Source organism: Microlunatus sp. YIM B11417 (assembly GCF_059617205.1).
In genome coordinates, this window is sequence record NZ_JCAMPJ010000006.1 from 1 (window position 1) to 54737 (window position 54737).

A 54737-nucleotide genomic window follows, 5' to 3' on the forward strand; every position below is an offset into this window, starting at 1 on the left:
TGATCTTGAACCATCCGGACCGCACGGTCTCGGACCTGCTTCGGATACTGCTTCGGCATGACACCGATCCTCTCGTAAAGGACCGGCCCCAAACCCGTGACGCTTCACCCCAAACCCGTGACGCTTCAGTGACGCTTCATGTGCGGGTGGGGATGGGGCGTGGGTGTGTGGTGGGTGTCGGCGGGTGTGCGGGTGGGGATGGGGCGTGGGTGTGTGGTGGGTGTCGGCGGGTTTGCGGGTGTCCGGCGTCGGATTGGTGTGAAGGGTCGGGGGATGCCGGTACGGGGTGGAGCGACGGATGCTCAGCGTCCAGCCGGCGGGCACTGTGGGTCACCGACCGGCGAGATGCAGAGCAGCGGGTCGGTGGGCACTGGGGTCCGTGGCCGGCGGAGAGCGAGGATGGGATCACCGCCTCGGTGGGCATAAAACCGCCCCACCCTCGGGGGAAGGTGAGGCGGCGAGGCCAGCGCCAAGCGCGGCCTCACTGCGGCGCCGCAGGAAGGCCAGTCTGGCGGGATCGGAGCGGAGTGGCAACTCCGGTCCGCCGCTCTCACTCGATCCGGGTCGCGATCGGCGTGCCGAGTTCGACGGTCCGGCCGACGGTGCAGAGCCGGTCGTGGGACTGCGCGACGATCTTCGGCAGCACCTCGCGGGCGGCGTCGCCGGCCTCGCCGTCGGGGAAGGTCACGTTGAACGTCACGGTCAGGTCGGTCAGCCGGTTGCCGGACTCGTCGCGGACCTTCTCCGCGTCGACATCCACCCGGAACGACTCCGGCTCGGCCCGCCGCGCGGTCACCGTACCGACGTCGACCGCGGTACAGGCGGCGATCGCCGCCAGCAGCAGCTCGACCGGGGTGAAGTCGTCCTCCGCCGATCCCAGGGTGACCGTGCCGCCGCGGACGTTGGTGGCCGTGAAGGAGCCGTCGGCGGCCCGGGACAGGGACACGGAGCGGTGCGTCGAGTCGTTCGCCATGGGCCAACCCTGCCAGAGCCGGCCGCCGATCATGATCAGTAGGCTCGCCGGGTGAGCGAGGACGCGGCGGATGATCAACACGCGATCGAGACGGGCCTGCGGCCGGCCGTCGTCGTCACGGGGCAGCCGGTGGCGGCGCGGGCGCTGGAGACCGAACTGGGCAGGTTGGGCGTGCCCGGCGTGGCCGTCGCCGTCGTCCGGGACGGTCGGCCGGCCTGGGCGAAGGGGTACGGCAGCGCCGGCCCGGACGGTCCGGCCGTCACGGAGCGGACCCCGTTCCAGGCCGGCTCGATCAGCAAGGCGGTCACGGCGGCCGGTGTCCTGATCGCTTCCGCGGAGCTGGGCCTCCCGCTCGACACCGACATCGCGCGCCTCGCCCGCGGTTGGCGGCCGCCCGCCGACCCGGGCGGCCGGCCGGTCACGCTGCGCGGCCTGCTGTCCCACACGGCCGGGACGACGGTGCGCGGCTTCCGCGGCCACGCGGCCGGCACTGCGGTGCCGACCCTCGCCGAGGTCATCGACGGCGTACCGCCCGCCGACACCCCGCCGGTCCGGATCGAGCCGGAGCACGTCGGCGGTTGGCACTACTCCGGCGGCGGGTACGCGATCGTCCAGCGGCTGGTCGAGGACGCCGCCGGCCGGCCGTTCGACGAGGTGCTGCGGATGGTGATCTTCGAGCCGCTCGGCATGACGGACAGCAGCTTCGGCCAGCAGCCGCCGCCGGGCGCCGCGCAACCGCACGCTGCCGGCGGGGTGCCGCTCGCCGGCGGCCCGTACCGCTACCCGGCCGCGGCCGCCGCGGGCCTGTGGACCACCGCCGCCGATCTCGGCCGCTTCGTCGCCGCCCTGCAGCAGGCCGAAGCCGGCCGGCCCGGCGTGCTCGCTGCCACGCCGGTACGGGAGCTGTTCGCCGAGACCGTGCCCGGCCACACCCCGGGCTTCGACCGCGGCGGCGCCGACCGACCGTACGTCCGCAAGAGCGGCGACACCGAGGGCTTCGTCGGCCAGCTGGTGGGCTACCTCGGGCCGGGCGACGGCGCCGTCGTGCTGACCAACGGCGCCCGCGGCCGGGAGTTGATCGAGAGCCTGCTCGGCAGCATCGCGACGCACTACGGCTGGCCGGACTTCGGGCCGCGGAGGCGCACCGCCATCGCTCTGGACCGGGCCCAGCAGGAACGGCTGACCGGCAGCTACGCGTACGGCAGCGGCACGATCTTCACCGTGGCGGCCGGGCCGGAGTCCCTCATGATCACGCAGCCCGGGGAGGATCCGGAGTCGTTGCCGGCCGCGTCCGCGCACCGGCTGTTCCTGCCGTCGCAGAACGCCGACTTCGTCTTCGACCTCGACGATGCCGGCGGACCGGCCGACACCGGGCGGATCGAGGTGAGCGGCCAGGAGCTTCCGTTCCGCCGGCTCAGCGGAGCAGCGCCGCACCGACCAGCGAGGTGACCGACGCGTCGTCGGCCGGGACCTGATCGGGATCGAACCAGCGGACGTCGTCGGACTCGTCGCTGACCACCGGGTCCGGCCGGCCGGCCACCGTGGCGAGGAACTGCACATCGAGATGATCACTGCCGCCCGGACCGCAGAACGCGACCCGGTGCCGGGACAGCCGGAGCGGGACGGGATCGATCGTGATCATGGACAGGCCGCTCTCCTCGGTCGCCTCCCGCAGGGCGGCCCCGGGCAGGCTGGTGTCGCCGGCCTCGAGATGGCCACCGGCCTGCAGCCAGCGCCCGACCTTCCGGTGCAGCACCAGCAGCACCTGCCCGGTCTCCGGCGCCTTGATCAACGCGCTCGCGGTGAGGTGGGCCCCCGGACAGTCACGCGACCAGCCGTCCGGCCGGGCCCGCAGATGATCAAGGTACGCGAGCCGGAGCGACTCCTGGTCGGGGTCGGCCGGCCGCCAGCCGGACAGCACGTCGCGGCAGCTGTCGAGCAGGCTCACTCCTTGCCGGTCCCGCCGTCATGATCATCGTCGTCCCGCTGATCCTGCTGGTCGTCGCGCCGCTCCTCGGCGTCCAGCAACTCGGCCAGCGCCGCGTCGAAGTCGGTGTCGTCGGACTTGGTCTCGCCGGAGACGAAGCCGAGCGGGTCGTCCAGGTCGGCCGAGGTCGGCAGCACGTCCGGGTGCGACCAGACCGCGTCCCGTCCGTCGACGCCGCGGGCCTCGGTCAGCGCCGCCCACAGGTTCGCCGCATCCCGCATCCGCCGTGGCCGGAGCTCCAGGCCGACCAGCGTCGCGAAGGTCGCCTCGGCCGGGCCGCCGGACGCCCGGTTCCGCCGTACGGTCTCGGCCAGCGCGTCCGCGGCCGGCATCCACTTCGACGTGGCCCGGGTCACCACGTGGTCCACCCAGCCCTCGATCAGCGCCAGCATCGTCTCCAGCCGGTCCAGCGTGGCCTTCTGCTCCGGCGTCTTCTGCGGCTCGAACAGCCCGCCCTCCAGCGAACGGCCGAGCTCCTCGAGGTTGTTCGGGTCGATCTGGCCGACCGCCTCCTCGAGCGCCGAGGTGTCGATGGTGATGCCGCGCGCGTACTCCTCGACGAGGGCCAGCACCTGCTCACGCAGCCACGGGACGGCCGCGAACAGCCGCTGCCTGGCCGCCTCTCGCAGGGCCAGGTAGAGCAGCACGTCGCTCGGACCCTGGTCGAGTCCCTCGCCGAAGGCCTCGACGTTCGTCGGCAGCAACGCCGCCTGGCCGGGCTTGCTCAGGGGCAGGCCGATGTCCGTCGCGCCGACGACCTCGGTCGCCAGCCGGCCCAGCGCCTGGCCCAGCTGGAGGCCGAACATCGAGGCGCCGGAGGTCCGCAGCATCGGTCGCAGCATCTGCTCCAGGCCGGCCATCTGCGGCAGCTGCTGCAGTTCCTCGGAGTCGAGGCTGAAGCTCAGCGCGCCCTCCATGGCGTCGGCGATGTGGCTCGCGACCGGCTCCACCAGCCGGCGCCAGACCGGCAGCGTCTGCTCGATCCAGTCGGCCCGACTCCAGGCACGCATGGTGCCGGCGGTGCGCGGGAAGATCATCGCCTCGTCCAGCCACACCTCGGCGATCGAGGCGGCCTGGTCGATGTCGCGGCGCTGCCGGTCGTCCGGGGTCGGATCGGGACCGAGCGCCGCGACCGCCTTGCGCGCCGTGTCCTTGGTCACCTCCCAGTTGACCCCGGAGCCGCTCTCCGGCGTCTGGGAGAAGATCGAGCCGGACCCGCCGAGCATCGCGAAAGCGTTCTGCAGTTGGCCGATCAGGGCGTTCATGTCCTGCGGCGTACCGGGCTCGCCCGGCTTGCCGCCGAGTCCCGCGGAGCCGCCGGACAGTTGTGAGAACAGCGCCTCGAGCGGATTGGCCGGACCGTCGCCCGGCTTGCCCGCGCCCGGCTGCTCCGAACGCGCGGCCTCGTCGGGTCCGGTCCCTTCGTCGGGTTCGCGGTCCGGGTCCGGCTGGTCGTCGGGGCGACGATCCTGGGCCATGGCCATCTCCTCGTTCGGTTCGTTGACGTCTTCCCACCACCGTACGCGGCGACGCCCGAGCACCCCGTACCTGATCGCTGACAGCGCACAGTCCGGTGGTGCGCGCGAAGCCTGATTCCTGAGAATCGCCCGAGCGCACCGTCCGCCCCGTTCGGTCCACAGGGCGGCTGGGTAGGGTGCTGCGCATGGTTGCCGTCCGGCACGTCCAGATCACCCCGTCACCGCTCAGCGTCGATCGGGTGTTGGCGGCCGTCGCGGACGAGCGGGTCGGCGGGATCGGGCTCTTCGTCGGTACGGTGCGCCGACGCGACGAGGGCCGCGAGGTGACCACGCTCGACTACACCGCGCACCCGTCCGCGGAGGCGGTGCTGACCGACCTGATCAGGCGTACGGCAGCGGACCGCAACGTGCTCACGGCGGCGGTGGAGCACCGGACCGGCCGGCTCGAGATCGGCAACCTGGCCGTGGTCGTCGCGGTCGGCGCGGAGCACCGGGCCGAGGCGCTCGAGGTGTGCCACGAGCTGATCGACCGGATCAAGGCCGAGGTGCCGATCTGGAAGGAACAGGAGTACGCGGCGGGCGACACCTCCTGGATCGGCCTGCCGAGCGAGGACCGGCCCACCGGCGACCGGAGCAGCGGGTCCCCGTCGGCCGGAGTCGTCGGGTGACCAAACAGACCTGGACGGCCTTCTGCTCGGCGGCCGTGTTCATCGCGTTGACGGCTCTGCTGGTGTTCGTCCCGGCACCGTTCGTGTCCTGGTCGCCGGGCGGGGTCCAGGACACCCTCGGCGAGGTCAACGGCGCGCCGATCATCACGATCAAGGACACGCCGACCTACCCGACCAGCGGGCGGCTCGACCTGACCACGGTCTCGGTGTCCCGGGTCGACGCCCGGGTCAGCCTGCCGGAGGCCGTGCTGTCGTACTGGCTGCCGGGCCGGGACGCGCTGCCGCGGGCCAGCGTCTACCGGGAGGGCACCTCGGCCGAGGAGGCCGAGCAGGAACAGACCATCAGCATGGAGACGGCGCAGCACGACGCGATCGTGGCCGCGCTGCGGGCCGCGAACCAGCCGGTGCGGGCGATGCCGGTGGTGTCCTCGGTGATCGTCGACGGGCCCGCCCATGATCGACTGCTGCCCGGCGACTTGATCATCTCGGTGGACGGTCAGCCGGTCAGTCAGGTCGACCAGGCCGGCGCCCTGATCAAGCAGCACCGGGTCGGTTACCGCGTGCCGTTCGAGGTGCTGCGTGATCATCGCAAGGTCAAGGTCGTCGTGCAGACGATCGAGTCGAAGACGGACCCCGGGGTGCCGATCGTCGGGATCACCATCGGGCTGGGCTATGCGTACGATCCGCAGATCCAGTTCGATCTTGGTGACCGGATCGGCGGCCCGAGCGCCGGGCTGGTCTTCGCCCTGGCCATCTACGACAAGATCACGCCGGGGGAGTTGCTGGCCGGCCGGCACATCGCCGGCACCGGGACGATCGACCCGGACGGCAACGTCGGGGCGATCGGCGGGCTGCAGGAGAAGATCACGGCGGCCGAGGACGCCGGGGCCACGGTGTTCCTGGTGCCGGCGCCCAACTGCGCCGAACTGGCCGGGCTGCGGACCGATCTGGAGTTGATCAAGGTGACGACGTTGCAGGACGGCATCGACTCGCTGGGCCGGCTGGACCGGCCGGAGAGCCTGCCCCGATGCGGATGATGCGGATGAGGAAGCGATGAGTACGGATCCCGAGGGACCCGGCCAGGCCGACGAGGCTCTGGTCGCGGCGTTGATCGAACTGGAGCGGCACGTGGGGGAGGCCGGCTGGGACCAGCCGCCGAGGCTGTTCGCCCTGGTCCGCACCGACGACGTGATCGCCGCGGAGCCGGGACTGGTCGAGCGGATGGGCCTGCGCGGCAGCGCCGACGGCGCCCCGGAGGATGCGCTGACCGCGATCGAGCAAGATCATTTCCAGAGCACCGGCGACCTGGTCGCCGACCTGGCGCCGGTGATCTGGCCGGATCCGGTGTTCGGTTGCGCGATCGCCGCGGAGCGGACCTTCCTGCCGGCGGCGGCCGAGGCGGACCTGCCGGAGGACCCGGACCAGGCCGCCGAATTCGTCAATCAGCACCCGGACCGGCAGGATGTCCGGGTCGTGGTCGGAGTCGACCGGGCCGGTCATCGGCATGGTGTGGCCCGGCTGACCTCGCGCCCGGAGGACCTGCTGGCGGCACCGGACCTGGTGCCCGGACTTGGCGCGGCACTAGCGCATACGCTGAAAAGCGACGAGCCTGATGGTGAGGAGAGACCGTGAGTACGATTCGGCTGGGCCGGCCCCGGAGCGCCCTGCTGCCCACGCTGGTGATCGCGGCCGTGCTGGTGATCCTGTTCGCGATCTTCACCAACGTGTGGACCGATCGGCTCTGGTACGTCTCGTTCGACTTCGGCGACGTCTTCAACACGATGTTGATCACCCGGATCGGGCTGTTCGCCTCGTTCGGGCTGCTGATGGCGGCGGTGGTCGCGGCCAACGCCGCGATCGCGTACCGGCTGCGGCCGCGGGTCCGCGGTGCCGGCCCGTCGAGCCCGCTGCTGGAGCGCTACCGGGAGGTGCTGGAGGCACGGCTGGTCTGGGTGATCGTCGGGCTCGGCGTGGTGGTCGGCCTGTTCGCCGGCGCCACCGCGAGCGGCCAGGTGTTCACCTACCTGGCCTGGCGCAACTCGACGCCGTTCGGCACCACCGACCCGGTGTTCAACCTCGACATCGGCTTCTACGTCTTCGACTACCCGTGGTGGCGGTTCGCGCTGTCCTTCGTGTTCGTCGCGCTGCTGTTCAGCGCGGCCGCGGCGGCGATCATCCACTACCTGATGGGCGGGCTGCGGCTGACCGGGCCGACCCGCGGCGGCACGCCCGGCGCGCAGGCCCACCTGTCGATCTTGGTCGGCCTGGCGGTGCTAACCCGCGGCGTCGGCTACTGGTTCGACCAGTACGGGCTCATGATCGCCGACGCGACGATCCTCACCGGCGTGAACTACACGGCCGACAACGCGACCCGCAACGCCGACGTGATCCTGGCGATCATCGCCGGCCTGTGTGCGCTGCTGTTCTTCGCCAACGCCGCGCTGCGCCGCTGGTCGGTGCCGATCATCGGGCTCACCCTGATGGTGCTCTCGGCGATCATCCTCGGCGTGGTCTACCCGGCCGGCGTCCAGCTGCTCCAGGTCCGGGCCAATGAGCCGGTCCGGGAGCGGCCGTACATCGAACGCAACATCGAGGCCACCCGGGCCGCGTACGGCGTGGCGGACGTCGAGATGGCCGACTACTCGGCGAAGACGACGGCGACGGCCGGGCAGCTGCGCGCCGATGCCGAGGCGTTGCCGGGCATCCGCTTGATCGATCCTTCCCGGATCGGCCCAGCGTTCGAGCAGTTGCAGCAGGTTCGCGGCTACTACTCGTTCAGCGACATCCTCGACGTCGACCGGTACACGATCGACGGCGCCGAGACCGATGCCGTGGTCGCGGTCCGGGAGATGAACCACCAGGGCATCGAGGCGCAGAACTGGAACAACCTGAAGCGGGTCTACACCCACGGCTACGGTCTGGTCGCCGCCTACGGCAATCGCCGGCAGCCCGGCGGGGAGCCGGAGTGGATCGTCCGGGACATCCCGCCGACCGGCAAACTGACCGAGTACGAGCCGCGGATCTACTTCGGCGAGAAGCAGACGGACTACTCGATCGTCGGAGCCCCGGAGGGCATGGCGCCGGTCGAGTTCGACACCCCGTCGGGCGGCGAGGGCGGCAACCCGGCGACGACCACGTACGAGGGCAAGGGCGGGGTGCCGATCGGCGACCTGTGGAGCCGGATCCTCTATGCCGCCAAGTTCGCCGACGTGAACATCCTGCTGTCCACCGAGTTGAATCCCGAGTCCAAGATCATCTACGACCGCAACCCGCGGGAACGGGTGATGAAGGCGGCACCGTGGCTCCGGGTCGACAGCGACCTGTACCCGGCCGTGGTCGACGGCCGGATCGTGTGGATCGCGGACGGCTACACGACCTCCAACTCCTACCCGTACAGCCAGCGGGTCTCGCTGGAGGATGCGACGTCGGACTCGCGGACGCAGATGGGGCTGCCGTCGCAGCCGAACTCGTCGATCAACTACATGCGCAACTCGGTGAAGGCGACCGTTGACGCGTACGACGGTACGGTGACGCTCTACACCTGGGACGACAGCGATCCGGTGCTGCAGACCTGGAAGAAGGCCTTCCCGGGCATGGTCAAGGACAAGACCGAGATCTCGGCCGACCTGCTCAAGCACCTTCGGTACCCGCAGGACATGTACAAGGTCCAGCGCGAGATTCTGGCCCGCTACCACGTCACGGATCCGCAGAACTGGTACCAGAACTCGGATCTGTGGCGGGTGCCGGACGATCCGCAGCAGGCCGGTTCGAAGGAGACCCCGAACTTCCTGTCGATCAAGTGGCCCGGTGACGAGTCGGCGGTGTTCTCGCTGACCTCGACCTACGTGCCGGAGGGCCGGCAGAACCTCGCCGCCTACATGGCGGTGAACGCCGACGCCAGCAGCCCGGACTACGGTCAGCTGCGGATCCTGCGGATGTCCGCGCAGACCCAGATCGACGGGCCCGGACAGACGGCGAACGTGTTCAACTCCAACGAAGTGGTCGCGGAACGACTTCGCCCGTTCCAGCAGGGCACCGCTGCCGCCCAGTTCGGCAACCTGCTGACCCTGCCGGTCGGTGGCGGGCTGATGTACGTGCAACCGGTCTACACGCAGCGGCAGGGCAGCACGGGCGCGTACCCGGTGCTGCGGTTCGTGCTGGTTCGGTTCGGTTCGTCGGTCGCGATCGGCGACACCCTTCAGGATGCGCTGGACCAGGTCTTCAAGGGCGACGCGGGCGCCAACACCGAGGAGGAGGGCGGGGACACGCCGCCGAAGCCCGGTGGCGGCAACCCGGACAACCCGGCGGCCAGTGCCGCGATCGCGGCGGCGAACAAGGCGTTCGAGGAAGCCGATGCGGCCCTGAAGAAGGGTGACCTGGCGGGCTACCAGGCCAAGATCAAGGAAGCCCAGGAAGCGATCAAGCGGGCCGAGGACGCGCTGAACAAGTAGCACCGCGCCCTGAGCCTGTCGAAGGGCCTGAGCCCGATGCTCTTCGACAGGCTCAGAGCGCGTGCGGTGTGACGGCCCTCAGCGCGTGCGGTCCGGTGTCGGTCAGTCGAAGTCGAACAGGTCGCCGAGGAAGCCGCCCTTGCGGCGGCGCCGGTGACCCTGCTGGTAGCCGCCGTGCCGGTAGTCCGGGGAGTCGGGCGAGCCAGGGGAGCCGTAGCGGTAGCGCTGCTGCTGGTAGCCCTGCTGCGGATACCCGACGCTCTCGTACGGATCCGGCGGCGGCGCGACCGGCGGCCGGACCGGCTGGGCCTGGGTCGGCGCGGTGGCCGGCGGGTCCTGCCGCGGCGCCGGGGCGCTCCCGGCGTTGTCGCGCTCGATGATCTTGTCGAGTTCGCCGCGATCGAGCCACACCCCGCGACAGGTCGGGCAGTAGTCGATCTCGATGCCTTGGCGCTCGGACATCTGCAGGACGGTCTGGTCCACGGGACATTGCATGCGGACCAGGGTAGTGGTGTATCGCGACTAAGTCGCGGCGTCTGGCGACGCCTGGGCACGCACCTCGCGTCGTTCGACTTCGGTCGCGTTACGACCCGGTAGCCCTCCCTCGTCGGCCTAGCGATGCACGCACCCAGACGCCGCCAGACACCACGCCTTAGCCGCGACACACCACTGCCGCGGCCCCCACAGGGGTCAGGGATGTTCGAGCACCACCAGGTCGTAGCCGAGCGCCCGGATCGGCTCGGCCAGGGTCTCCGCGTCGCCCGCCACGGCCAGGCTGAGTCGGTCCAGGTCGACCACCGAGCGGTAGCCGGCGGTGGCCGACTCCGGCGTCACCTGCCGCAGCGCGGCCAGGCTCCGGTTCAGGTGATCATCGTCGAGCCCGGCCAGCAGTTGGCTGCCGGCCTGGTCGGCGACCCCGTCGGCGGTCGCGTAACGGAGTGGCGAGACGCCGGTGTAGTACGCGACGGCGTCGCGCACCTCGTCGGCCGTGATCGGCTTCTCGGCGAGATCGAGCAGTTCCCGGCCCTCGGCGAGGGCAGCGGCGGCGACCTCGGTCCGGAACGCCCCCTGGACGGCGTACGAGCCGGCCCGGCGCAGCGGGCCGAAGGCGAGGTGGACGCCGTAGGTGTAGCCGCGCTCCTCGCGCAGCACCGCGTTCAGCCGGGACAGGAAGGCCCCGCCGACGGCGTAGCCCGCGACCGTGACGTCGGCCCAGCGCGGGTCGGTCCGGTCGATCCCGAAGCCGCCCAGCCGCAGGTCGGCCTGGACCGCGCCCGGATGATCGATGATCACCGCGCGCGGCTGAGCGGGCTGCGGCGCCCGGTGCTCCGGCGCCGGCTGCCCGGGATCGGCGGCGGCCCAGGCACCGAACGCCTCGGTGATCATCGGCAGCGGATCCTCGGCGAAGTCGCCGGCCAGCACCAGCGTGGCCCGGTCCGGCCGGAAATGATCATGGTGGAAGGTGCGGACGGCCTCGGCGGTGACCGCGGCCACCGTGTCCGGCAGACCGCTGTTCATCCGGCTGGCCCGGCTCTCGGGGGCGAACACGCCGGACCGGAACGCGACGCTGGCCGACTGGGCCGGATTGGCGTACACCTGGTCGATCTCGGCCAGCCGGAGCGTGACGTGCCGCTCCACATCGCCGGCGGCGAAGGCCGGCTCGATCGCCGCCTCCGCGAACAGGTCGAGGGCCGGCCGGAGCCGGGAGGCGGGGACGTCGAGCACCGCCTGCAGCCCGGCCAGCGACACGTCGACGCCGAACCCCGCACCGAGCGTCTCCAGCTGCTCGGCGAACTCCTCGCCGCCGTGCCGGTGGGTGCCCTCGTCCAGGGTCCGGGCGCAGATGGTGGCCACGCCCTCGAGATCGCGCGGCTCGGTGTCCAGCGGGGCGTCGATCGCCAGGTGGCCGGAGATCACATGCTGGCCCGGCATCCGGTAGAGCGCCACCGCGAGCCCGTTGTCCAGCCGGTGCCGCTCCGGGGTCGGGAACAACCACTCCCGCGGCGGTTCGATCGGCGGCTGGGGCAGGTGGGACGTCACGCGGACTCCTTGCGGTAGATCAGGGTGGCCCGATGATCGGGATCGAGCCGTTCGGTCAGGGCGGCCGCGATCTGGCCGTGGTCGATCGCGGTGAACGTGGCCAGCCTGGAGTTGATCATGGTCGGGTCGCCGTGCAGGGTGGCGTACTCGCCGAGGGCATCCGCCCGGGAGTCGATCCGGGCCAGCTCGTTCAGCCAGTGCCGCTCGAACTGGGCCTTGGCCCGGCGGACCTCGATCTCGGTCGGGCCGTCGTTGCGGAGCCGGTGCACCTCGTCCAGCAGCGCCTCGGTGAGCCGCTCCGGCGTCACGCCGGACCGGGCGCGGGCGTAGCAGAGCCCGATCGAGGTGCCGCCGATCAGCGGCATGGTCATCGCCGCTGCGCTCTCGGCCAGCTCGGCGCCGCGGACCAGGGCCCGGTGCAGCCGGGACGTCTGGCCGTGGCCGAGCACGGAGAGCGCCAGGTCGGCTGCGTCGAACTCCGGGGTGTCCCGGGTCGGCAGCCGCCAGGTCAGGTAGATCGCCTCGGCCGGCACCGCGGCCGCGGTCTCGGCCTGGGGCAGGCCGGTGATCACCGGCAGCGGGGTCGGGTCCGGGTCGGCCGGGACCGGTCCGGCGGCCAGGTCGCCGAAGTAGCGCTGGGCGCGTTCGAACGCGTCCTCCGGATCAAGATCACCGGCGATGGTCAGGACGGCGTTGTTGGGCAGGTAATGGGTGGCGAAGAACGCCCGCACGTCCTCGACCGTGGCCGCGTTCAGGTCGTCCATCGAGCCGATCGTCGTGTGCCCGTACGGGTGGTCGGCCGGGAAGGTGAGCTCGATCAGCCGCTGCATCGCGTCGCCGTACGGGACGTTGTCGTAGCGCTGCCGCTTCTCCTCCTTGACCACCTCGCGCTGGGTGTCCAGGTTCTCCTGGGTCAGCGCGTCCAGCAGCGTGCCCAGCCGGTCCGCCTCCAGCCACAGGGCGAGGTCGGCGCCGCCGGTCGGCAGCGTCTCGAAGTAGTTGGTCCGGTCCATCGACGTGGTCGCGTTGACCATCGCACCCGCGGCCTGCATCAGCCCGATGTGCTGGCCGGCGGCGACGTTCGCCGAACCCTGGAACATGATGTGCTCGAACAGGTGCGCGAACCCGGTCCGCCCCGGCTGCTCGTGCCGCGAGCCGACGTCGTACCAGAGATTCACCGCGACCGACGGCGCCCCGTGATCAGGACTCGCGATCACCCGCAGGCCGTTGCCGAGCACGGTCTGCGAGATCGGGTACGAGGTCGGCGACGGGTCCGGCTGGACGGGTGGTGGTGTCTCGGATGCGGGCGAGCTCATTACGGTATCTCAGCACATCGGCCAAGGCCGTTGCGCCGGCACCGTCGGTACGGTGGTGGAATGCTCATCGCGGAGACGTTCCTGCTGCTCTGCCTCGACGCGGACACCGGCAAGCGGATCGCCGGCCGGAGCCGCCTGGAGCCGGCCCTGAACGGAGCCGTGGCCGCCGAACTGGTGCTGCGCGGGCGGATCGTGATCACTACGGACAGCGACGGACTGCTGCGCCGGCGCCGGCCCGCCGTGATCGATCCCACGCCGACCGGCGACGCCGTCCTGGACCTGATGCTGGCCGGGCTGCTGGCGAAGCCTGATCGGAAGCTCGCCGAGGTGATCAACCCGTTCCGGTTCCGCCCGCTGATCAAGGACCCGGCGGGGCTGCTCTCCGGCCGGCTGGTCGCGGCCGGGATCCTGGACCAGCGGGCCGGCCGGGTGCTCGGGCTGTTCCCGACGACGGCCTGGCCGATCCGGGACCCCCGGCCGGACCGGGTGACCCGGGAGCGGCTGCACCACGCGCTGATCGCGGACGGCAGCCCCGAACCGGAGACCGCCGTCCTGGTGGCCCTGGCGCTGGCGACCGGCTTGTTGATCAAGATCCTGCCGACCGACGACCGGCCCCGGCTGCGCCGGCGGGCGAAGGACGTGATCGCGGCCGAGCCGCTGGCGACGCAGCTGCGGCAGGCCGTCTCCCAGGTGTATGCCGACCAGGCAGCGGCGGCCAGCGGCTGATCAGGTCAGGTCGAACCTGACGAAGCCGCGCAGCGTCCCGTCGCCGAAGTCGCGCAGTTCGCGGTAGCCGAGGCTTTCGTAGAAGGCACGCTGGCCGGGCTCGTCGTCGGTCAGCAGCACCTGCTGCCGGACGTGGGCGTAGCGGTCCAGGACGGCGGTCACCAGGGCCCGGCCGATTCCGGACCGGCGCTCGTCCGGATGGACCAGAACGTCTTGCAGATAACAGATCGTGGCGTCGTCGGAGATCGCCCGGGCCAGCCCGATCAGCCGTTGACCACGGCGGGCGGTGACCACGTGGGAGGAGTTGGCGATCGCCGCCCGGAGGGTCGCCGGGTCCGCGGTGTAGGCGGTCCAGCCGACCGAACCGTACAAGATCATCAGGTCCTGCCCGCCGACCTCCGGCTCCGCCGCGATGATCAACTCGCCGGTCATCCGATCACTCCGGCCGCCCGGGCCGCGGCGGCGTAGTCGGCGGCCAGCGACGCCGTCGTCGCGTGCGCGTTCAGCCCGCTGGGGTTCGGCACCAGCCACAGCTCGGCTCCCGAGATCGGTTCCGGCTGCCGGCCGGCCCGGGCCTTGGCCCGGCCGAACGCGATCCGGTACGCGGACAGCCCGGCGACGGCGACCACCTTGGGCCGGTGCTCGGCGATCACGTCGAGCAGCCGCTGCCGCCCGGCCCGCAGTTCCTCCGGAGTCAGCTCGTCGGCCCGGGCGGTGGCTCGCGGCACCAGGTTCGTGATCCCGATCCCGCGGGAGATCAGGTAGCGGCGGTCGTCCTCGGTCAGCCCGGCCGATCGGTCAAGATCACGATCGACGATCCCGGCCAGCCGCAGAGCGGGATAGAACCGGTTGCCCGGGTGGGCGAAGTGGGTCTGGGTGGCCGCCGTCCAGAGCCCCGGGTTGATGCCGACGAAGAGCAGGAGCACCCGCGGCCCGATCAGGTCGGGGACGGTACGGTTTCGGTACGACTCCAACTCCGCCCGGGTGAATCCCACCCGGACACCCTAGGCCACCACGAGGAGAACCATGCCGGACGTCGATCCGCACCTCATGCCCGCAGACCAGGTGATCACCGAGGATCAGGAGTGGGGCCGGCTGGTCTGGATGGTGTCCGGCCGCCAGGGCAACTCGACCACGATGACGGTCGGTCGGTGCTACCTCGACCCGGGCCGGCAGAACCCGCGGCACTATCACCCGAACTGCGACGAGGTGCTGCACGTCCTGCAGGGCCGAATCCTGCACAGCGTCGACGACGCGACGTTCGAGATGGGTCCCGGGGACACGGTGAGCATCCCGTCCGGCAAGGTGCACAACGCGCGCAATCTCGGGACCGAGCAGGCGATCTTCGTGATCTCCTTCTCCGACCCGGATCGGCAGACCGTGGGGGAGTGATCGCGGTCAGGGTCCGAGCAGCGCGGGAACGAGCTGCCGGACCCGGAGATCGAGTTCGGCCGCGGTCCGGTCGAACGCTTCTTGATCATCGGCATCGGCCGGGTTCGCGATGCTCCAGTGCCGCAGTTCGGGCCGGTGGGTGAAGCCGGGCAGTTCCTCGCGCACCTTGTCGCAGAGGCTGATCACGTGGTGCAGCCGGCGGCCGGTGAAGCGGTCCAGCGGCTGCGGCCGGTGATCGGTCAGGTCGAGTCCGTACCGGCGCAGTGCCTTGGCCGTGCGCGGATCCAGCGGCCGCGGCCGGCTGCCCGCGCTGTGCACCTGGACCCGGTCTCCGGCCTGCTGCCGCAGCAGCGCCGCGGCCATCGGTGATCGCGCACTGTTCCCGGTGCAGGTGAAGAGCACCCGGACCGGCGCCCGCCGCCGTACCGGCCGTTCGGTCGGGGTGACCCGCAGCGCGGGGTGCAGGTCCGATCCCACGGTTGCCAGAGCCTCGGCGCAGGCCTGCAGCTCCAGCCGGTAGTAACTGTCCCGGCCGTCGAAACTGCTCCGCCGCGCCTCGACCAACCCGGCCCGCCGGAGCAGACCGAGGTGGTAGGAGATCAGGTTCTGCGGCTCGCCGACGAGCTCGGTCAGTTCCCGGACCCGGAGGTCGCTCCGGCCCAGCGCGGTCAGCAGACTCCACCGCAGCGGGTGGGCGACCAGGCCGAGGAACGGCGGTGGTGCGGCGGCCGAGACCATGTTGACACAGTACATCAGCGGTGTTTGAATCAAATTACATTGATCTATCAAGGGAGATGACGATCATGGCTCAGGTGTCGGTCCGCTACATCGTGGACGACGTGGAGGCGGCGATCGCCTTCTACACGGACTCGTTGGGGTTCACGGTCGACCTGCACCCGGCGCCGGGATTCGCCGCGCTGAGCCGCGGTGACCTCCGGCTGCTGCTGTCCCAGCCGGTCGGAGCGGGCGGTGCCGCGCAGGCGATGCCGGACGGGCGCAGGCCCGAGCCGGGCGGCTGGAACCGGATCGTGCTCAGCACCGAGGACCTCGAGGCCGAGGCGGAGCGGCTGCGGGCCGCCGGCGCGACCTTCCGGAACGACATCGTCACCGGCTTCGGCGGCAAGCAGATCCTGCTGGACGATCCCTCGGGCAACCCGATCGAGCTGTCCGAGCCGCGGAAGCCGAGCGACTGACGCGAAATTCATCGGGCCGGCTTGCGTCGTGTCGGCCCGGATCGGTTCCGCGGCGACTACATTCGCCTGGTGGCTGGGGAAGACGCAGCACCTGCGGTCTCGGTGATCATGCCGACCTACGACGCGCTCGGATACCTCCGGGAGGCGTTGGCGCGGTTGCGCGCCCAGACGCTCGGACTGGACCGGTTCGAGGTGATCATCGTCGACGACGGGTCGACCGACCGGACGCTGGCGTACCTGGAGGAGGAACGGGCGACCTGGCCGGGACTCCAGGTCGTCCCGCGGCCGCACACCGGCCGCCCGGGCGAGGTCCGCAACGTCGGCCTCGACCGCGCCGCCGGCCGCTACGTGTTGTTCCACGACGCCGACGACTGGCTCGGTGACGAGGCGCTCGAACGCTGGGTCGCGGCCGCCGATCGCCACGAGTCCGATGTCACGGTCGGCCGGATCCGGAAGGTGACCCCGGACGGGAACCGGACCGGCAAGCTCACCGGCGCGGTCGACGCCGACCTGATCAACGACGGGGTCTGGCGCAGCCTCGGTCCGCAGAAACTGTTCCGCCGCTCACTGCTGGACCGGCACGGGCTGCGGTTCCCGGACGACATGGTGCAGGGCGAGGACCAGGTGTTCGTCGCCACAGCGCTGTTCACGGCGTCCCGGGTGACCACGCTGGACGACTACGACTACTACTTCCGGCGGCAGCGGGCCGACGGCGGCAACCTGTCCCGGCGGCCGCAGCCGCTCGGCAACAAGCTGCTCACGGCGACCCGGATGACGCGGCTGATCATGGAGCACGTCGACCCCGCCGAACGATCGCCGTACCTGGACCGGGTCCTGCTGCGGACCCTCGCGGCGGGACTCGGCGGGCCCTTCACCGGCGCACCGGCGGAGGAGCAGGCCGCGGCGATCGCGGTCCTGCAGGCCGAGGTGCTCCCGTTGCTCGACGAGCGGCACCTGGCCGAGGCGACCGACGTCGCGCGGCTCCGGCTCTGGACCGCCGCCCGTGGCGGTGCCGGCGACCTGGTCGAACTCAATCGTTGGCTGCCCGGGCGGACCACGAAGGTCGCCGGCGGCGTGCTCGTCCACGCGCTGCCGGACCGGTTGGCGGAGCTGCTGCCCGAGGAGGTCCGGCGGGTCCGGGAGCCGGTGCGCTCCTCGTACCGGCTGGTCGACGTGCGCCGTGATCGCGAGGAGGTCCGGCTCGTCCTCGAGTTCGAGCTGCTGCTGCACGCCGAGCCGCCGGACCATGGGTTCCTCGAGTTCAGCCGCCGCGGCCACCCGCTGACGGTACGGGTCGACGGCGAGCCCTCCGGCCGGCCCGGCCGCTTCGATGTTCTGATACGACCGTATCGAATGGCCTCGCTGGTCCGCGGGAAGGCCGTCTGGGATGTCTCCGGCACGGCACTGCAGGGCGGGGCGGCGATCGCGACCCTCCGGATCGGCTGGGACGACCGGTTGGCCGCGACCGGCGAGGCGGCCGCCGACGCGACCCGGCGGGACCCGGCCGCGACCACCGCGGTGTTCGGCCCGACCCGGGCGGGCAACCTGCGACTCACCACGACCAGCCCCAGCCGGCCGGCGCCGAGCCCGGCCCGGCGGGCGCTCCGCCGGCTTCGCCGTCTGCTGCCGCTCAAGCCCCGGTAGCCGGCCCCGGACCAGAGATGACACCCCGGAACCGGGCGGGCGGTGAACCCTGACAGCAGCGCCCGCTCAGGCGCCGAAGCGGGCGATCGGCTCCCCGTGATCGAGCTCCGGCCACTGCCGGGTGAGCCGGGCCAGCTTGTCCGGGTTGGCCTGGATGTGCAGCGCCGTGACCCCCTCCTCGGTCAGCTGCAGCGCGATCACGCCGATCACCCGGTCCCCGACCACGGCGACCACGGCGGGATCGCCGTTGCTGGCCACCGGGTACAGGTCGGGGGTGCCGTGGAAGAGGTCCTCCGTCAGTGCCTGCCGGGACGGGCTGGGCCGGAACAGGCCGGTCAGGAATCGGGCGATCTTGAGCGCACCGGCGATCGGCGTGCTCCGGGCCGGCACCTTCCCGCCGCCGTCCGCCACGCTCACCGCATCGTCGGTGAGCAGCTTGATCAACAACTCCGGATCGCCGCTCAGCGCGGCGGCGAGGAACTCCTCGGTGATCTTGTTCGCGGTCGCGGCCTTGATCGTCCGCCGGGTCCGGTCCAGCGCCAGCCGTTGCCTGGCGCGCCGGTACAACTGCTGGCAGTTCGGCTCGGTCAGGTCGAGGATCTGGGCGATCTCGGCGTGCGGATAGCCGAACGCCTCCCGGAGCACGTACACGGCGCGCTCGTTGGCCGACAGCTGTTCCATCAGCGTGAGCATCGCGAGCGACACCGACTCGCGCTGCTCGGTGGTCTCGTCCGGCCCGAGCATCCGGTCGCCGGCCAGCAGCGGCTCGGGCAGCCAGGTCCCGACGTAGCGCTCCCGCCGGACCCGGGCCGAGCCGAGCTGGTTGAGGCAGACATTGGTGAGCACCTTGGTCAGCCAGGCCTCGGGATTCTCGATCCGGTCCCGGTCCGCGCCGTGCCAGCGCAGGAACGTGTCCTGGACCGCGTCCTCCGCATCCGTGGCAGAGCCGAGCAGCCGGTAGGCGATCGCCTCCAGCCTGCCCCGGCTCCGCTCGAACAGGTCGATGTCGTACGCACTGATCGCCATCGCCCACCAGTCAAGCACGCGCCGCCAGGCCCGGCGCGCCGAACCACCGGTGCAGCCGGTCCCGCAGTTCCTGTTGATCATGACCGGCCCAGGCGACGTGGCCGTCCGGCCGGAGCAGACAGCCGGGCTGGTCGAGCGGTACCTGATCATCGACGAGGTGATCGACCCGGTCCGCCCAGCCGTCGGCGGAGAGCCGGCCGGTCCGGTCCAGCAGCAGGCCGCGGCCGGCGTGCAGCCGCTCGTAGAGCCGGCCCCGGGTGAGATCAAGATCCCGCAGCCGGCGGCCGACCGGTTCGGGCCCGTCGCCGAGGTCGTACCGGATGCCGATGCCGGTGATCATGGTGATCAGGTGCCGGCGGACCTCCGTCAGGTCCATCAGGTCCGCCAGCAGGTCGCGCACGGCCCGCGGGCCGGGCTCGGGGGAGAGCAGTTCCATCTGGGCGCGGGTGTTGAGCAGCACGTCGGCGGCGACCGGGTGCCGCTCCTCGTGGTAGCTGTCCAGCAGGTCCTGCGGCGCCCAGCCGGCCACCGCCGCGGCGAGCTTCCAGCCGAGGTTGAACGCGTCCTGGATGCCGAGGTTCAGTCCCTGCCCGGCGGCCGGCGGGTGCACGTGGGCGGCGTCGCCGGCCAGCAGCACCCGGCCGACCCGGAACCGGTCCGCCAGCCGGGTGCCGTCGCCGAACCGGGACAGCCAACGGGGCGAGTGGATGCCGAAGTCGGTACCGGCGATCTTGCGCAACTGCCAGCCCAGGTCGTCCAGGGTCGGTGGGTCGGTCCGGTCCTCGGCCACCGCGGCGGCCGGCACGACGATCCGGAAGACGCCGTCGCCGACCGGGCCGGCACCGAACCGGAGATCGGTCTTGCGGACCTCGGCCACGACCGCGGCGACCTCCTCGGTCGGCACCCCGACCGCCACCTCACCGAGCAGCATGTCGGTGGTCGACGCCTCGCCGGGGAAGCCGACGCCGAGCAGCTTGCGGACCGTGCTGCGGCCGCCGTCGCAGCCCACCAGATAGCGCGCCCGGAGCCGGCTGCCGTCGGCCAGTTCGACGGTCACGCCGTCCTCGTCCTGCTCCAGGCCGGTGACCGCAGCGCCCCGCCGGACCTCGGCGCCGAGCTCGACGGCCCGTTCCAGCAGCAACCGGTCGGACACCGGCTGCGGCATCCCGAGGATGTATGGATGCGTCGTGTCGAGGTCGTCCAGCGGAGGCTTGACGATCCCGGCGAAGTGGCCGGCGATCGGATGGCACCGGCCGACCGCGAGGAACCGGTCCAGGATCCCGCGCTGGTCCAGCACCTCGACGCTGCGGACGTGCAGGCCGAGCGAGCGGACGAAGGCCGGCGGCTCGGTGTCGCGCTCCACGATCAAGGTCGTGACACCGTGCAGCCGCAACTCGGCGGCCAGCATGGAGCCGGTCGGCCCGCCGCCCGCAATGATCACTTCGTGCATGAATCCCCTTAGTCGCTTGGGTTTCGGCCGGTCGCACCTGGCGCCCTTCCCGGCCACGACGGGAGATTCTGCAGCAGACCCTGGGCCTTGCGGCAAGACCCGGGTCGCGCTATATGTTGAAGTGGGAGGAGTGGAGTTCCGGTTCCGGAGCCGTTCCTCAGTCCGGTTTGGCGGCGCGAATGATGGCGGCGTGCATGCCGTCGGCAGCCTGATGCGTGAACTCGACCGAGGCCTCGACGAATCCGACCCGGGCCAGACCCTCCAGATACTCCGACCGGGACAGCGCCCCGGCGATGCAGCCGACGTAGCTGCCGCGTTCGGCCCGCTCGGCCGTGCCGAGGTGATCCTCGGCGACCACGTCGCTGATGCCGATCCGGCCGCCGGGCGCCAGCACCCGGAACATCTCGGTCAGCACCTTCGGCTTGTCCACCGACAGATTGATCACGCAGTTGCTGATCACCACGTCGACCGCGCCGTCCGGCAGCGGCACGTCCTCGATGGTGCCCTTGACGAACTCGACGTTCTCCGCGCCGGCCTGGGCCGCGTTGGACCTGGCCAGCTCGAGCATCTCGTCGGTCATGTCGACGCCGTACGCGAAGCCGGTGGGGCCGACCCGGCGGGCCGACAGCAACACGTCGATCCCGCCGCCGGACCCGAGGTCGAGCACGCGCTCGCCGGCCCGGAGCTCGGCGACCGCGGTCGGGTTGCCGCAGCCGAGGCTGGCCGCGACCGCCGCCACCGGGAGTTCGTCGCGCTCCGTCGCGGCGTAGAGCGCGGAACCGAACGTCTCGGTCACCTCGACCGGCTCCGGACCGCAGCACGAGCCTCCGGACGACGCGGCTCCGGCCTCGCCACAGCCGGCCGGCTGGTCCCCGGCTGCGACGCGGGTGGCCGCGCCGGCGTAGCGCTGCCGTACCTGCTCCAGCAGGTCCTGCTCCGCTCCTGTGCTCCCTGCCATGACACACATCCCTTCATATCGATGATCTTCGATGTGAGTGATTCTAGGTTCATCGCATCGATGTCTGTCAATACATGACCTACACTCGAACCATGCTTCCGATCGTGACCACCGGCTGCTGCTCGCCGTTGTCCGGCGAGGTGTTGAGCGCAGACCAGGCCGAGGTGCTGGCCGCCTCGCTCAAGGCGATCGCCGATCCCACCCGGCTCCGGTTGATCTCCCTCGTGGCCGCGTACGAGGGGGGAGAGGCCTGCGTCTGCGATCTCATCGAGCCGATCGGGCTGTCCCAGCCCACCGTGTCGCACCACCTCAGGCTCCTGGTCGAGGCGGGCGTGATGGCCCGGGAGCAGCGCGGCAAGTGGGCCTACTACCGGCTGCAGCCCGGGGCGCTCGCCGCGATCGCCGAGCTGATCGCTCCGGTGGGGACGCGCTGACCCTGCGAGAATGCGGCTCGTGGATGTCATGAGCCTGGCCCGGGCGGAGCGGGAAGATCTTGCGGATTTCCTTGACACGTTGACTCCCGAGCAGTGGGAGGCGCCGTCGCTCTGCCGCGGCTGGCGGGTCCGGGACGTCGTGTGCCACATGATCAGCTACGAAGATCACGACCTGCGGGACCTGTTCGACCGGCTGCGCCGGGCCCGGTTCAGCTTCGCCCGGCTGAACGACGTGGCCAAGGAGGACTACGCCCGGCTCGGCCCGGCCGAACTGATCGCGTTCCTGCGGGCGCATCTGACCCCGCAGGGTTCGACGGCGAAGTTCGGCGGCATGGTCGGGCTGGCCGACGGGATGATCCACCATCAGGATGTCCGGCGCCCGCTGGGGCTGCCGCGGGCGATCCCGGTCGAGCGGCTGCGGGTGGTGCTGCCGTTCGCCGTCACGGCCCCGCCTCTGCGCGGGTTCTGGCACGTCCGCGGGGTCCGGGTCGTCGCCACCGACCTGGACTGGGCGTACGGCCGCGGACCGGAGGCGCGGGGGAGCGCCGAGGCCGTCCTGATGGCGCTGGCCGGCCGGGCGACCGTGGCCCGCGAGCTCAGCGGGCCGGGCGCCGACGTGCTGCAGCGGCGCCTCGGTTAGTCGGCTTCCTGTCGTCGGCGGTCGTACCCGGTCTTGGCCAGGCTGACGATCGTCGTGACCAGCAGGGTGAGCAGGATGAAACCGAGCGACACGGCGATCCCGATGTGCGGCAGGTGGACGAAGCCGATGTCGTCGATGTGCGAGCCGTGCAGGGCCTCGATGATCAACTTGAGGCCGATGAAGCCGAGGATCACGGCCAGGCCGACGTTGAGATAGACGATCCGTTCCAGCAGGCCGCCGATCAGGAAGTACAGCTGGCGCAGTCCCATCAGGGCCAGCGCGTTGGCGGTGATGATGATGTACGCGTCCTGGGTCAGGCCGAAGATCGCCGGGATCGAGTCCAGGGCGAAGATCACGTTCGCCATGCCGATCGCGGCGATGACGATCACCAGGGGCGTCAGCAGCAGCCGGCCGGACCGGCCCGGCAGGCTGCTGGCCTGCCGGGTCACCAGCCGGTCCCCGTCGTAGTCGGCGCTGAACGGCAGGATCCGCCGGAGCAGCCGCAGCACGGCGTTCTCCTTGAAATCCGCCTCGTCGTTCTCGCCCTCGACGGCGAGCCGGATCGCGGTGTAGATCAGGAACGCCCCGAGCAGATAGAAGGTCCAGCTGGCCGCCGCGATCGCCGCGGCGCCGGCCGCGATGAACACGGCGCGCAGCAGCAGGGACAGGATGATGCCGATGTAGAGCACCTTGTCCTGCGCCAGGGCCGGCACCGCGAACCGGGACATGATGATCACGAAGACGAAGAGGTTGTCCACGCTGAGGCTGTACTCGGTGATGTAGCCGGCCACGAACTCCGAGCCGGCCGGCCCCGGGTGGAGGATGAACAGCCCGACCGCGAACAGGGCGGCCAGCCCGACGTAGAAGATCACCCAGCGGGTGGCGTCCTTGATCGAGACCGTACGGCGGCGGCGGGCGATCACCAGCAGGTCCAGGGCGATGATGGCCAGCAGCGCCACCACGGTGATGATCCAGACCAGCGGTGACACGGCGGTGATCAAGGGATGAACCTCCGGACGGGGGAGGCGGGCACCTCCATAGCCCGGCTATCTTATCCGGCCGTGGAACTACTCCGGATACCGTGCCGCGATCGCCGCGGCGCGCTCGCGGAGTGCCGCGCGCAGCCATGGGGGAGCCAGGGCCTCCGCGTCCGGCCCGAGTTGCCAGAGGGCCCAGATCGCATGCCGCTGATCTTGGAACGTCAGTTCCAGCCGGAGCCGGCCGTCCGGCTCGGGCTGCTCGGTGATCACCGCGAGCGCCGTACCGGCGATCTCCTCGCGTCGGTCCGCTGCGACCACGGCCTGCACCCTGACCTGGTCCCCGCCGGTCCGGAACCGGGCGCTGCGCTCCTGCCAGGCGCGGTCCAGATCCACCCGCGCGGGCCGGTCGGCCGGCTCGGCCAGTTCCTCGGCGGCCCGGACCCGGGACAGCCGATAGGTCCGGTCCTCGCCCGCTCGCGTCGCCAGCAGATAGCCCTGGCCGCGGACGTTCACCAACCCGATCGGATCCACCGTGCGCCAGGCCGCCGGGCGATCCACCGCCTCGTAGTGCAGCCGGAGCCGGTGCCCGGCCAGCACCGCCCGCCGGATCTCGGCCAGGACGGCGTCCGGTACCTCGTCGACGGTCAGGCGGCGGGCGAGCAGGTCGGTCTCCGGGTCGATCAGCAGCCGTTCGGCCACGCCGGCGGCGGTGTCGCGATAGCTGTCCGGCAGCGCGTCGACCACCTTGAGCATCGCCGAGGCGAGTGCCGACCCGAGACCGAAGGCCTCGGTGCCGCGCCGCGAGCCGGCGATCAGCAGGGCCAGGGCCTCGTCGTGGTTGAGCCCGGTGAGCTCGGTCCGGAACCCGGGCAGCAGGGCGAACCCGCCGTGCCGGCCCCGCTCGGCGTACACCGGGACCCCGGCGGCGGACAACGCCTCGATGTCGCGCAGCACCGTCCGGGTGGAGACCTCGAGCTCGCGGGCCAGTGTGGTGGCGCTCAGCCGGCCGCTCTGCCGCAGCAGCAGGACGAGTGACACAAGTCGGTCCGCGCGCATGCCGGGAACTGTAGTGGTGAATACCTGACCGAGGATGTCGTGATTGCTTGCCAGGCTGGCCCGCGTTCGTACATCCGAAGCAGGAATGGAGTTGATGTGATCATGGAACGCACCGCGGTCAACCCGGTGACGTGGTCGGCGGAGCTGGGCTTCAATCAGGGCGAGCTCGTCTCGGGGCAGACCCGGACGCTGTACTGCTCCGGTCAGACCGCGATGAACGCCGACGGCAAGCCCGAGCACGAGGGTGACCTGGCGGGGCAGCTCGGGCTGAGCCTGGACAACCTCGAGGCCGTCCTCGCCGCCGCCGGCATGACCCTGACCGACCTGGTCCGGCTGAACGTCTACACCACTGACGTCGATCTGCTGTTCCAGCACTACGGGATCCTGGCCGGCCGGCTGGGCGCCGCTGGTGTGGCGCCGACCACGACGATGCTCGGCGTGACCCGGCTGGCGATCCCCGGCCAGCTGGTCGAGCTCGAGGGCACCGCGGTGGCCTGACCGTCCGGTGGAAGGGGCGAGTTCCATGATCAGTCTTTCCATGATCACGATCGGCGGGTACGGCTTCGACGGCGAGTCGTTCCTGACCCGGCTGCGGCAGGCCGGGGTCAGCGTGCTGATCGACGTACGCCAGCGACGCGGGGCCCGCGGACCGGACTACGCCTGGGCGAAGGCGCAACGCCTGCAGGCATCCCTGGCCGCGGCCCGGATCGCGTACGTGCACCGCCGGGAACTCGCCCCGACCACCGAACTGCGCCGGCTATCGCCGCGCGGTTGATCGAGGAGCACGGCATCGCGATCCACCATCTCCGCCCGGCTTGAAACCTGCGCCGAACTGCTTGCCAACGGCCGGCCCAGGGATTACCGTCACGCTAAGTGGTTGCAAACTAAAAGCGGAGGTGTTCGATGCTGAGTCAGGTCGCGGAAGGCGTGCTGGTCCATCAGAGCGCACTGCTCCGGAACAACACCGTCGTGGTGCAGGGCCGGGACGGCGTGTTGATCATCGATCCCGGGATCACCGGCGCCGAACTCTCCTGCCTGGCCGAGGATCTGGCCGCGGCCGGGCAGCCCGTGGTGGCCGGGTTCGCGACGCATCCGGACTGGGATCACGTGCTCTGGCACGCCGCACTCGGCGACGCACCCCGTTACGGGACCGCCCGCTGTGCGGCCCGGATGCAGGACCTGCGTTCGGACCCGGAGTGGCGGACCTGGGTCACCGAGGGCCTGCCGCCGGAGATCGTCGACGACACCCCGCTGGATCGGTTCGGCCTGATCACCGCCCTCCCGGCCGGGACGACACCCCTGCCCTGGAACGGCCCCGAGGTCACGATCATCGAGCACCCGGCCCACGCGCCGGGCCATGCGGCATTGTTGATCAAGGAACGCGGTGTGCTGGTGGCCGGCGACATGCTGTCCGACCTCTTCGTCCCGATGCTCGACGAGCCGTCCGACGGCAACGACCCGATCGAGGACTATCTGGTCGGCCTCAGCCGGCTCGAGGAGGTGGCGGACGACGTCGCCGTCGTCATCCCGGGTCACGGCTCCGCCGGTGATCAGGTCCGGACTCGGATCGACCTGGATCGTGCGTACGTCACGGCTCTGCGCGACGGCCAGGGCTCCGACGACCCGCGGGTGACCTCGCCGGAGCCCGGCTGGGAATGGGTCAGTGACATCCACGCGGGCCAGCTTCAGCGCTATGGCCGAGAGGTCACGGACCGCTGAAGGTCCGCACAGAGCGCTAGCTCCAATCGCAGTCCGGCCTGCCCGAACTCCAACGGCAGATCCCGATCGTGTCGTAGTGACCCACCGTGAGGTGGCTGCGGCTGGCGCCGGCCCGGCAGCCGTTCCTGTCGTAGAGCGTGCCCCAGCCGCCGCCGTGGTGGACCCGGATGAAGGCCTGGACGCCGTCGTTGCAGCGCCGGTCGACGACGAAGGCCGTCTTCCGGTCCGCACTCAGACAGCCGTAGCCGTACTCGTTCCCGACGCAGTCCGCAGCCGCGACCGCCACGTTCCCGGCCACGTGGGTCTCTGCCGCCGGCGCTTCGCCGGCGCTGCCGCCGAGAAAGCCGAGCGCGGCCGTTGCCGTCGCGAAGCCGATCATGATGCGGCTGCGCCGGCGAAGATGATCTTGGGTCATCGAGGTGCCTCTCGCGTTGGGCGGCCCGGACCGCGCAGCCCTGGTCGTGGTCGATGCGGCTGTGCGTGGCCCCGAGCTCGCGCTGGTTCCGTACCCACTCACTCTTGGTCGATCCGGGGCGGCCGGCCCAGGGCAACGACCGGACATCTGCCGGTCATCGGTCCCGGGCGGCAGGAAAGAAACCCGTGTCGCCGCCGGCCCAGGCTGAATAGGCTCGCGATCATGACCGAGGGCGATTGGAGAGAGGGCGGGTTCAGGCAGCGCCGGCCGTCCGCGGAGACACTGGCCTGGGTGGCGGCGTCGATGGGAACTGGCAGTCGCGTCGTCGGCCATCGCCGGATGACCGGTGGCTTCAACTCCGCCGTGCATCGACTGACGGTCGAGCGAGGAGAGCGACGAACGTTCGTCGTCCTGCGCCAGTACCCGGGCGGGCCTGACCTGCAGGCGGCCATGGAGAAGGAGATCGCCAACCTCGAACTGGTGGCGGGAAGCGGGCTTCCGGTTCCGAGCCTGCTGGCAGCCGACCCCGCCGGCGCCTCGACCGGGGGAGAGCCGGCGTTGCTGATGACCCGCCTGCCGGGTCACGTCCGGCTGGATCCGGCGGAGCCCCGGCCGTGGCTGACCCGGATCGCTGAGCTCGCCGTACTGCTGCATTCCCTCGATCTGCCCGCCAAGACCTTCGACCCGTGGTCGGATTCCTGGATCGCGCCGCGGGACGAGTTGCAGGTGCCGGCCGGCGCGCGGAAGCCGGCGGTGTGGAAGGCGGCGTTCGATGCCATGGCGGCGCCTCCGCCGAAGGATCCGGCCGTCTTCCTGCACGGCGACTTCCTGCCGGTCAACCTGCTCTGGTCGCGCGGGAAGATCACCGGCCTGACCGACTGGAACGGCGTCCATCGCGGGTCCCGAGCGATCGACGTGGGGCAGTGCCGGCGCTACATCGCCGCGCTCTACTCGCCCGAGTGGGCGGAGCAGCTTCGGTCGCACTACGAGTCCCTCGCCGGGGTCACGCTCCACCCGTGGTGGGACCTGTACGCGCTGCTGCACCACAGCGACGACCAGGCGAAGTACATCCGTGATCAGGTCGCCGGCCGCCGCCCCGTCGACGGTCCCGGCATGACTCCCCGGGTCGAGGCCGCCGTCGAAGCTACTCTGAGGCGTCTCTGATCAACACGGAGGAAGCGAAAGGGCCCGGACCATTCGGTCCGGGCCCTTCCTTTGGTAGCGGGGGCAGGATTTGAACCTGCGGCCTCTGGGTTATGAGCCCAGCGAGCTACCGAGCTGCTCCACCCCGCGTCGCGTGGATAACCATAGTTCACGCCTCCGGAGATCACAAATCGACGCCCGGACACCCTCAGTCCATGTCCGGGACACGGGTCCTGGCCTCCGCGTAGTCGAGGCCGGTGAGTTCCAGCAGGTCGGTGATGATCGACCGCAACTGGGCCAAGATCACGACGGCGGACATGGTGTCGGCGAGCCGCAGCCGGGAGCTGGCCCGGCCCAGGGCGACCAGCCGCGCCTGGGCGGCGGTGGGCAGCCGGCGGTTGTACAGTTCGCCGGCCATGTAGCGGACCGCGTCGGCGAGATCCTGCATCAGGGTCAGGTACGCCAGCGGTACGGTCTCGTCCCGCCACAGGGCGACGGCGCTCCGGCGGGCCAGCACACGGAGGTTCCGGCTGGCGTGGTCGAGCGGCACCTGGAGGTCTGCGTACGCCTGCACGGCGGGCAGGTCGCGGCGGCGGAACGGGGAGTGTCGGACCACGCCGAGGCCCTCGTCGGTGGCCTCGCGCAGGTCGTCCAGCGCTGTCTCGGTGGCCCGGGCCTGGACCAGGACGGCGTCGCCGCCCTCCTCGTCGCCGGTCCGCAGCGCCTCGGCGGCGGCGTCCAGGGTCGCGGCGAACTCCTGCAGGATCTTGGCGGCGACCAGCCGGGGCCGGCGCAGCGGGGCGCTCGGCGCGATGGTGGCCAGCAGCAGGGCGATCGCGCAGCCGGTCACCGCGTCCAGCCAGCGGTTGACGCCCTGGCCGGGCATCGGGGTCAGCGTGATCACGATGATCGACTGCACACCGGCCTGGATGATCATCAGGTTGCCGGCGCCGAGCAGGGTGGCCAGCGACATCGCGATCGCGCAGACCAGGATGATCTGGACCGGCCCGGTGCCGAAGGCGATCACGAAGAGGTCGCCGACCAGGACGCCCACGGCGACGCCGATCGCGACCTCGATGCCGCGCCGCAGGCGCTGCCCGAACGTGAAGCCGAGGGTGATGATCGCCGCGACCGGGGCGAAGAAGGGCATCGGGTGACCGAGCACGACCTGGGCCAGCAGCCAGGCCAGCCCGGCGGTCACCGCGCACTGGATGATCATGAAGATGCGGTCCCGCCAGCGGCTGATCCGGCGCTCCGCCGACTCCCGGCTGCGCCGCAGGGTGCGGCCGGACAGATCGAAGGCGCGCAGGCTCAGCTGACGGATCAGCGGGACCGCCGGCCGACCGTCCTCGGCCTCGGCACCCTGGTCAACCCGCGATCGGTCCTCCATCGCACCATCATGGCCCGCCGGCCGGTGCTCGCCACCGACCGACGCGTCCCGCGTGCTGGACCGCACCGAAATGGGGCTTTGCGTGCTGGGACCGGAGGGCGCAGACTTGTCCATCGTGACTTCACCGATCCGCGTCACCGTATGGGGCGAAAATCATCACGAGAACAGCGACCGTGACCGCGAAGGGATGGCGGAGCGCTATCCGGACGGCATGCACGGCGCCATCGCGGCCGGGCTGACCGAGCTCTTGGGCGATCAGGTTCAGGTCCGCACCGCGACCCAGGATCAGCCCGAGCACGGGCTGACCGACGAGGTGCTGGAGAACACCGACGTCCTGACGTGGTGGGGCCACGCCACGCACGGCCAGGTGGACGACAAGATCGTCGACAAGGTGTACCAGCGGGTGCTGGGCGGGATGGGGCTGCTGGCGCTCCACTCGGCGCACTTCTCCAAGATCTTCATCAAGCTGATGGGGACCAGCTGCTCGCTGACCTGGCGCAACTCGCAGGACACCGAGCTGGTCTGGACGACCAACCCGGGCCACCCGATCGCCGAGGGCGTACCGCATCCGATCGTCATCGACGAGCAGGAGATGTACGGCGAGTACTTCGACATCCCGCACCCGGACGAGCAGATCTTCATCTCGACCTTCTCCGGCGGCGAGGTGTTCCGCTCCGGCTGCACCTGGCGCCGTGGCAAGGGCAAGGTCTTCTACTTCTCGCCCGGCGACCAGGAGTACCCCGTCTACCACCACCCGGACATCAAGCGGGTCCTGGCCAACGGCGTCCGCTGGGCCGCGCCGGACCGCGCCGGCGAGTTCGTCACGCCGTCCGTGGTCAACCAGCCGCCGCCGATCTTCACCGGCCGCGGCCTGAAGGAGGACAAGTGACCGACGAGCAGAAGAAGCTCCGGGCCGGCGTCGTCGGCCTCGGCTGGGCGGGCCAGCAGCACATGCAGGCCTACTTCGACGCCGCCAACGCCGACCTGGTCGCACTGGCCGGCATGGAGGCCGAGAAGCTGGCCGAGCTGGGCGACAAGTACGGCGTCGAGCGCCGCTATGCCGACTGGGAGTCCATGATCAAGTCCGGTGACCTGGACGTGATCAGCGTGGCCACGCCGACGGCCCTGCACGCGCCGATCGCGGTCGGTGCGCTGAACGCCGGGATCCACGTGCTGTCGGAGAAGCCGATGGCCGAGAGCGGCGCCGCGGCGGAGACCATGGTGCAGGCGGCCAAGGCCAACGACCGGGTGCTCGACGTGTCGTTCAACCACCGGCAGCGCGGCGAGGTCACCGCGCTGAAGGAGATCGTCGACCGCGGCCGGCTGGGCCAGATCTACTACGCCAAGGCCGGTTGGCTGCGGCGGCAGGGCATCCCCGGCCTGGGCACCTGGTTCACCCGCGCCTCGCTCGCCGGCGGCGGCGCGATGATGGACATCGGCGTGCACATGCTCGACATGGCCCTGCACCTGCTCGGCAACCCGCAGGTCTCGTCGGCCACGGCGGCGACCTACGCCGAGTTCGGGCCGCGCGGTCGCGGCGGTTCGGCGTACGGCCCGCGGGCCAACGTCGACACCAAGATCGACTTCGAGGTCGAGGACCTGTCCACGGCGTTCCTCCGGCTGGACGGCGGCGGCACGCTGCTGCTCGAGTCGAGCTGGGCCCAGTGGATCCCGTACGACCAGTGCTATGTGGCGCTGTACGGGTCCGAGGGCGGGGCCAGCATCGAGTGGGGCGGCTGGGGCGTCGAGCCGTACCAGCGGCTCAACGTGTGGACCGAGATCGACGGCATCCCGGCCGAGTTGCAGCCGATCGTGCCGCCCGCCGGGCACCACGAGGCGAGCGTGCTGCAGTTCCTGGACAAGGTGCAGTCCGGCAAGTTCGGTGATCACCGCGGCGAGGAAGCGCTGATCCGGGCCCAGGTGCTGGACGCGATCTACGCGTCGGCCGCCAAGGGCACCGAGATCGCTCTCTGATCACCCGAACGAGAACACTCCGAGACCCGGGTCGGCGACGTACCACACGTCGTCGACCCGGACCTCGCTGATCTTGCCCTGCACGGCGGTGAATTCGATCACCGCCGTGTTTCCTTCGGTACGGGTCGTGCGCGGGGACCGGCGCCACTCGTCGAGCGAGTGCTGGGCCGCCTGGTCGGCCAGCTGCTCCAGCCCACCCACGCAGGAATCCTTGCGCTCTTGGGGTTTCCGGGCCACCGGGGTGTCGTCGGTGTCCACCATCAGTGCGCAGGCGCCGGCATAGTCCCCGTCGTCGAAGCGCTTCAGCCACTCGGTCGCCGTCGCCTCCGGATCCTGACCGGCCGCCGCGCAGCCGCCGAGCAGTCCCATGATCATCAACGCCGCCAGCAGGCCCCCGGCCCGTCCCTTCACCATGGCGTTATCCTCGCAGATCCGACCGGATGGGGATCCGTCCCCTGAGCCTGTCGAAGGGCCAGCGCAGCTGCTCAGGTCGAATCCACCGCGCCGGATCCGAAACAGCCCGGAGGAGTCGCGGCCCTTGCGGCCGAGGGCCGGGCAGGTCACTGAGCGGACGACTTGACCTCGATGTCGGCGGGCGGGTCTCGCCGAGCCGTCCGTTCGGTGCTCTCGGGGCTGCGATGGACAACGGGCGGGCGCGGAAGCGGATGGTCGCGGTGCGCGCAGGTCGGGATCTGGGTCGCGGCGTGTCGCGATTTCTCTTCGTATCAGACGTTACAACGTTGCACCGGCTGGTTTCGGTCGGTGCCAAGAGGAATGGTGACATCGCCCGCGCAGGATCAGCGGGACCGGCGGCCGGTGGGTCCCCGAGCCGGCATTGACGGGTAACGGTGGATCCAGATTCAGGGAGCGTTGTGGCCTTGCCCTTCGATTAGCTCGCGGAGCGTTGCGGTTCAGAGGCGGTAGACGAACAGGTTCGACGCGTTGCCGAAGAAGATGTCGCCGGTCGGAGCGAGCACGGAGACCTTGACGCCGTCGGTCAGCTCGGTCGTCGCCAGCGTGGCCGGATCCAGCCGGAACAGCCGGCCGCCCGCGTTGCCGTAGAACCGCTGATCCTGGTCGCGCCAGTAGAGGCTGCCCAGGCGGCCCCAGGAGTTGGTCTCGGCCAGTCCGGTGTCAACGCTGCGGAGCACTTTCCGGCCCGCGATGTCGAACTCGAACACGGTGCCGGAGTTGCCCATGCCCCAGACCCGGCGGCCGCGCTGCACCAGCAGCGTGTGGATCACGTCGTCGCCGGGGATCGGTACGGTCTCGAAGATCACCTTCCGGGTCCGGACGTCGAAGATGATCAACTCGGCCTCCGCCGCGGCCGGCGTCGAATCCAGCCCGCCGTGGATCGAGGATCCGGCGAACAGCAGCGGACCGCACGCGGCCAGGGCGGTGATGCTCTGGTCCGGCACCACGTGGCGATACACCTCGAAGCCGCCGCCACCGTCGGCCAGGGTGATCGCGCCGCCGAGCTCGCCGTAGTCCGGCACGCTGCCGTACGCCATCAGGTCGAGCACCGGGCAGACGTCGAAGATCCGGTCCTGCCGGTGCACCGCCCGCCCGATCCGGAACAGTTCCTTCGGGTTGCGGCCCCAGTCCCACGGGTCGGCGTTGCCGGAGTAGACGACCGCGTTGGGATAGCTGGTCACGTAGATCCGGCCGTCGTGGGCGACCACCTGATCCGACTGGCCGGGTCCGGCCAGGGCCTCGAGTTCGTAGGTCGACGTGGAGGCCCGGGCCATCACGCCGGAGCTCAGGTACGCGCCGGCGTAAACCTTGTCGTCCGGGCCGATGCCGAGCGTGTGCAGGGTCGCGGGGGAGCCGATCGGGAGGGTCTTGACCGTCGTCGTGGCGCCGGAGGACAGCCCGAACGTCCACACGGTGCCGTCCGGGGTGATGCCGTGCAGCGACTCGTCCGGCCCGCTGCCGCTGACCGACAGGGTGCGGGTCTCGCCGATCAGCGGTGCTAGGTCGGTCTCGGCGATCCTGGTGGCCACGGAGGTGTTGCCGGCGGGGGAGTAGGCGTAGATCTCGCCGGCGCTGGCGTAGTAGCAGCGCCCGCCGCTGTCGGACTCGCTCACGTGCCCGTTCATTCCGACCGGCTGGTGCAGTCCGCCATGATCAAGCCACTGCCCGGTGTCCAGGTCGAAGATCACCGAGTTCACGTCCTCGGCGCCCGGGCTGAGGCCGATGATCACCGTCCGGCCGCGCTGCTGGATGCTGTAGAGGTAGCGGGTGTTGTCGGTGACCGGCGCGGGTAGCGCCTGGTCGGTCGTCGCACCGGTCGCCGGGTCGAGCCGGACCAGCCGCCCGTCGGTCATCCCGGTGCCGGCCCAGACCTCGCCGTCGACCCAGGCGAGTCCCCAGACCCGGTCGCCCGTCGTGGTCAGCGAGCCGTAGTCGCGGACGGCGCCGGTCGCCGGGTCGTAGCCGAACACCTTCGCATGCGCGTACGTGCTGCCGTACACGATGCCGGTGTCGGGGTCGACCGTGAGGTTGCGGACGAAGTTCTCGCCGACGACGTTCTCGACCAGCGTCTCCACCGTGTCCGACGACGCGTCGTAGCGCAGCAGCAGGCCGGTCGACTTGCCGCGGACGCTGAAGTAGATCCTCCCGTCGGGGTGCTGGATCACGCAGGCGCCGATGGTGTCCGGTCCGAGCTGGTGACCAGCCAGCCGCTCGCCGTCGGCGATCCGGAGCACGTTGAAGCTGACCGGGTTGCCGTCGCTCATGGCGAAGATCACCGGCGTCCCGTCGGGCAGGGTGCCGCCGGCCGCGAACCGTACGTTGACGCTGAGCATCGCGACCCCGAGGTCCACGATCTCGGCAGCGGCCGCGGCGGTCCGGAACGGCAACCCGGCCGCCGCGGCGAGCCCGCCGGCCCCGGCCGCGCCGAGCAGCGTACGGCGTCGCACGGTCCATGATCGCTGATCGGAGGAGGGCATGGATGATCCTTTCGACGGCGTCGTCGGAGATTGGATGCAACCGATTGCAAATGATCATGACAGTGCGCCCCGGGGATGTCAATCGGTTGCCAGGACCTGGTCGGACCCTGGGACATGCCTGGCTGGAACCCCAACCCCGGTTAGGGAATCGGGGTCGCCATGATCACCGGGCGCGGGCGATCAGGTCGGTCAGGTCGGCGTGGATCCGGCGCAGTTCGGCGATGTCCATGCCCAGCCGGTCCAGGATTGCCGGCGGAATCTTCACCGCCTGCCGGCGCAGTCGGCGACCGGCCGGCGTCAGTGTGATCCGGAGGCTGCGCTCGTCTCCGGGCTCGCGTTCCCGGGTCACGTAACCGACCTCGGCCAGGCGCTTCACCAGGGGCGACAGGGTGGCCGCGTCGGAGGAGACGAGATCGCCGAGCTCTCGCAGCGACAGGGTGCCGTGCTGCCAGAGGGCCAGCATCACCAGGTACTGCGGGTGGGTCAGCTTGAGCGGGTCGAGCAGCGGGCGGTAGAGGCCGATCACGGTGCGGGAGGCGACGGCCAGGGCGAAGCAGACCTGCTGCTCCAGGGCGAGCAGGTCGGTGTCCGTGGCGTCGGTGCTCGGTGCGTCGGAAGGCATGCTCCGGAGTATAGTTAATACACGAACGATTAGGGTACGAAACGTTCGTGTCGCCCACTGACCAGGGGAGAGTGATTCGGATGCCTGCCAGCATGAGCCGGGAGGAGCGGGAGGCCGAGCAGCGCAGCCTCGACGTCGTCCAGCGAGCGCTGCTGAGCGTCGCCGCCTGGATCGTGTTCGGCTCCATCGCGATCGTGCTCGCCGCCTACCTCGCGGTCCGCGGCGAGCCCGATCTCGGCTACAGCCGTACGGTCGGGTTGTGGGTGATGACGGGCGTGATCGGCTTGATCACCGCCGTCGTGACCCTGGTGGTCAACCGGCGCCGGCCCTGGTCACCGCTGGCGCTGCTCGGCCTGCTCCCGATGGCGGTCTCGGCCTACTGGATTCTGTGACCGGGCCAGTCCGACCTGCAGCAGCAGGATCAGCGCGGCCATCCCGGCCATGATCAGCGCGAACCGGTCCGGTGTCGCGTCGATGATCATTCCGAGGAGGCCGGGCAGCGTCACCGCGCCCAACCCGGACGCCACCGTCTGCAGGCCGACGACCCGCTCCACTCGAGGGGTCCGGTCCCGGGTGGTCAGCATCAGCAGCGGATAGAGCGGTGCCGCGGCGATGCCGAGCCCGAGCACCGCGATCACGGCGAGCGTCGGCCGGCCGGGCAGCAGCAGGGCGGCGAAGATCACCAGGCCGCCGGCGGCGACCCGCTGCACCGGCCACGCCCCGAGCCGGTCGGCGACCGGCCCGATCGCCAGCCTGGTCGCGCAGAGCGCGACCCAGTAGCCGGAGACCGCGAGACCCGCGGTGGCGGTCGGCAGGCCGGCGCCCTGGGTCAGGAAGACGAAGCACCACAGGCTGAGGCTGGACTCGAACGCCGATTGCACGCCGACCGCGACGACGCCGAACACGGCCGCCCGGCGCGGCGCCCGGATCCCGGGGATCGGCCCGCTCGGCGCGTCCGGCGGTGGCGGTGCCGGCCAGCGCGAGGCCGAGACGAGGAACGCGACCGCGAGACCGAGCTGCAGCCCGGCGACGATCAGGTACGACCAGCGCCAGGAACCGTTGCCGACGATGATCGCGGTGACCAGCAGCGGCGAGAGGGCGGCGCCGATCCCGTAGCAGGCGTGCATGACGTTGATCGCCGTCGGGGAGAAGGTCCGGGCCGCGTGACTGTTCAGTGCGGCGTCGATCGCGCCCGACGAGAGCCCGTGCAGCACGCTCGCCGCGATGGTGACCCAGAACGCCGGTGCCAGCCCGGTCCCGACCAGGGCCGCTGCCGTACCGGCGGTGCTGACGGCGAGCAGCCGGCCGAGGCCGAGCCGGGCCACCAGCCGGTCGGCCAACGCGGCCGAGGTGAGATAGCTGCCGACGCCGAACGGCAGCAGCCAGCCGAGCGCGTCGAGCGGCTCGTCCAGGCTGAGCCGCATGGTCGGCCAGGCGACGCCGAGCATTCCGTCGGGGAGAGCGAGGCTGAGGAAGGCCAGGTAGGCCAGGAGCAGGAGGAACACGGAGACCCTTTGCGGCAGAAGTGGTGATGGCGCAAGGAAGGGCGCTGCGGGCCTCGGAACGTCTCAGTCGGGCCGGTCAGCGCCGGCCCGGGACACCGGGTGATCTCCACTCCACGTACCGCACCCTATCCCGCGGTTACGGACGCGGGGATGAGATTTCGGACGACCCCGCTCGAGCGGGTCCTTAGAATGGCCCGGGCGCAAGCGACTTGATGAGGAGCGATGAAGGCACTTCTGCTGGAGAACATCCACCCCGAGGCCGAACGACTGCTGACCGAGCGCGGGATCGAGCTCGAGACGGTGAAGGGCGCGCTGGACGAGGACGAGCTGATCGAAGCCGTCCGGGACGTCCAGTTGCTCGGCATCCGGTCCAAGACGACCGTGACCGAGCGGGTGATCTCCTCCTCCCCGCACCTGCTCGGGGTCGGTGCGTTCTGCATCGGCACCAATCAGATCGACCTCTCCGCGGCATCCGGGAACGGCGTGGCGGTGTTCAACGCCCCGTTCTCCAACACCCGCAGCGTGGTCGAACTGGTGATCGCCGAGATCATCTCGATGGCCCGGCACCTGACCGACAAGAACGCCAAGATGCACGCCGGGGTCTGGGACAAGTCGGCCACCGGGGCGCACGAGGTCCGCGGCCGGACCCTCGGCATCGTCGGATACGGCAACATCGGCAGCCAGCTCTCGGTGATCGCCGAGGCACTCGGCATGCAGGTCTACTTCTACGACGTCGCGGACAAACTGGCGCTCGGCAACGCGCGTCGCTGCGAGACCCTGGACGAACTGCTCGAGGTGTCCGAGACGGTGTCGCTGCACGTCGACGGCCGGCCCGGCAACGCGGGCCTGTTCGGCGCTGAGCAGTTCGCCAAGATGCGTCCGCGCAGCCTCTTCCTCAACCTCTGCCGGGGCATCGTCGTTGATCATGAAGCGCTCCGCGAGCACCTCGAGTCCGGCCACATCGCGGGCGCCGCGGTGGACGTCTTCCCGAGCGAGCCGAAGAAGGCCGGGGACCCGTTCACCTCTTCCCTGCAAGGGATCCCGAACGTGATCTTGACCCCGCACGTCGGCGGCTCGACCGAGGAGGCGCAGGAGGACATCGGCCGGTTCGTGGCCGGCAAGCTGCGCGACTACGTCGGCGCCGGTGCGACCACGATGTCGGTGAACCTGCCCACCGTGCAGTTGGAGGGTACGCCGAGCGACCGGACCCGGATCCTGCACATCCACCGCAACGTGCCCGGCGTGCTGGCCACAGCGAACGGCGTGCTGGCCGACTTCGGCGTCAACATCGACAGCCAGTCCCTGTCCACCCGCGGCGACCTCGGCTACGTGATCACCGACGTCGCCGGGGGAGTGCCGGCCGAGCTGCTGGACAAACTGCGGAGCCTGCCCGAGACGATCCGGCTCCGGCTGGCCGACTGAGGCGCGCCTCCGGCGGCGCCGGCTGATCAATCGCCGCGATAGGTGCCGAAGCTCCAGAGGCAGCCTTCCGGATCGGCGATCGTTGCGTCCCTGGTGTCGTGCGACGACGACTCCGGAGCACCGGCCGGGACGGCCCCGGCCCTCACAGCTCGTTCGTACAGGCCGTCCGGGTCGTCCGTGTGCAGATAGATTCCGATCGGGATCCGAGAGCCGAGGTCGGTGAAACCGGCTACATCCGGCTCGGCGGTATGGATCGTGACAATGGCACCCGATTGCCAGCGCAGCACGGCCTGGTTGATCGTTCCGGGAGTGTCGCCCGGATGGTGGGCGACCTCCTCGAATCCCAGGGCTTCCTCGAGAAATTGGATTGCTGAGGCGGCGTCTCGGTATCCGAGGCTCGGCCACAGTTTTGGTTGTGTCGTCGATTCCATATCGTCAGTTTGAGTTCTCGCCATCGTCGCCGCCTTGGACGAAAGGGAGGCTTTCGGAACGGAGCCAGGCTGTAGGGGCACAGCCGGCCAGCTCATGCCAATCGCGAATCATGTGCGCCTGGTCGAAGTAGCCGCACCGCGCCGCAATCTCGGCCATGGACGTTGTCGGGGCCGTACCGCCGCGCCCCACGCGTCCGAACCTCTTGACGAGTTCGCTGGATCGCTCGAACCGCAGGATGCGGGCGGCCTGTTTGGGCGTGATGCCGTACTCCCGAACGAACTTGTCCCTCAACTGGCGGTGACCGTAGCCCGACTCCGCAGCCAGAGCCCCGATCCGAACCGTGCCGCCGGAGCCGACTATGCGGTGCCAAGCCTGCCGGGCCCAGCGGTCCCCGCGGTTCCGGTCGGCGGCACGTGATGCCAGGGAACCCAAGGCCTGGTCCAGGACCGACCAGCAGACCTGCCAGTCGGTCGTGCTCCAGAGCCGTTCCGTGATGGCGTCGGCGGCCGGCCCGAGGATGGCGTCAAGATCAACGAACTGGCCTGCCAGGGCGGCTGCCGGCACGCCAAGCAGCTTTCTCGCTCCGAGTGGCGTCAGTTCGAGCGAGATGTTCCGCATTGGGCCACACATCGCCACATTCACAGGTCGCCGGTGCAGGCCTCCGACAAGCCCCGCATACCGACGTCCGTCCGATCCATCGGCGGAGTTGATCATGAGCGACTGACCCAGGCAGATGATGAACTCGAGATGGTGAGAGGGAAGCCCACGATGCACGAGTGGCGCAAAGTCCTCGAACCAGGAGCCGTGATAGCGACGGACATACGTACTGAGCGCATGCGCCGGGACTCCCGTCGCTGTGCTCGCCACCGGGTCGACCATGCCTCACGATATGACGCCCTACCGACTCGTCCAAGGACCCTGGCGCCCGCGGCGGCTGGATCGCGGACCGTCGGGGCCCGGATCGGCGACGAGCATCAAGCGATCGGTGCACGACCCGGTCGAGCCCTCGTTGCTCAGCGGCGCCGGCGGCCGAGGGCCCAGACCACGACCGCGGTCACCCCCGCCACGGCGGCCGCCGCCGCGGGGGCGTACCGCTTGATCGTCTCCACGGTGTCGGCAGGCACCGGCAGGCCGCCGGAACCGGGCCGGACCAGTTCCTGTCCGGTCCGGCCGTCGCGAGCCGCGGTACCGGGGTCCGCGCCGGTCTCCGGGATCGGGGCGGTGGCGAAGTCGGCGTCGTCACCGCGCGGGTCGACGAACGGCCCGTTCTCCTCGTCGACGAGGTCCTCCTCCTCGGCGAGGTCGTCGGGGGACTCGACGACCGGCTCCGGCTCGGGCTCCGGCGTCTCGGCCCCGGGCGTCTCGGCCGGGCCGAGTTCGTCGTACGTGAAGTCCTCCTCGGCGGCGGTCTCCTCGACGTCGACCTGTTCCTCGTCCTCGGTGAACTCGACCAGCTCGGGCTCCGGCTCGGCGGCGGGCTCGGCCGGGACCGGCTCGGTTTCCGGCGCCGCGGTCCGTCCGGTCAGCTGATCGGCGACATCGTGCACGAAGCGCTCCAGCACCCGGTCGACGACGTCGGAGATCACCGCCTCGCCGAACTGGGCCGGCCGGCCGGTCAGGTTGAGGGTGGTCTCGGCGACGATCTCGGTGCCGGACCGGCCGAGCCCGGCGAACCGGGCGGTCAGCTCGACGGTCGCGCCACCCTGGCCGCGGCGGTCCCGGCCCTTGGCCTCGATGACCAGCCGCCGCTCGGCCTGGTCGCGTTCCACGATCCGGCCGGAGCCGTTGTAGACCAGGAGAATCGCGCCGAACTTGATCTTGATCGACCCGGTGAAGTCGTCCCCGCGGACGCTCTCCAGGTTGGCGCCGGGGAAGCTGGGGGCGACCCGGTCGAGGCGATGGAATGCGGCCCACACATCCTCGACCCGGGCTGGGACGGTGAATCGGTGGTTGAGCTGCATCCGGTCATTGTCTCCTGCGGTCGTGGCTGGCTGCCAACTTCACCTAGGCGCCGGTCAGGTCCTCCTCGTCCTCGGCGCCGTCGGTCTCGGGTTCGTCGTCCTCGGGTCTGAGCTGGTCCAGGACGGCATCGTGCAGCCGTCCGTTGGTTGCGTAGGCACCCTCGCCGTTCGGGCCCGGCCGGCCGTCCAGATCGGTGAACCGGCCGCCCGCCTCGGCGACCACGATCGAGCAGGCGGCCATGTCGTGCAGCGCGAGTTCCGGCTCGCACGCGATGTCGACCGCGCCCTCGGCGAGCAGCATGTAGGACCAGAAGTCGCCGTACGCGCGGGTCCGCCAACAGGCTCGCAGCAGATCCACGAACTCCTGGCCCTGGCCGTTCTCCACCCAGCCGCCGATCGAGGAGTAGCTGAGCGAGGCGTCCTCGATCTTGGTCACGTCCGAGACGTGGCAGGGGGTGGCCGACATCAACGACTTCCCGGTGTACGCGCCGTTGCCGAGCGAGGCCCACCAGCGGCGGCCGAGCGCGGGTGCGCTGACCACGCCGACGACCACCTCCTCCTCGACCATCAGCGAGATCAGGCTGGCCCAGACCGGCACGCCGCGGACGAAGTTCTTGGTGCCGTCGATCGGGTCGATCACCCAGCGCCGCGGACCCCAGCCGGTGTCGTCCAGCTCCTCCCCGTGCACCGCGTCCCGCGGCCGGGCCCGGCCCAGCGTGCGCCGCAGCACCTCCTCGACCTCGGTGTCGGCGTCCGTCACCGGCGTCAGGTCGGGCTTGGTCATCACGTGCAGATCGAGCGACTTGAACCGGCTCATGGTGATCGAATCGGCGTCATCGGCCAGCAGATGCGCCAGGCGCAGATCGTCCGTGAGGCTCTGCTGGGAGGGGATGCTCGCCGCCATGGGGCATACCGTACTAGTGACCTGCCGACGCGCCCCGGCGCCACCACGCCGGTCTATGCAGTCGTGATCATTCGCCGGAACGACTCCAGCCGGCCGGCGGCCAGCCGTCCGTCGGCGACGGCGGTGTCCAGTGCGCATTCCGGGTCGGCCGCGGTGTGCCGGCAGCCGCGCGGGCAGTCGGCGGCGAACTCGGCGAGGTCGCCGAACGCGGCAACGATCCGGTCCGGCGTCACGTGGCTCAGCCCGAACGAGCGGACCCCGGGCGTGTCGATCACCCAGCCGTCGCCGTCCGGCAGAGCGAGGGCGATCGCCGACGTCGAGGTGTGCCGGCCCCGGCCGGTGACCTCGTTGACCTTGCCGATCGCCCGGTCGCTGCCCGGGATCAGCCGGTTCACCAGGGTGGACTTGCCCACCCCCGAGTGGCCGACCAGCACACTGACCCGGCCGGCCAGTGCGGACCGCAGCGGTTCCAGCTCGCTGTCCGGGGCCAGCACCACGCTGCGTACCCCGAGCGGCTGATACGCGGCGAGCAGTTCGTCCGGCGCGGCCAGGTCGGCCTTGGTCAGGCAGAGCAGCGGCTCCAGCCCGGCGTCGTAACCGGCGACCAGGATCCGGTCGATCATCCCGGTCCGCGGCGGCGGGTCGGCCAGGGCCGTGACGATGGCGAGTTGGTCGGCGTTGGCGACCACCGGCCGCTCGTACGGGTCGTCGTCGTCGGCCGTCCGGCGCAGCACCGTGGTCCGCTCCTCGACCTCGACGATCCGGGCCAGCGTGCCCTCCTCGCCGGAGGTGTCGCCGACGACCCGGGCCCGGTCCCCGACGATCACGCTCTTGCGGCCGAGCTGGCGGGCCTTGACCGCGATCACCTCACGGTCGTCGATCAGGATCCGGTAGCGCCCGCGGTCGATCGTGATGATCATGCCGATCTCGGCCTCGGAGTAGTCCGGGCGGTCCTTGGTCCGGGGCCTGCTGCGCCGACGAGGCCGGTCGAAGCCGGTGTGGTCGTCGTCGCGCAGACCCCTGGTTGTCATGCGGGGTCCCCGCGGCGCAGTTCGGGGGAGCGCAGCGGAGGAGAAGTGCGTCGTGGGGTGAATCTCATGCGTCGGTCGGCTCCAGGTCGACGACGGAGGAGTTGATCATGGACTGCCAGAGCTCGGCGAACTCGGGCATCGTCTTGGCGGTGCAGCCGATGTCGTCCAGCTCGATGTCGTTCACCACCAGGCCGAGCAGGGCGCCGGCGTGGGCCATCCGGTGATCGGCGTAGCAGTGCCAGAGGCCGCCGCCGAGCAGGCGCGGGTGGATCGTCAGCCCGTCGTCGGTCTGGGTGACGTGCGCGCCGAGGGCGTCCAGCTCGGTCTCCAGGGCCGCGAGCCGGTCGGTCTCGTGGCCGCGGATGTGGGCCACGTTGCGGATGTGGCTGGTCCCGTCGGCCAGTGCCGCGATCGCCGCGATCACCGGGGTCAGTTCGCTGGCCTCGCGCAGGTCGAGATCGACGGCATGCAGCTGGTCGGTGCCGATCACGGTCAGGCCCGAGTCGTTGCGGCCGACCGCGGCGCCGAATCGGGTCAGGATCTCCCGAAGTTGATCACCGGGCTGGTGGGTCCGCTCCGGCCAGTTGGGTACGGTCACCGTACCGCCGGTGATCGCCGCCGCGGCCAGGAACGGCGCGGCATTGGAGAGGTCGGGCTCGACGTCGACGTCGACCGGCGCGATCGGGCCCGGGGAGACGACCCAGCGAGCCGGCTCGCTGTCGTCCACCGCGACCCCGCGCTCGCGCAGCATCGCCACCGTCATGTCGATGTGCGGCTGGGACGGGACGTCCTTGCCGTCGTGGCGAAGATCAAGTCCCTCGGTGAACCGGGCGCCGGCGAGCAGCAGCGCGGAGACGAACTGGCTCGAGGTGGACGCGTCGATCGTGATCACGCCGCCCGGCAGGTCGGGTCGGCCGGTCAGCCGGAACGGCAACGTGGTGGCGTCGTCCGGCACCGTTGCGCCGCAGTCCCGCAGCGCGTTCAGCAGTACGTCCATCGGCCGCCGGTAGGCCTGCTCGTCGGCGTCGAAGGCGACCTCGCCGTCCGCCAGCGCGGCCACCGGCGGGACGAACCTCATCACGGTGCCGGCCAGGCCGCAGTCGATCGTGCCGCCGGCCGTGAACGTCTCCGGCGGTTCGACCCGCCACTCGTGCTCGGATTCGGTGATCTTGACCCCGAGCGTGCGCAGCGCGTCCCGCATCAGCCGGGTGTCCCGCGCGTCGAGCCCGTACCTGATCGTGGAGGGGCCGCTGGACAGCGCGGCCAGGATCAGCGCGCGGTTGGTCTCGGACTTGGAGCCGGGCACCGCGACGGTGGCCCGGATGGGAGCCGGGGCCAGCGGAGCGGGCCAGGTTTCGGTCGGAGTCGAGGTCACGCGGCGAGTTTACAAGTTACCCACCGCGCGAGCCCCGACCGTCGTTGATCAGTTCTCGCCGAGGTGGATGTTCTCGGTGGCCTTGTTGATCTTCTTCGCGACGTCGCTCTTCTTGACGTCCTTGATCACCTGCTCGGCCTGCTTGGCGACGTCCTCGCGGGCCCGCTCGGCGCCCTTGGCCAGGTTGTCCCGGCCCTTCCTGAGGTTCTTCCGGGCGTCCTTGGCGGCGCGCTCGGCGTTCTTCTTGAACTCCGCGGCCTGCTTCTCGGCGACCTTGCGAGCCTCGACGGCCTGCTTCTCGGCGACGATCTTGGCCTTCTTCAGATCCTTGGCGGCCTTCTTCCGGGCCCGCCGGGATCCGGCGACCACGGTGCCGGCGAGCAGGGCGCCGCTGGCCAGCGCCTCCTCGGCGAACTCGCGGCCCTCCTTGACGGCCTTCTTGCTCGACTTCTTCGTGTCCCGGGCGAGCGCCTCACTGCCGCGGCGGGCCCGCCAGGCCAGGCTCGGCTTGCCCTCGGTGTCGCCGGCCGCCAGCAGCACGCCGCCGAGCAGGCTGGCGTTCTTGAGGAAGTGGGCCTTGTCGACCGCTTCCTCCTCCGGGTTGTCCCGGGTCCAGAACGGGTGCTTCGCGATCGTGCTCGGCACCAACGAGGCGGCGAGCAGCAGCGCGCCGAGCCGGCGGCCCTTGCCGGTGGCCAGCGCGAATCCGCCGGCCAACTGCAGCGCACCGTTGATCCTGATCAGGGTCGCCGCATCCTCCGGGATGTACTTGGCGACGGTGTCCGGCGCGTAGTCCTTGACCAGTGGCACCACCTTGTCGGCGATCGGCTGGGCGGCGGGGACGAGCGAGTCCGGATCCTTGACGGCCTTGACCCCGGAGACCACGAAATACGAGGCGAGCAGGGTTCGGGCGGCTGCGCGAAGCAAAGTCATGACCCATTCCTACCGTGCGTTCGGACCGCCGCCAAGTGGAGCCGCCGGTGAGTCCTTGGCGTAGCGCAGCGACACGTAGGCGTTGATCCCGGAGAACCTGCCGTGCCGGACCGGTCGGCGTTCGTACTCGACGTAACCGAGGCGGCGGTAGACGCTGAGCGCGGCGTCGTTGGTGTCGGCCACTTCGGCGAGCACGAAGCTGTCGTACTGGGGGAGGGTGTGCAGCCACCGCAGCAGCGCCGACGCGACACCTCTCCCGCGCTGCCGGGCCGCCGTCGCGACGAACTCGATCGAGCCCTGGCCCGGGCGCGGGTCCTTGATCGGCTCGCTGAACTGGCCGGTGAACACCCAGTGCGCGAAGCTGCCCCGGATCAGACCGAGATGCCGGCGCATGGTCGCGGCGTCGGACCGGACGCAGCCCTGTATGCCGTCGGTGCAGGCCGCGATCCCGGCCGGCTCGCCGTCGACGGTGGCGACATAGAAGAGATCCAGGTCGAACGTGTGCGCGAAGGCATCGACCAGCCGCCCCGGGTCCTTGGCGAACGCGGTGAAGTGCCGGCCGAAGCCGTCCACGAAGATCTCGCTGACGAGCCGCGGTGCGTCGTCGCCCAGGTCGCGGGCGGGCACGATGTCGATCATGAAGTCTCCTTGATCAGAAAGGCGGTCAGCAGGTCCGGCGTCGGGGCCGAGAACCGGTCACCGCGGATCAGGCTCACCTGGGCCAGGCCGCCGAGCGTGGCGTAGAAGAGGTCGGCGAGGGCGTCGGCCGGTCCGTCCCGGAACGCGCCGTCCCGCTGCCCCCGCTCGATCAGCCGTACGGTCTCGCTCCGGAGCGCCTCGTGCCGGCCCAGCAGGGCCTCGATCCGCGGATCGTCGGGTCCCTTGAACACCGCCTGCTGCAGCAGCAGGTAGAACTCGAGCGTCGCCCCGCCGCACGCGAGGTCATCCAGGTACTCGGAGGCGAACGCCAAGATCAACTCAGCCGCCGGCCGGTCGCTCCGGAACAGGGCGGCGACCCGGTCCAGGCCGGCGGCCGCCTGCTCGACCAGGTCGCCGAACAGGTCCTCCTTGGTCCGGTAGTGCCGATACAGCAGTCCGGCGCTCACTCCGGCGGCAGCCGCGATGTCCCCGACGCTGGTCGCCGCGAACCCCTTCCGGGTGAACAACGTGATCGCCGCGGCCTGCAGCTTCTCCCGGGTCGCCGCCCGGATCGCCTCGTTCTGCGCCTCGCTCCGTGGCACCGATGCACCCCCTCCATCAATGAGTGAATCTTCATTCATTGTAGTCGATGAGAATCGCTTCACCAGGTTTCTTGTCGCATGACCAGGAAGACTTCTGTGGCAAAGCGACGGTTTTTCACAGGACGTGAAAAACCGCGCGGAGCGTCGGGCCGGGCCGGGCGGGTTGTCGGGAGCGGGGAGTAGCGTCAGGTTCATGTGTGGCAGGTACGCGACCTCGCGCAGTTCGGACGATCTGGCGGCGGAGTTCGAGGTGGACGACATCTTCGACGGGCTGCCCGGGCCGGACTACAACGTCGCGCCGACGGTGGCGGTGCCGGCCGTGTTCGAGCGGACGGCGAAGGACACCGGGGAGACCCGGCGGCGGCTGGCGCCGCTGGTCTGGGGGCTGGTGCCGTCCTGGTCGAAGTCGGCCACCGGCGGCGCGAAGTTGATCAACGCCCGGGTGGAGAGCGTGGCGGAGAAGCCGTCGTTCCGGCGGGCCTTCGCGGCCCGGCGTTGCCTGTTGCCGGCCGACGGCTACTACGAGTGGTACCTGCCGGAGGCGGCTCGGGCGGCGTCCGGGCGGGCGCTGACCGGCCTCGGCAAGACGAAGAAGCAGCCCTTCTTCATCCGGCGGACGGACGGCGGGGTGCTGGCCATGGCGGGGCTGTACGAGATCTGGCGGGATCCGGCCAAGGACCGCGACGACGACACGGCCTGGCTGCGGACCTGCACGGTGATCACCACGGAGGCCACTGATGCGGTCGGTCACATCCACGACCGGATGCCGATGGTGATCGGTGCCGAGTCCTTCGACGCCTGGCTGGACCCGAAGCAGGACGACGCCGCCGCGGCGCTGGAACTGCTGTCGGTGACCGACCCCGCCCAACTGGAGGCCTACCCGGTGTCGACGGATGTGAACAAGGTGCAGAACAATGATCCGTCGCTGCTGCTGCCGCTCGCCGACGACGAGGACGACGGCGACCAGGACCGACTGCTCTAGGACGTTCATGATCATCGAGACCCCGACCCCCGAAGGCCCGGGCCGGCTGCACGTCGCGCCCGCCGAGTCGCCGCGCGCGCTGCTGGTGCTGGGGCACGGCGCCGGCGGCGGCATCGACGCGATGGACCTCAAGCTGCTGGCCGGCTACCTGCCCGGCGAGGGGATCGCGGTGGCCCGGTTCGAGCAGCCGTGGCGGGTCGCGGGCCGCAAGATCGCCGTACCGCCGCCGCGGCTGGATGTCGGCTGGACCGCCGCGCTGAAGGCCTTCCGGACGGTGCCTGAGTTCACCGACCTGCCGCTCTATCTGGGCGGCCGCAGTGCCGGGGCGCGGGTCGCCTGCCGGACCGCGAACGAGCTCGGTGCCCGCGGCGTGGTCTGTCTGGCCTTCCCGCTGCACCTGCCGGGCCGGCCGGAGAAGTCCCGGGCGCCGGAGCTGCTCACGCCGGACGTGCCGCGGCTGGTGCTGCAGGGGACCAAGGACACGTTCGGCAGCGCGGACGAGGTGCGGGCCGCGGCCGCCGGCGACCCGGGGGTCCGGATCGTCGACCTGCCCGGCGTCGACCACGGCTACCGGGTCGCCAAGGCGGCGGAGTGGACGGCGGCCGACCTGCGGGCCGAGCTGAAGCGCCAGGTGCTGGACTTCCTGACCGCCGGGCGGGAATAACTCCCGCTCGACGGCGTTGCCGATGAGGTACGTCGTTGTCGTCGGAGGAGTGGATGCCAGCCGTGTTGTTGGAACGGGAGCGCCCGTCAGTACGCTCGTACCTGATGACCATACCGACCAGTCCCGCGACCGCGGCCGATCAGGTGAGCGAGACCCCGGGCGAAGAGACGCCGGAGCAGCGGAACGCCCGCTTCGAGGCGGACGCGCTCGGCTTCCTCGATCAGCTGTACGCGGCCGCGCTGCGGATGACCCGTAATCCGGCCGATGCCGAGGATGTGGTGCAGGAGACGTACGCGAAGGCGTATGCGTCGTTCAACCAGTTCACGCCGGGCACCAACCTGAAGGCCTGGCTGTACCGGATCCTGACCAACACCTACATCAACAACTACCGGCGGCGGCAACGGCAGCCGCAGATCGCCGGCGGTGAGACGATCGAGGACTGGCAACTGGCCCGGGCTGCGGCGCACAGCTCGGACGGATTGAAGTCGGCGGAGATGGTGGCGCTGGAGCACCTGCCTGATTCCGACGTCAAGGAGGCGCTGCAGAAGCTGGCGCCCGACTTCCGGTTGGCCGTGTTCCTGGCCGACGTCGAAGGTTTTTCGTACAAGGAGATCGCCGAGATCATGGAAACGCCGATCGGGACCGTGATGTCGCGGCTGAACCGCGGCCGGACGCAGCTGCGTCGCCACCTCGCCGACTATGCCGTCGAGCGGGGCCTGATCCGGCAGGAGGCGAGCAAGTCATGACGGGAGCGGAAACCCCGGGCGAGCACGACTGTGAGCAGGTGCTGACCCGGGTCTACGAGTTCCTGGACCACGAACTGGACGACGCGTCCGGCGACGCGATCCGGAGCCATCTGGCGGCCTGCGAGCCGTGCCTGGAGCGGTTCGACGTCGAGCAGGCGGTGAAGTCGCTGGTGTCGCGCTGCTGCGGCAACGACAAGGCACCGGACCAGCTGCGCTCGAAGGTGCTGCGCCGCATCTCGGAGCTTTCCGAGACCTGAGCCGCAACGTGCCCTGAGCCTGTCGAAGGCCCGATGATCTCGGCTTCGACAGGCTCAGGAAACGTTCTGGGTACGGGTCAGGCGTTGGGACGCTTCCCGTGGTTGGCGCCCTTCTTGCGCCGCGCCCGACGCTTGCGGCCGGTCTTGCCCATCTCTAGCCTCCTTAGCGGTGTTGCCCGCCCGGGCTCCACTTCGTCACCGGGCGCAAGGCGACATATTCTGCCATGACCTGCGTGATGGTCGATTCGAGGAGGTGGGTGGTGAAAGCACGCCAGAGCGATGTGGCCCGCGAGGCAGGTGTCTCGCCGCGCACCGTGTCGAACGTGATCAACGGCTACCCGCACATCCGGCCCGAGACGGTGGCCCGGGTGCAGGCCGCGATCGAGAAGCTCAACTACATCCCGAACCGGTCGGCCCGGACGCTGCGGACCGGCAAGATCGGCATCATCGGGCTCGCCGTCCCGGAGCTGACCCTGCCGTACTTCGCCGACCTGGCGACCAAGATCACCACCGCGGCCGAGGCGCGCGGCTTCACGATCCTGATCGACATCACCGAGGGCAAGGCGGACCGGGAGCGGCTGATCGCCGGCGGCCTGCGCCCGCACGCCATCGACGGCCTGATCCTCTCGCCGCTGCGGCTGCGGGCCCGCGAGGTCGACGACGCCTCGGACGGTACGCCGCTGGTGCTGCTCGGCGAGTGGAGCGAACCGAGCAGCAACCACGCCTACGTCGGCGTCGACAACATCGCCGCCGCCGGCGCCGCGACCCAGCACCTGATCGGGCTGGGCCGCCGCCGGATCGCCGCGATCGGCACCGTGCCCGGCCGGGAGGGCGGTACGGCCTCGCAGCGGTTCGAGGGCTACCGGCGCGCCGTCACCGCGGCCGGCCTGCCGGTCCGGCAGGAGTCGGTGCAGAAGTTCAACCGGGTCCAGGGCGAGGCCGCGATGGAACGGCTGCTGGACGACGATCCGCGGCCAGATGCCGTCTTCTGCTTCAACGACCTGGTCGCGGTCGGTGCGCTCGCCGCCCTGCGGCGCCGCGGACTCTCGGTCCCCGGCGACGTCGCCCTGATCGGCTGGGACGACATCCGCGAGGTCTCGTACAGCTGGCCGCCGATCAGCAGCATCCGGGCCGACTCGGACCAGATCGCCGCGATCGCGGTCGAGATGATCATCGACCAGCTGACCGGCAACCGCCCGACCGAACTGCACCGTACGGTCGGCTACACCCTGATCGCCCGCGAGAGCACGGTCGGCCCGACCCCCTCCTGATCACAACGCTCCCTGAGCGTGTCGCAGGGCAAGGACGATCTGGCTCGCCCTTCGACAAGCTCAGGGAGCGTTGTCGTCTCGGGATCGGGGCGGGGTGGTCGCGGAACGCAGGAGGCCGTTAGACTCCGTTCTTGCCACGTGGCAAATTCGGAGGGGGAGGGCAATGGTTGGCCTCGATCGCCGGGCGTTTCTCGGGCTGGCCGGTGTCGGCGCGGGTGCGGCGCTGATCGCCGGTTGCTCGCCGGGAGCGGCGCCGCAACAGGAGCGCAGCGCCGACAAGATCGTCTGGTGGGACCAGTTCCTGCCGACCCAGGACGTCGAGAAGGAGCTGTTCGCCGAGTTCGCCTCCGGCGAGGGCGGGCTGCCGGTCGACTACGCGGTCTACGACCCGGCCAAGATGGGCCAGGCGCTGCAGTTGGCCAAGCAGAGCAACCAGCTGCCGGACGTGTTCACGTTGGCCGGCGTCGGTGCGCCGACCTCGGCCCTGATGGAGCAGGGCTGGTTCCAGCCGGTCACCCTGGACGACAAGGTCAAGGCGGCCCTGCCGGCGGGCACGCTGCTCGAGGGCGTGAACGTCTTCGACGGCCGGGTGTACGGCTTGCCGCTGTTCGGCTGGCGGATGCACGACGCGCAGAACTGGTTCAACACCGAGCTGTTCACCAAGGCCGGCCTCGATCCGGCCGAACCGCCGGTCGGCTACGACGAGGTACGGGCAGCGGCCCGCGCGATCAAGCAGGCCGGCGCCGCGGGCTGGATCGCGCCGCTGCAGTTCACCGACCGGATCGCCGCCCAGATCCACCAGCTCGCCGAGGCGGCCGGCTCGCCGTCGGTCGGCGGGATCGACATCCTGACCGGTGAGTACACGGTCGGCAATGATCACTACCTGGCCGCGATCGACTGGTGGCTGGCGCTGCAGGCCGACGGCGTGCTGTTCGAGGGCTCGGCGTCACTGAACGCGCGGACGGCGCGGGCCCGCTGGGCGGCCGGATCGGCCGGGATGTTCTTCGACGGCCCGTACTGCATCGGCGTGGTGGCCCAGGACTTCGGCGAGTTCGCGTCGAAGGTGGGCGTGGCGCCGATCCCGGTGCCCGACGCGTCGACGCCGGCCGCGGTCAACCATGTCCCGCGCGGCAGCACGCTCTGGGTGTCCAAGTCGTCCAAGGTCGCCGAGCAGGCCTCCAAGCTGTTGTCGATCATGGTCGGCAAGGAGGCCCAGATCCGGATGCTGGCCGGGATGAACGCGCCGGCGATCTACTCCGGCACGGTGGCCGAGGCGGAGGTGCACCCGGCCTTCAAACAGTCGGTCGAGCTGTGCGAGAAGACCGACTTCCTGGCGCCCGACCCGGTGGTCCGCAACCCAGCCGTGGCCAAGGTGACCGGCGCGATGAAGTCGATCGAGCCGGGCCTCGGCGAGATCGTCGCCGGCGTGATGTCCGGTGACGTGCCGGACGCCCGGGCCGCCTTGATCAAGTATCGGGACGCCCAGACGGCCGAGCGGGAGCGGGCGATCAAGCAACTCGCCGGCAAGGGCGTCACCGCGAGTCCCGACGACTGGAAGTTCCCCGACTGGCAGCGCGGCCAGGACTACACCACCGAGCCCGGGAAGTGATCATGGCCGACGCCAAGCGACCGAACGTGGTGATCATCCTCGCCGACGACCTCGGCTACTCCGACATCGGCTGCTACGGCTCCGAGATCGAGACACCGCACCTGGACGCGCTCGCCGCCGCCGGGGTACGGATGTCGCAGTTCTACAACACGGCGCGCTGCTCGCCGTCGCGAGCCTCGCTGCTGACCGGGTTGCACCCGCACCAGACCGGCATCGGCGTGCTGACCCGCAACGACGGGCCCGGCGGCTATCCCGGCACCCTGTCCCAGGAGTGCGCCACCCTGGCCGAGATCCTGGGCAGCCAGGGCTACGCGACCGCGATGGCCGGCAAGTGGCACCTGACCGGTCAGATCCGCGAGCCGGACGAGACCTGGCCGACCCGGCGCGGATTCGACCATCACTACGGGATCGTCGCCGGTGCCGCCAGCTACTACGATCCGGCGACCCTGACCGAGGACGAGCAGCCGGCCGAGGCGGGCGCCGGCTACTACCTGACCACCGAGCTCGGCGAGCGGGCGGCCGGCTATGTCCATGATCATCACGCGGCCGAGCCGGAGCAGCCGCTGTTCCTCTACCTGGCGCTGACCGCGCCGCACTGGCCGCTGCACGCGCCGGAGGACGTGGTCCAGCGCTACCAGGAGCGCTACCTGGCCGGCTGGGACCAGCTCCGCGAGGAGCGCCACGGGCGACAGCGGGCGTCGGGCTTGATCAACGCGGACTGGCCGCTGTCCGAGCGGGACGAGGAGGTGCCGGCCTGGTCCGACACCGCGGACCAGGAGTGGCAGGCCCGCCGGATGGCCGTCTACGCGGCCCAGGTCGAGCTGGCCGACGCCGCGATCGGCCGCGTCGTCGCCGCGCTGCGCGACGCCGGCCGGCTCGACGACACCATGATCATCTTCCTGTCGGACAACGGGGGCTGCGCGGAGGAGATGCCACCCGGGTACGCCGACGAGCTGCCCGCGAAGCCGATCCACACTCCGCTGACCTCGCCGTCCGGCGAGCGGGTCCGGACCGGCAACGCGCCCGAGATCGTCCCGGGCGGGGCGGACACGTACACCTCCTACGGCAAGCCCTGGGCGAACCTGTCCAACACGCCGTTCCGCGAGTACAAGCACTGGGTGCACGAGGGCGGCATCGCGACGCCGCTGATCGCGCACTGGCCGGCCGGGCTGGCCGGCGGGGTCACCGTGCACGACCCGTACCAGCTGCCGGACGTCGTGGCCACCGTGCTGGCGGCGACCGGCGCCGAGTATCCGGACCGCCGCGGTGATCATCCGGTGCCGCCGGCCGAGGGCACCTCGATGCTGCCGTCCTGGCGGGGCGGCGCGGTCGAAGATCATGAACTGTTCTGGGAGCACGAGGGCAACAGTGCGGTACGGCGCGGCCGCTGGAAGCTGGTCCGCAAGCATGCCCAGCCCTGGGAGCTGTACGACCTCGACGCCGACCGGACCGAGCTGCACGACGTCGCCGGTGATCATCCCGGCCTGGTCCAGGAGTTGATCACCGCCTACCAGGCCTGGGCCGACCGGTGTGGCGTGCTCCCGCGGGAGCAGGTGCTGGCCACTCATGATCAAGGTCCGGCCAGCGGTCCGTTCCTGGTCGTCGACAGCTACCGGTCGGCGCGGGCTGTCGCCTCCGTCGAGGGGAGCGCGTCGTGACCGGGATCCCGAGCAACGCGATCGACGGCGCCGAACCGCCGCGAGCGGGCGGCCGGCGGCGCCGGGTCCGCCGCACCGAGCTGATGGTCTACCTGTTCCTGCTGCCCACGATCGTGCTCTACGGGCTGTTCACCGTCTATCCGATCATCGGCAGCTACTGGTACTCCTTCCTGGACTGGAACGGTTTCGAGGCGGTCAAGACCTGGGTCGGCCTGGCCAACTACGCCGAGGTGCTGGCCGACCCGATGTTCTGGAACTCGTTCCGGGTCACCGTGACGTTCACCCTGCTCGCCGTGCCGATCAAGGTCTTCCTGGCCCTGCTGCTGGCGATCCTGCTCAACTCGCCGCGGATGCCGTGGTCCGGCTTCTTCCGGACCGCCTTCTTCCTGCCGGTGGTGACGACGACGGCGATCGTCGGCGTCGTGATGCAGTTCGTCTTCGACCCGGCCTCCGGCCCGGTCAACCTCGGACTGCTGGAGCTGGGCTTCCTGGACCAGGGGATCAACTTCCTCGGCGACTCCAAGACCGCGCTGCCGACCGTGGTCGGGGTGTTCGTCTGGAAGTGGTTCGGCACCACGCTGATCTACTGGCTGGCGGCCCTGCAGACGATCCCGCGTGATCTCTACGAGGCCGCGGCGATCGACAAGGCCGGCCCGGTGCGGATGTTCGGCTCGATCACGCTGCCGCTGCTGAAGCCGTTCCTGATCATCATCACGCTGCTCACACTGGAGTCCACGCTGCAGGTGTTCGACCTGATGCTGACGATGACCGGCGGCGGCCCGTTCTACGCGACCCAGGTGATGGAGATCTACATCTACGAGGCGGCGTTCGCGTCGACCACGCCGAGGCTCGGCTTCGCCTCCGCGGCGGCGGTCCTGTTCGGCCTGTTCATCTGCGGGGTCGGCCTGTTCCAGCTGGTCGGCATCCGCGCCGCACAGAAGATGAGGACGACGAAATGAGTGCGCCCACGACGACAAGACCGGCTCGCGCGGCGACCGGCGCGCCGGCTCCGGCGGCCCGCCGGCGTCCGGCCGGCCGGGTGCTGCGCCGGCTGCCGTACTGGTTCGCGGCGGTGATCCTGATCGGGCTGGTCGCGGTCTGGATCTACCCGTTCCTGTGGATGGTGTCGGCGGCGCTGAAGTCGCCGCTGGAAGTGTTCAGCGCCGGCCTCAACCTGATCCCGGAATCGCCGGTGTGGGACAACTTCCGCCGGGCCTGGGTCGACGCCCGGTTCTCCCAGTACCTGCTGAACACGGTGATCGTCACCGCGCTGACCGTACTGCTGGTGTTGATCAGGTGCTCGATGACCGGGTACGTGCTCGCCCGCTACTCGTTCTTCGGTCGCAAGATCATTCTCGGCATCCTGGTGGCGACCCTGTTCGTGCCGGCCGGCTACACGATCATTCCGGTGATCGACCTCGCCACCCGGCTGGGCATGCTCAACTCGCTCTGGGGCATGATCGTCGCGCTCTCCGGCGGTGCCCACGTCGCCTCGATCCTGCTCTACCTCGGCTACTTCCGGCAGCTGCCGAAGGAGCTGGAGGAGGCGGCGATCATGGACGGGGCCGGCTTCTTCCGGACCTTCTTCCAGGTGATGCTGCCGCTCGCCATGCCGGTCACTGCGACGGTCACGCTGATGACGTTCCTGTCCACCTGGAACGCGTTCTTCCTGCCGCTGGTGTTCACCTTCTCCCGGCCTGACCTGCGGACCCTGAGCGTCGGCATGCTCGCCTTCATCGGCGAGAACTCCACCGACTGGTCCGGCATGGCCGCCGCGGCGACGATCTCGCTGCTGCCGGTCGTGCTGTTGTTCATCCTGTTGCAGCGCTACTTCGTCGAGGGAATCGCAGGAGCCGTCAAGTCGTGACCACACAAGATCAACAACGCCCGAACATCCTGCTGCTGTGCACCGATCAACAGCGGTTCGACGCCCTCGGCGCCGCCGGCAACCCGGAGATCCACACGCCCAACCTTGATCGACTGGCCGGCCAGGGCGCCCGGTTCACCCAGTGCTACGTGCAGAACCCGGTCTGCGGGCCGTCCCGCGCGTCGCTGATGACCGGCCAGTACGTGCACCGGCACGGCCTCTGGGCCAACGGCGTCTCGCTGCCCGACGACGC

The 54737-nt window shown here is 70.6% G+C and carries 59 protein-coding genes and 1 tRNA gene (1 of these 60 running past the window's edge); 29 read left to right on the top strand and 31 right to left on the bottom strand.

All coding sequences use genetic code 11. The annotated features are described in order from the left end of the window. Window positions 1-550: 550 nt before the first annotated feature. Window positions 551-973 carry an OsmC family protein gene (locus AC6CCG_RS24840; protein WP_496657445.1) on the bottom strand — a complete coding sequence of 141 codons (423 nt, stop codon included), beginning with the start codon at window positions 971-973 and terminating at the stop codon, window positions 551-553. Between the two features lie 51 nt (window positions 974-1024). Here AC6CCG_RS24840 and AC6CCG_RS24845 point away from each other — a divergent pair, with 51 nt between their 5' ends. Further along, the gene (locus AC6CCG_RS24845) at window positions 1025-2422 is read left to right on the top strand and encodes a serine hydrolase domain-containing protein (RefSeq protein WP_496657446.1); all 1398 of its coding nucleotides are present in this window, start codon (window positions 1025-1027) and stop codon (window positions 2420-2422) included. Here AC6CCG_RS24845 and AC6CCG_RS24850 read toward each other — a convergent pair. Beyond that, a complete protein-coding gene (locus AC6CCG_RS24850; protein WP_496657447.1) occupies window positions 2388-2921 on the bottom strand; it encodes an NUDIX hydrolase in 534 nt (177 codons plus the stop codon). The two genes, AC6CCG_RS24845 and AC6CCG_RS24850, sit on opposite strands and share 35 nt — an antisense overlap. Continuing rightward, a complete protein-coding gene (locus tag AC6CCG_RS24855) occupies window positions 2918-4438 on the bottom strand; it encodes a zinc-dependent metalloprotease (RefSeq protein WP_496657448.1) in 1521 nt (506 codons plus the stop codon). The genes AC6CCG_RS24850 and AC6CCG_RS24855 overlap by 4 nt, the downstream gene beginning before the upstream one ends. A 185-nt stretch (window positions 4439-4623) precedes the next feature. Between AC6CCG_RS24855 and AC6CCG_RS24860 the strand changes: the two genes are divergently transcribed. The 4 genes from AC6CCG_RS24860 to AC6CCG_RS24875 are packed head-to-tail and all read left to right on the top strand — an operon-like array spanning window position 4624 to window position 9557. After that, window positions 4624-5106, top strand: coding sequence for a molybdenum cofactor biosynthesis protein MoaE (locus tag AC6CCG_RS24860; RefSeq protein ID WP_496657449.1), 483 nt, complete (start codon window positions 4624-4626; stop codon window positions 5104-5106). Beyond that, complete coding sequence (locus tag AC6CCG_RS24865; RefSeq protein WP_496657450.1) at window positions 5103-6143, top strand: YlbL family protein; 1041 nt, start codon at window positions 5103-5105, stop codon at window positions 6141-6143. The genes AC6CCG_RS24860 and AC6CCG_RS24865 overlap by 4 nt, the downstream gene beginning before the upstream one ends. 16 nt (window positions 6144-6159) lie before the next feature. After that, on the top strand, window positions 6160-6738 hold the full coding sequence (locus AC6CCG_RS24870; protein ID WP_496657451.1) for a PPA1309 family protein: 579 nt from the start codon (window positions 6160-6162) through the stop codon (window positions 6736-6738). Then, entirely contained in the window at window positions 6735-9557 is a 2823-nt protein-coding gene (locus AC6CCG_RS24875; protein ID WP_496657452.1) for a UPF0182 family membrane protein, read from the top strand. The genes AC6CCG_RS24870 and AC6CCG_RS24875 overlap by 4 nt, the downstream gene beginning before the upstream one ends. A gap of 102 nt (window positions 9558-9659) precedes the next feature. Here the strand turns inward: AC6CCG_RS24875 and AC6CCG_RS24880 are convergent, their stop codons facing one another. The 3 genes from AC6CCG_RS24880 to AC6CCG_RS24890 all read right to left on the bottom strand — a co-directional run bounded on the left by AC6CCG_RS24880 (window position 9660) and on the right by AC6CCG_RS24890 (window position 12913). Then, window positions 9660-10052, bottom strand: coding sequence for a TFIIB-type zinc ribbon-containing protein (locus AC6CCG_RS24880; RefSeq protein WP_496657453.1), 393 nt, complete (start codon window positions 10050-10052; stop codon window positions 9660-9662). Between the two features lie 195 nt (window positions 10053-10247). Further along, on the bottom strand, window positions 10248-11597 hold the full coding sequence (locus AC6CCG_RS24885; protein ID WP_496657454.1) for a M16 family metallopeptidase: 1350 nt from the start codon (window positions 11595-11597) through the stop codon (window positions 10248-10250). Next, window positions 11594-12913: a M16 family metallopeptidase gene (locus AC6CCG_RS24890; protein ID WP_496657455.1), complete on the bottom strand. Its 1320-nt coding sequence runs from the start codon at window positions 12911-12913 to the stop codon at window positions 11594-11596. The genes AC6CCG_RS24885 and AC6CCG_RS24890 overlap by 4 nt, the downstream gene beginning before the upstream one ends. A 60-nt stretch (window positions 12914-12973) precedes the next feature. Here AC6CCG_RS24890 and AC6CCG_RS24895 point away from each other — a divergent pair, with 60 nt between their 5' ends. Then, window positions 12974-13639 (top strand): GOLPH3/VPS74 family protein, encoded by a 666-nt coding sequence (locus tag AC6CCG_RS24895; RefSeq protein ID WP_496657456.1) that lies wholly within the window; start codon window positions 12974-12976, stop codon window positions 13637-13639. On the opposite strand, the gene AC6CCG_RS24900 is transcribed toward AC6CCG_RS24895, so the two are convergent. Next, the gene (locus tag AC6CCG_RS24900) at window positions 13640-14071 is read right to left on the bottom strand and encodes a GNAT family N-acetyltransferase (RefSeq protein ID WP_496657457.1); all 432 of its coding nucleotides are present in this window, start codon (window positions 14069-14071) and stop codon (window positions 13640-13642) included. It lies immediately after the preceding gene. Next, window positions 14068-14634: a mismatch-specific DNA-glycosylase gene (locus AC6CCG_RS24905; protein WP_496657458.1), complete on the bottom strand. Its 567-nt coding sequence runs from the start codon at window positions 14632-14634 to the stop codon at window positions 14068-14070. The genes AC6CCG_RS24900 and AC6CCG_RS24905 overlap by 4 nt, the downstream gene beginning before the upstream one ends. Window positions 14635-14665: 31 nt before the next feature. Between AC6CCG_RS24905 and AC6CCG_RS24910 the strand changes: the two genes are divergently transcribed. Next, entirely contained in the window at window positions 14666-15031 is a 366-nt protein-coding gene (locus AC6CCG_RS24910; protein ID WP_496657459.1) for a cupin domain-containing protein, read from the top strand. Window positions 15032-15037: 6 nt separating this feature from the next. On the opposite strand, the gene AC6CCG_RS24915 is transcribed toward AC6CCG_RS24910, so the two are convergent. Beyond that, on the bottom strand, window positions 15038-15769 hold the full coding sequence (locus tag AC6CCG_RS24915; RefSeq protein WP_496657460.1) for an arsenate reductase/protein-tyrosine-phosphatase family protein: 732 nt from the start codon (window positions 15767-15769) through the stop codon (window positions 15038-15040). A gap of 65 nt (window positions 15770-15834) precedes the next feature. Between AC6CCG_RS24915 and AC6CCG_RS24920 the strand changes: the two genes are divergently transcribed. Beyond that, on the top strand, window positions 15835-16224 hold the full coding sequence (locus AC6CCG_RS24920) for a VOC family protein (RefSeq protein WP_496657461.1): 390 nt from the start codon (window positions 15835-15837) through the stop codon (window positions 16222-16224). A gap of 69 nt (window positions 16225-16293) precedes the next feature. Then, window positions 16294-17868, top strand: a complete 1575-nt coding sequence (locus AC6CCG_RS24925) for a glycosyltransferase (protein ID WP_496657462.1) — start codon at window positions 16294-16296, stop codon at window positions 17866-17868. A 66-nt stretch (window positions 17869-17934) separates the two neighbouring features. Here the strand turns inward: AC6CCG_RS24925 and sigJ are convergent, their stop codons facing one another. The 3 genes from sigJ to arsM all read right to left on the bottom strand — a co-directional run bounded on the left by sigJ (window position 17935) and on the right by arsM (window position 21302). Continuing rightward, complete coding sequence (sigJ, locus tag AC6CCG_RS24930) at window positions 17935-18894, bottom strand: RNA polymerase sigma factor SigJ (protein ID WP_496657463.1); 960 nt, start codon at window positions 18892-18894, stop codon at window positions 17935-17937. Window positions 18895-18904: 10 nt separating this feature from the next. Beyond that, on the bottom strand, window positions 18905-20344 hold the full coding sequence (rox, locus tag AC6CCG_RS24935) for a rifampin monooxygenase (RefSeq protein WP_496657464.1): 1440 nt from the start codon (window positions 20342-20344) through the stop codon (window positions 18905-18907). Window positions 20345-20501: 157 nt separating this feature from the next. Then, a complete protein-coding gene (gene arsM, locus AC6CCG_RS24940; protein WP_496657465.1) occupies window positions 20502-21302 on the bottom strand; it encodes an arsenite methyltransferase in 801 nt (266 codons plus the stop codon). A 92-nt stretch (window positions 21303-21394) separates the two neighbouring features. Between arsM and AC6CCG_RS24945 the strand changes: the two genes are divergently transcribed. Then, a complete protein-coding gene (locus AC6CCG_RS24945) occupies window positions 21395-21736 on the top strand; it encodes an ArsR/SmtB family transcription factor (RefSeq protein ID WP_496657466.1) in 342 nt (113 codons plus the stop codon). A 28-nt stretch (window positions 21737-21764) separates the two neighbouring features. Further along, complete coding sequence (locus AC6CCG_RS24950) at window positions 21765-22376, top strand: maleylpyruvate isomerase family mycothiol-dependent enzyme (protein ID WP_496657716.1); 612 nt, start codon at window positions 21765-21767, stop codon at window positions 22374-22376. Here the strand turns inward: AC6CCG_RS24950 and AC6CCG_RS24955 are convergent. Further along, window positions 22373-23377 carry a TerC/Alx family metal homeostasis membrane protein gene (locus AC6CCG_RS24955; protein WP_496657467.1) on the bottom strand — a complete coding sequence of 335 codons (1005 nt, stop codon included), beginning with the start codon at window positions 23375-23377 and terminating at the stop codon, window positions 22373-22375. The genes AC6CCG_RS24950 and AC6CCG_RS24955 overlap by 4 nt on opposite strands. Before the next feature lie 66 nt (window positions 23378-23443). Then, entirely contained in the window at window positions 23444-24412 is a 969-nt protein-coding gene (locus AC6CCG_RS24960) for a helix-turn-helix transcriptional regulator (RefSeq protein ID WP_496657468.1), read from the bottom strand. A gap of 102 nt (window positions 24413-24514) precedes the next feature. Here AC6CCG_RS24960 and AC6CCG_RS24965 point away from each other — a divergent pair, with 102 nt between their 5' ends. From AC6CCG_RS24965 to AC6CCG_RS24975, 3 genes are all read left to right on the top strand, one after another. Further along, complete coding sequence (locus AC6CCG_RS24965; protein WP_496657717.1) at window positions 24515-24910, top strand: RidA family protein; 396 nt, start codon at window positions 24515-24517, stop codon at window positions 24908-24910. A gap of 25 nt (window positions 24911-24935) precedes the next feature. After that, complete coding sequence (locus AC6CCG_RS24970; RefSeq protein ID WP_496657469.1) at window positions 24936-25187, top strand: DUF488 family protein; 252 nt, start codon at window positions 24936-24938, stop codon at window positions 25185-25187. Window positions 25188-25315: 128 nt separating this feature from the next. Next, window positions 25316-26131 (top strand): MBL fold metallo-hydrolase, encoded by an 816-nt coding sequence (locus AC6CCG_RS24975; protein WP_496657470.1) that lies wholly within the window; start codon window positions 25316-25318, stop codon window positions 26129-26131. 16 nt (window positions 26132-26147) lie between these two features. On the opposite strand, the gene AC6CCG_RS24980 is transcribed toward AC6CCG_RS24975, so the two are convergent. Continuing rightward, window positions 26148-26546 carry a hypothetical protein gene (locus AC6CCG_RS24980; protein ID WP_496657471.1) on the bottom strand — a complete coding sequence of 133 codons (399 nt, stop codon included), beginning with the start codon at window positions 26544-26546 and terminating at the stop codon, window positions 26148-26150. Window positions 26547-26768: 222 nt separating this feature from the next. On the opposite strand from AC6CCG_RS24980, the gene AC6CCG_RS24985 reads away from it, so the two are divergent. Further along, the gene (locus AC6CCG_RS24985) at window positions 26769-27710 is read left to right on the top strand and encodes a phosphotransferase family protein (protein WP_496657472.1); all 942 of its coding nucleotides are present in this window, start codon (window positions 26769-26771) and stop codon (window positions 27708-27710) included. A 52-nt stretch (window positions 27711-27762) separates the two neighbouring features. Here the strand turns inward: AC6CCG_RS24985 and AC6CCG_RS24990 are convergent. Both AC6CCG_RS24990 and AC6CCG_RS24995 read right to left on the bottom strand, forming a co-directional pair. After that, a tRNA-Met gene (locus AC6CCG_RS24990) sits at window positions 27763-27839 on the bottom strand. A gap of 58 nt (window positions 27840-27897) precedes the next feature. After that, on the bottom strand, window positions 27898-29079 hold the full coding sequence (locus tag AC6CCG_RS24995; RefSeq protein WP_496657473.1) for an FUSC family protein: 1182 nt from the start codon (window positions 29077-29079) through the stop codon (window positions 27898-27900). A 70-nt stretch (window positions 29080-29149) separates the two neighbouring features. On the opposite strand from AC6CCG_RS24995, the gene AC6CCG_RS25000 reads away from it, so the two are divergent. Together AC6CCG_RS25000 and AC6CCG_RS25005 are read left to right on the top strand one after the other, a co-directional pair. Continuing rightward, complete coding sequence (locus AC6CCG_RS25000; protein ID WP_496657718.1) at window positions 29150-29968, top strand: ThuA domain-containing protein; 819 nt, start codon at window positions 29150-29152, stop codon at window positions 29966-29968. Then, window positions 29965-31053, top strand: coding sequence for a Gfo/Idh/MocA family protein (locus tag AC6CCG_RS25005; RefSeq protein WP_496657474.1), 1089 nt, complete (start codon window positions 29965-29967; stop codon window positions 31051-31053). Before AC6CCG_RS25000 ends, AC6CCG_RS25005 begins: the two co-directional genes overlap by 4 nt. Here AC6CCG_RS25005 and AC6CCG_RS25010 read toward each other — a convergent pair whose 3' ends face one another. The 3 genes from AC6CCG_RS25010 to AC6CCG_RS25020 all read right to left on the bottom strand — a co-directional run bounded on the left by AC6CCG_RS25010 (window position 31054) and on the right by AC6CCG_RS25020 (window position 34626). Further along, window positions 31054-31467, bottom strand: coding sequence for a hypothetical protein (locus tag AC6CCG_RS25010; RefSeq protein ID WP_496657475.1), 414 nt, complete (start codon window positions 31465-31467; stop codon window positions 31054-31056). A gap of 497 nt (window positions 31468-31964) precedes the next feature. Then, entirely contained in the window at window positions 31965-34004 is a 2040-nt protein-coding gene (locus tag AC6CCG_RS25015) for an NHL repeat-containing protein (RefSeq protein ID WP_496657476.1), read from the bottom strand. Between the two features lie 163 nt (window positions 34005-34167). Continuing rightward, entirely contained in the window at window positions 34168-34626 is a 459-nt protein-coding gene (locus AC6CCG_RS25020; RefSeq protein ID WP_496657477.1) for a MarR family winged helix-turn-helix transcriptional regulator, read from the bottom strand. 80 nt (window positions 34627-34706) lie between these two features. Between AC6CCG_RS25020 and AC6CCG_RS25025 the strand changes: the two genes are divergently transcribed. Next, the gene (locus tag AC6CCG_RS25025) at window positions 34707-35018 is read left to right on the top strand and encodes a hypothetical protein (RefSeq protein ID WP_496657478.1); all 312 of its coding nucleotides are present in this window, start codon (window positions 34707-34709) and stop codon (window positions 35016-35018) included. On the opposite strand, the gene AC6CCG_RS25030 is transcribed toward AC6CCG_RS25025, so the two are convergent. Beyond that, window positions 34959-36131: an MFS transporter gene (locus AC6CCG_RS25030; RefSeq protein ID WP_496657479.1), complete on the bottom strand. Its 1173-nt coding sequence runs from the start codon at window positions 36129-36131 to the stop codon at window positions 34959-34961. The genes AC6CCG_RS25025 and AC6CCG_RS25030 overlap by 60 nt on opposite strands. Before the next feature lie 222 nt (window positions 36132-36353). Here AC6CCG_RS25030 and serA point away from each other — a divergent pair, with 222 nt between their 5' ends. Next, window positions 36354-37553: a phosphoglycerate dehydrogenase gene (gene serA, locus AC6CCG_RS25035; protein ID WP_496657480.1), complete on the top strand. Its 1200-nt coding sequence runs from the start codon at window positions 36354-36356 to the stop codon at window positions 37551-37553. A gap of 26 nt (window positions 37554-37579) precedes the next feature. Here serA and AC6CCG_RS25040 read toward each other — a convergent pair whose 3' ends face one another. The 9 genes from AC6CCG_RS25040 to AC6CCG_RS25080 form a co-directional block, all read right to left on the bottom strand. Further along, a complete protein-coding gene (locus tag AC6CCG_RS25040) occupies window positions 37580-37984 on the bottom strand; it encodes a VOC family protein (RefSeq protein ID WP_496657481.1) in 405 nt (134 codons plus the stop codon). Between the two features lie 4 nt (window positions 37985-37988). Further along, entirely contained in the window at window positions 37989-38864 is an 876-nt protein-coding gene (locus tag AC6CCG_RS25045) for an AraC family transcriptional regulator (protein ID WP_496657482.1), read from the bottom strand. 134 nt (window positions 38865-38998) lie between these two features. Next, a complete protein-coding gene (locus AC6CCG_RS25050; RefSeq protein WP_496657483.1) occupies window positions 38999-39946 on the bottom strand; it encodes an SRPBCC family protein in 948 nt (315 codons plus the stop codon). Between the two features lie 43 nt (window positions 39947-39989). Then, window positions 39990-40850: an inositol monophosphatase family protein gene (locus AC6CCG_RS25055; RefSeq protein WP_496657484.1), complete on the bottom strand. Its 861-nt coding sequence runs from the start codon at window positions 40848-40850 to the stop codon at window positions 39990-39992. Between the two features lie 53 nt (window positions 40851-40903). Beyond that, window positions 40904-41881 carry a ribosome small subunit-dependent GTPase A gene (gene rsgA / locus AC6CCG_RS25060; protein WP_496657485.1) on the bottom strand — a complete coding sequence of 326 codons (978 nt, stop codon included), beginning with the start codon at window positions 41879-41881 and terminating at the stop codon, window positions 40904-40906. A 64-nt stretch (window positions 41882-41945) separates the two neighbouring features. Further along, complete coding sequence (gene aroA / locus AC6CCG_RS25065; RefSeq protein ID WP_496657486.1) at window positions 41946-43256, bottom strand: 3-phosphoshikimate 1-carboxyvinyltransferase; 1311 nt, start codon at window positions 43254-43256, stop codon at window positions 41946-41948. Between the two features lie 48 nt (window positions 43257-43304). Next, a complete protein-coding gene (locus AC6CCG_RS25070) occupies window positions 43305-44189 on the bottom strand; it encodes a DoxX family membrane protein (RefSeq protein ID WP_496657487.1) in 885 nt (294 codons plus the stop codon). A gap of 9 nt (window positions 44190-44198) precedes the next feature. Then, window positions 44199-44828, bottom strand: a complete 630-nt coding sequence (locus AC6CCG_RS25075; protein WP_496657488.1) for a GNAT family N-acetyltransferase — start codon at window positions 44826-44828, stop codon at window positions 44199-44201. Beyond that, a complete protein-coding gene (locus AC6CCG_RS25080; RefSeq protein WP_496657489.1) occupies window positions 44825-45430 on the bottom strand; it encodes a TetR/AcrR family transcriptional regulator in 606 nt (201 codons plus the stop codon). Before AC6CCG_RS25080 ends, AC6CCG_RS25075 begins: the two co-directional genes overlap by 4 nt. 193 nt (window positions 45431-45623) lie before the next feature. Here AC6CCG_RS25080 and AC6CCG_RS25085 point away from each other — a divergent pair, with 193 nt between their 5' ends. The 4 genes from AC6CCG_RS25085 (at window position 45624) to rsrA (ending at window position 48079) form a co-directional block, all read left to right on the top strand. After that, window positions 45624-46412 (top strand): SOS response-associated peptidase, encoded by a 789-nt coding sequence (locus AC6CCG_RS25085; protein WP_496657490.1) that lies wholly within the window; start codon window positions 45624-45626, stop codon window positions 46410-46412. Window positions 46413-46419: 7 nt separating this feature from the next. Then, window positions 46420-47076 (top strand): alpha/beta hydrolase family protein, encoded by a 657-nt coding sequence (locus AC6CCG_RS25090; RefSeq protein ID WP_496657491.1) that lies wholly within the window; start codon window positions 46420-46422, stop codon window positions 47074-47076. A gap of 104 nt (window positions 47077-47180) precedes the next feature. Next, window positions 47181-47822, top strand: coding sequence for a sigma-70 family RNA polymerase sigma factor (locus tag AC6CCG_RS25095; RefSeq protein WP_496657492.1), 642 nt, complete (start codon window positions 47181-47183; stop codon window positions 47820-47822). Then, a complete protein-coding gene (gene rsrA, locus AC6CCG_RS25100; protein WP_496657493.1) occupies window positions 47819-48079 on the top strand; it encodes a mycothiol system anti-sigma-R factor in 261 nt (86 codons plus the stop codon). Before AC6CCG_RS25095 ends, rsrA begins: the two co-directional genes overlap by 4 nt. A gap of 77 nt (window positions 48080-48156) precedes the next feature. On the opposite strand, the gene AC6CCG_RS25105 is transcribed toward rsrA, so the two are convergent. Beyond that, complete coding sequence (locus tag AC6CCG_RS25105; RefSeq protein WP_369797015.1) at window positions 48157-48231, bottom strand: 50S ribosomal protein bL37; 75 nt, start codon at window positions 48229-48231, stop codon at window positions 48157-48159. A gap of 108 nt (window positions 48232-48339) precedes the next feature. On the opposite strand from AC6CCG_RS25105, the gene AC6CCG_RS25110 reads away from it, so the two are divergent. The 6 genes from AC6CCG_RS25110 to AC6CCG_RS25135 form a co-directional block, all read left to right on the top strand. Then, window positions 48340-49350, top strand: coding sequence for a LacI family DNA-binding transcriptional regulator (locus tag AC6CCG_RS25110; RefSeq protein ID WP_496657494.1), 1011 nt, complete (start codon window positions 48340-48342; stop codon window positions 49348-49350). Between the two features lie 163 nt (window positions 49351-49513). Further along, window positions 49514-50959 (top strand): ABC transporter substrate-binding protein, encoded by a 1446-nt coding sequence (locus tag AC6CCG_RS25115; RefSeq protein WP_496657495.1) that lies wholly within the window; start codon window positions 49514-49516, stop codon window positions 50957-50959. 2 nt (window positions 50960-50961) lie between these two features. After that, complete coding sequence (locus AC6CCG_RS25120) at window positions 50962-52617, top strand: arylsulfatase (protein WP_496657496.1); 1656 nt, start codon at window positions 50962-50964, stop codon at window positions 52615-52617. Beyond that, window positions 52614-53576 (top strand): carbohydrate ABC transporter permease, encoded by a 963-nt coding sequence (locus tag AC6CCG_RS25125; RefSeq protein WP_496657497.1) that lies wholly within the window; start codon window positions 52614-52616, stop codon window positions 53574-53576. Before AC6CCG_RS25120 ends, AC6CCG_RS25125 begins: the two co-directional genes overlap by 4 nt. Next, window positions 53573-54484, top strand: a complete 912-nt coding sequence (locus AC6CCG_RS25130) for a carbohydrate ABC transporter permease (RefSeq protein ID WP_496657498.1) — start codon at window positions 53573-53575, stop codon at window positions 54482-54484. The genes AC6CCG_RS25125 and AC6CCG_RS25130 overlap by 4 nt, the downstream gene beginning before the upstream one ends. Further along, a protein-coding gene (locus AC6CCG_RS25135; protein WP_496657499.1) for a sulfatase family protein crosses the window boundary here: on the top strand, window positions 54481-54737 show its start. Its footprint extends 1195 nt past the window's final position; 257 of the gene's 1452 nt are visible here — the first part of the coding sequence; the start codon lies at window positions 54481-54483; its stop codon lies off the right edge, out of view. Before AC6CCG_RS25130 ends, AC6CCG_RS25135 begins: the two co-directional genes overlap by 4 nt.

Excerpts from the sequence above, each read along its gene's own strand:
- AC6CCG_RS25085 (WP_496657490.1), top strand. The coding sequence starts at position 45,624 with ATGTGTGGCAGGTACGCGACCTCGCGCAGTTCGGACGATCTGGCGGCG.
- AC6CCG_RS24945 (WP_496657466.1), top strand. The coding sequence starts at position 21,395 with ATGCTTCCGATCGTGACCACCGGCTGCTGCTCGCCGTTGTCCGGCGAG.
- AC6CCG_RS25070 (WP_496657487.1), bottom strand. The coding sequence starts at position 44,189 with ATGACTTTGCTTCGCGCAGCCGCCCGAACCCTGCTCGCCTCGTATTTC.
- AC6CCG_RS24840 (WP_496657445.1), bottom strand. The coding sequence starts at position 973 with ATGGCGAACGACTCGACGCACCGCTCCGTGTCCCTGTCCCGGGCCGCC.
- AC6CCG_RS24920 (WP_496657461.1), top strand. The coding sequence starts at position 15,835 with ATGGCTCAGGTGTCGGTCCGCTACATCGTGGACGACGTGGAGGCGGCG.
- AC6CCG_RS24855 (WP_496657448.1), bottom strand. The coding sequence starts at position 4,438 with ATGGCCCAGGATCGTCGCCCCGACGACCAGCCGGACCCGGACCGCGAA.
- AC6CCG_RS24980 (WP_496657471.1), bottom strand. The coding sequence starts at position 26,546 with ATGACCCAAGATCATCTTCGCCGGCGCAGCCGCATCATGATCGGCTTC.
- AC6CCG_RS25130 (WP_496657498.1), top strand. The coding sequence starts at position 53,573 with ATGAGTGCGCCCACGACGACAAGACCGGCTCGCGCGGCGACCGGCGCG.
- AC6CCG_RS25075 (WP_496657488.1), bottom strand. The coding sequence starts at position 44,828 with ATGATCGACATCGTGCCCGCCCGCGACCTGGGCGACGACGCACCGCGG.
- AC6CCG_RS24915 (WP_496657460.1), bottom strand. The coding sequence starts at position 15,769 with ATGGTCTCGGCCGCCGCACCACCGCCGTTCCTCGGCCTGGTCGCCCAC.
- AC6CCG_RS25120 (WP_496657496.1), top strand. The coding sequence starts at position 50,962 with ATGGCCGACGCCAAGCGACCGAACGTGGTGATCATCCTCGCCGACGAC.
- AC6CCG_RS24870 (WP_496657451.1), top strand. The coding sequence starts at position 6,160 with ATGAGTACGGATCCCGAGGGACCCGGCCAGGCCGACGAGGCTCTGGTC.
- AC6CCG_RS25045 (WP_496657482.1), bottom strand. The coding sequence starts at position 38,864 with ATGGTCGACCCGGTGGCGAGCACAGCGACGGGAGTCCCGGCGCATGCG.
- AC6CCG_RS25040 (WP_496657481.1), bottom strand. The coding sequence starts at position 37,984 with ATGGAATCGACGACACAACCAAAACTGTGGCCGAGCCTCGGATACCGA.
- AC6CCG_RS24985 (WP_496657472.1), top strand. The coding sequence starts at position 26,769 with ATGACCGAGGGCGATTGGAGAGAGGGCGGGTTCAGGCAGCGCCGGCCG.
- serA (WP_496657480.1), top strand. The coding sequence starts at position 36,354 with ATGAAGGCACTTCTGCTGGAGAACATCCACCCCGAGGCCGAACGACTG.
- AC6CCG_RS24880 (WP_496657453.1), bottom strand. The coding sequence starts at position 10,052 with ATGCAATGTCCCGTGGACCAGACCGTCCTGCAGATGTCCGAGCGCCAA.
- AC6CCG_RS25015 (WP_496657476.1), bottom strand. The coding sequence starts at position 34,004 with ATGCCCTCCTCCGATCAGCGATCATGGACCGTGCGACGCCGTACGCTG.
- AC6CCG_RS24910 (WP_496657459.1), top strand. The coding sequence starts at position 14,666 with ATGCCGGACGTCGATCCGCACCTCATGCCCGCAGACCAGGTGATCACC.
- rox (WP_496657464.1), bottom strand. The coding sequence starts at position 20,344 with ATGCACGAAGTGATCATTGCGGGCGGCGGGCCGACCGGCTCCATGCTG.
- AC6CCG_RS24995 (WP_496657473.1), bottom strand. The coding sequence starts at position 29,079 with ATGGAGGACCGATCGCGGGTTGACCAGGGTGCCGAGGCCGAGGACGGT.
- AC6CCG_RS25050 (WP_496657483.1), bottom strand. The coding sequence starts at position 39,946 with ATGCAGCTCAACCACCGATTCACCGTCCCAGCCCGGGTCGAGGATGTG.
- AC6CCG_RS24860 (WP_496657449.1), top strand. The coding sequence starts at position 4,624 with ATGGTTGCCGTCCGGCACGTCCAGATCACCCCGTCACCGCTCAGCGTC.
- AC6CCG_RS24970 (WP_496657469.1), top strand. The coding sequence starts at position 24,936 with ATGATCAGTCTTTCCATGATCACGATCGGCGGGTACGGCTTCGACGGC.
- AC6CCG_RS25055 (WP_496657484.1), bottom strand. The coding sequence starts at position 40,850 with ATGGCGGCGAGCATCCCCTCCCAGCAGAGCCTCACGGACGATCTGCGC.
- AC6CCG_RS24975 (WP_496657470.1), top strand. The coding sequence starts at position 25,316 with ATGCTGAGTCAGGTCGCGGAAGGCGTGCTGGTCCATCAGAGCGCACTG.
- rsgA (WP_496657485.1), bottom strand. The coding sequence starts at position 41,881 with ATGACAACCAGGGGTCTGCGCGACGACGACCACACCGGCTTCGACCGG.
- AC6CCG_RS25090 (WP_496657491.1), top strand. The coding sequence starts at position 46,420 with ATGATCATCGAGACCCCGACCCCCGAAGGCCCGGGCCGGCTGCACGTC.
- AC6CCG_RS24950 (WP_496657716.1), top strand. The coding sequence starts at position 21,765 with ATGAGCCTGGCCCGGGCGGAGCGGGAAGATCTTGCGGATTTCCTTGAC.
- sigJ (WP_496657463.1), bottom strand. The coding sequence starts at position 18,894 with ATGGCGATCAGTGCGTACGACATCGACCTGTTCGAGCGGAGCCGGGGC.
- AC6CCG_RS25000 (WP_496657718.1), top strand. The coding sequence starts at position 29,150 with ATGGGGCTTTGCGTGCTGGGACCGGAGGGCGCAGACTTGTCCATCGTG.
- AC6CCG_RS24900 (WP_496657457.1), bottom strand. The coding sequence starts at position 14,071 with ATGACCGGCGAGTTGATCATCGCGGCGGAGCCGGAGGTCGGCGGGCAG.
- AC6CCG_RS25010 (WP_496657475.1), bottom strand. The coding sequence starts at position 31,467 with ATGGTGAAGGGACGGGCCGGGGGCCTGCTGGCGGCGTTGATGATCATG.
- AC6CCG_RS24965 (WP_496657717.1), top strand. The coding sequence starts at position 24,515 with ATGGAACGCACCGCGGTCAACCCGGTGACGTGGTCGGCGGAGCTGGGC.
- AC6CCG_RS25115 (WP_496657495.1), top strand. The coding sequence starts at position 49,514 with ATGGTTGGCCTCGATCGCCGGGCGTTTCTCGGGCTGGCCGGTGTCGGC.
- AC6CCG_RS24960 (WP_496657468.1), bottom strand. The coding sequence starts at position 24,412 with ATGCGCGCGGACCGACTTGTGTCACTCGTCCTGCTGCTGCGGCAGAGC.
- AC6CCG_RS25025 (WP_496657478.1), top strand. The coding sequence starts at position 34,707 with ATGCCTGCCAGCATGAGCCGGGAGGAGCGGGAGGCCGAGCAGCGCAGC.
- AC6CCG_RS25020 (WP_496657477.1), bottom strand. The coding sequence starts at position 34,626 with ATGCCTTCCGACGCACCGAGCACCGACGCCACGGACACCGACCTGCTC.
- arsM (WP_496657465.1), bottom strand. The coding sequence starts at position 21,302 with ATGGCAGGGAGCACAGGAGCGGAGCAGGACCTGCTGGAGCAGGTACGG.
- AC6CCG_RS24890 (WP_496657455.1), bottom strand. The coding sequence starts at position 12,913 with ATGAGCTCGCCCGCATCCGAGACACCACCACCCGTCCAGCCGGACCCG.
- rsrA (WP_496657493.1), top strand. The coding sequence starts at position 47,819 with ATGACGGGAGCGGAAACCCCGGGCGAGCACGACTGTGAGCAGGTGCTG.
- AC6CCG_RS25095 (WP_496657492.1), top strand. The coding sequence starts at position 47,181 with ATGACCATACCGACCAGTCCCGCGACCGCGGCCGATCAGGTGAGCGAG.
- AC6CCG_RS24895 (WP_496657456.1), top strand. The coding sequence starts at position 12,974 with ATGCTCATCGCGGAGACGTTCCTGCTGCTCTGCCTCGACGCGGACACC.